The sequence below is a fragment of the Streptomyces sp. NPDC048671 genome (assembly GCF_055587045.1).
Window position 1 is genome coordinate 1 of the sequence record NZ_JBVJHB010000023.1, and the last position, 57,161, is coordinate 57,161.

Below are 57,161 nucleotides of genomic sequence, written 5' to 3' on the forward strand. Positions count from 1 at the left end.
CGCCGCCCTTCAGGCCCGGGTCCAGGCACAGACCAGCGAGGACAACAAGATCAAGACGACGTGTTAATGATCTGCAAGCCCTAAGGGCTGTCCCGTAATCCCTGGCGGGCGCGCGGCGTCAGCTACGGCACCTCGCCGCGTTGTCGGAACGCCCGCATACATCCAGTATGCGGACGTCCCTCCGCCTTGCGATGCACCGCATCTGACGCCGCGCGCTGATCCACCAGGGATTACGGGACAGCCCTTAGGGCGGAGTACCGGGGATGTTTTTCTGGGGGCTCTCTCCTTGCCGGGCACCTTCAAAACGTAGGCCGGGAAGTCCCATGTGGGAGCTGCCGCTCATGGTGGCGACCCTGCGGGGCGGCTACGGACGCCATACGGGCGAACCCGCCTGGGAGGCGTTCGTCGCGGACCTGTCGGCGGCCAGCCCGTACTTCGCCCGGCTGTGGCGCAGCGGGGACGTCGCCCCGCCCGGCCCCCGGGTGAAGGCCTTCCGGCGCTGGGCCGCGTCCGCCGAGTTACGGATGACGTCGGTGTCGCTCTCCGTCAACGGGCTGCCGGAGTGCCTCCATCGTCGCCTACACGCCGGCCGACCGGGAGAGCGAACAGCAGATGGCCGCGCTGCGCGCCCGCCGGGAAGTGTGGCCGCGAGATGTGGCCGCCGGCTCCGGCACCGCCGCGACCCAGCGGCCCGGTCCCACCCCGACGCGGCGCGGCAAAAAGATCCCGCCCCCTGACGGGGACGGGATCTTGATTGTGGAGCTAAGGAGAATTGAACTCCTGACCTCCTGCATGCCATGCAGGCGCTCTACCAACTGAGCTATAGCCCCGCTGTCCGCTGTGTTTCCCTGCGTTTCCGCGCTGCGAACAAGAAGAACTTTAGCCTGTGACCAGCCGGAAAGTGAAATCAGGGCGACGCCGCCCGAAGGCGCCGTCCGGGCGCTGTCCGGAGGGTCGGGTCAGTCGTCGTCGCCGAGCACCGGTTCGGGCAGCGTGCCCGCGTTGTGCTCCAGCAGACGCCAGCCCCGCGCGCCCTCGCCCAGCACCGACCAGCAGCAGTTGGTCAGCCCGCCGAGCCCTTCCCAGTGGTGTGACTCCAGGCCCAGCAGCCGGCCGATGGTGGTCCGGATGGTGCCCCCGTGGCTGACGACGACGAGCGTGCCCTCGTCGGGCAGCTTGTCGGCGTGTGCGAGCACGACAGGAGCGGCCCGGTCGGCGACCTCGGTCTCCAGCTCGCCACCGCCGCGCCGCACCGGCTCGCCGCGCTTCCAGGCCGCGTACTGATCGCCGAACCGACCCACGATCTCCTCGTGGGTGAGGCCCTGCCACGCGCCCGCGTAGGTCTCACGCAGACCGGGGTCGTGCGTGATGCCGAGACCGGTGATCGCGGCGAGCTCGGCGGCCGTGGCCGCGGCCCTGCGCAGATCGGAGGCGACGATCGCGTCCGGTTTCAGCGAGGCGAGCAGCCGGGCAGCCCTACGGGCCTGTCCGACTCCGGCGTCGGTCAGCTCGATGTCCGTGGAGCCCTGGAACCGGCGCTCCAGATTCCACGCCGTCTGGCCGTGTCGCCAGAGGACGATCCTGCGGCCCCTGCCGCTTGCGCTGCCGTTCAGCTCTGGTCACCTTCCGTGCCGCCGGTGAGCTGTGCGTGCTCCTCGGCCTTGCCGCGGGTCTTCACGGCGTCCTCGGGCAGAGCGATCTCGGGGCAGTCCTTCCACAGGCGCTCCAGCGCGTAGAAGACGCGCTCCTCGCTGTGCTGGACGTGGATGACGATGTCGACGTAGTCGAGGAGGATCCAGCGGGCGTCGCGGTCGCCCTCGCGGCGGACCGGCTTGACGCCGAGATCCTTCTGGAGCTGCTCCTCGATCTCGTCGACGATCGACTTGACCTGGCGGTCGTTGGGGGCCGAAGCCAGCAGGAAGGCGTCCGTGATCGACAGCACATCGCTGACGTCGTACGCAATGATGTCGTGCGCGAGCCGGTCGGCGGCCGCCTGAGCGGCAGCGTTGATGAGCTCGATGGAGCGGTCCGTGGCGGTCACAAGCAGGCTTTCGTCGGCGGGCAGATCGACCTCTAGGGTCTCACGGACCGCCGACAGCCCACACAGCCATTGTTCGAAGATCGTTCAGCGGCTCCGGAAAGGCCTGCGAGGCAGCTCCGGAAAGGCCGGCGGGGCGGCTCGGGAACGGCTGTGGGGCAGCTCCGGAACCATCCCGCAGCCACCCCACAGCCGATCCGGCCGATCCGGCCGGTCGCACCGACCTGACCTGCCTAGTCGAGCTTGTAGTCCTGTCCTATGACGACGGACACGTCCGCGTTCCCGGTCGGCTTGCCCTTCTTCACCGCGCTCGTCGGCAGGTCGAGGGTCTTGGCGACCTGGGTCGCCTTCTCCTTGCCGGCGTCGTCCTTGTAGATGATCTCGGAGGAGGCCACGGCACTGGTCTTCCCGCCGTTGACGAAGGCGTAGCCGCCATTGACCAGCTTGATCCGGGCGGACTCGGTGCCGCGCTCGCTGCCGGTGGCGTTCCTGATGGCGACCCGCACCGCCGCGTCCGCCGCCGGGGCCTTGACCGTGCCGCCGAGGATGTCCTTGACGACGCTGTCCGCCGACGAGTCGGTGAGGCTGCCGTCTTCCTGGACCGGCAGCAGCGCCGTCTTGTAGTCACCGATCTTGGCGTGCTCGGCAAGCTTGGCCAGGGAGACGCCGAGGTCCTTCTCGGGGAGCGAGGGGTCGAGGATCTGGGCCAGCGTCTGCACGGTGACGGTGGCGGCCTTCGGATCGTCCGAGATCTTCCGCAGCACTCCGCGCATGACCTGCCCGAACCGCGTCAGCTGCTTGGCCTCGGCCTCGTCGGGGCCGCGGTAGGTGGCGTACGCGACGGCCATCGGGCCGCTGAGCGTCTGCGCCGTGCCCTTCTTCACCAGGGGCGAGGCCCCCTTCTTGGCGTCGGGCACATCGGTGTCGGTGTCGACGTCGATGTTGCCGACCAGGTCGACGAGGTTCTCCAGATACGGGGTGTCGAGCCGCCAGGTGCCGCTGATCTCGGTGCCGAGCAGCGTATCGATGGACTCCCGGGTGCCGGTGGTGCCGTCGTCCTCGACCGACTTGCCGAGCGTGCTCGTGTTGCCGTCCTCGTCGGAGACGGCGAGGGAGTTGGGGAGCAGGACCGTGGCTCCCTGCTTGGTGGTGACGTTGTCGACGAGCAGCGCCGTGGACGTGCCGCCGCCCTTGGTGTTGTGGAGGTGGACCACGATGACGTCCCGCCGCTGCGGGCCGGTCGTCGCGGTGTCCTCCTTCTCCGAGGCGGAGAAACCGGGGAGCTTGCCCGCGGACCACAGGTATCCGACGCCGCCGACCACGACCAGGGCCACCACGACGATCAGCGCGACCATCCGGTTGTGGCCGCGACGCCGCGCTTCCTCCCGGCGCTCGCTGCGGCTCTCGGTGAACTTGAGCCAGTCGATGACGTCTTCGGAGTCCTCGTCGGGCTCCTCGATGAAGGCGAACTGCTCGGTGCCGTAGTCGCGGTCGCCGCGGCGCTGCCCGGGGACGGCTGCCTCCGGCTCCGCGTCCGGTGCCGGACCGGGGTCCCGCGGCGGTGGGACAGGCGCGGGGGCTGGAGCTGGAGCGGGCGGCGGGGCCTGCTGCGGGACGTTCCACTGCTGAGTGGTGTCGACCGCGGCGGGCTGCTGCCCGGTGTCGTAGCCGTAACCCTCGTAGCCGTCGTAGCCGTAGCCCTGCTGCGGGGCCTGGTGCTGCTGGGGCTGGTGCTGCTGGGCGGCGTACGGGTCGTACTGCTGCGGGGGCGCGCCCTGTTGCTGCTGTTGTTGCTGCTGTTGCTGCTGCTGCTGGGCGTACGGGTCGTAGCCGTAGCCCTGGTCCGTCTGGGGCGGCTGCTGCCCCGGGTGTTGCTGCGTCTGCTGTTGCTGCGTCTGCTGTTGCTGCGTCTGCTGTTGCTGCGTCTGCTGTTGCTGCGCCTGTTGTTGCTGCTGTCCGTACGGGTCGTACTGCTGCTGTCCGGGCTGCTGGTACACCGGCTGCCCGTACTCGTCGTAGCCGACGATCTGCGGCTGCTGGTAGTACGGGTCGTACGGATTCTGTCGGTCGTTCACCGGTGACCCTCTCCGTGGCTCATTCGCCGCGGTAAAGCTGGCGCTTGTCGATGTAGCGGACCACACCGTCCGGCACCAGGTACCAGACTGGATCGCCCTCGGCGACCCTCCCACGGCAGTCGGTGGATGAGATCGCCAGCGCGGGAACCTCCACGAGAGAGACACCGCCCTCCGGCAGACCGACGTCCGTGAGCACATGCCCCGGCCGCGTCACGCCGATGAAGTGGGACAGCGAGAACAGCTCGTCGGCGTCCCGCCAGGTGAGGATCTGGGAAAGCGCGTCGGCGCCGGTGATGAAGAAGAGGTCCGCGTCCCCGTGGGCCGCGCGCAGGTCCCGCAGGGTGTCGATCGTGTACGTGGGACCGTTGCGGTCGATATCGCTCCGGCTGACCGAGAACTGCGGGTTCGACGCCGTCGCGATGACCGTCATCAGATACCGGTCCTCGGCCGCGGACACCTGCTTGTGGCTCTTCTGCCACGGCTGCCCGGTCGGGACGAAGACCACCTCGTCGAGGCGGAACTGGGCGGCCACTTCACTGGCCGCTACCAGGTGTCCATGGTGAATCGGGTCAAACGTCCCGCCCATCACGCCGATTCGGCGCTTTCCGGGGCCGGTAGGCACTTCCTGCTCTCCCATGCGTGCAGAGCCTACTGGCACAGCTGTACGCCTCGGCCTCAGCGGTCGCGGTTGAAGCGCGTGGTGATCCACAGAAGGAGGAGAAGCGCGACAAGCGCACCGCCACCGGTGAGAAGCGGGTTGAGGCTTTCGTGGTTGCCGCCGTGCTCGGCGCCCTCGGCGGCGACGGTGACCAGCTGGTGTGCGGTGCTCGTGATGCTCATCTTCGACAAGACCTATCGATCGGGAGGCGGAGGGAAGACGTCGCGGACATCGTATGCGGGAGCCCTGGGCACGCTCACGCCGACTCAGTCGTTGTTGTCATCGTTGCGGTATCCGCGCAGCAGGAACCAGGCCATCAGTGCGGCTCCGACGAGCGAGACGAGCAGCACGATGCGGAGCGTGTTGCCAGGTCCCTGCTCTTCGGATGCGGCGGCAAACAGAGCAACGGTGTGCTGCATGTCGGGCGTCTCCTCAGTTATCCACAGCCCCCCGCACACCGTAGCGCCAGCGCCTAGGCTGGGATTTATCAGGGGGCGAGCGACGTCTCGTACGAACAGGGGGCCTATTCATGACCGAAAGCAGCCACGAGAGTCACGAGAACGTGCCGAGCAGGCAGCGCAGGCGTTTCCCGGGAATCTCGTCCCGGGCGTACGAACACCCGGCGGACCGCTCGGCCCTGGTCGCCCTGCGGAAACTGAGCGGTTTCGACACCGTCTTCAAGGCGCTGAGCGGCCTGCTGCCCGAGCGCAGTCTGCGACTGCTCTTCCTGTCGGACTCCGTCCGAGTGAGCGACGCCCAGTTCGCCCATCTCAACAGCATGCTGCGGGACGCCTGTTACATCCTGGACCTGGAGAAGGTCCCGCCGATGTACGTGAACCAGGACCCGCAGCCCAACGCCATGTGCATCGGTCTCGACGAGCCGATCATCGTGGTGACGACGGGCCTGGTGGAGCTGCTCGACGAGGAGGAGATGCGGGCGGTCGTCGGCCACGAGGTGGGGCACGCCCTCTCCGGTCACGCCGTGTACCGCACGATCCTGCTCTTCCTCACCAATCTCGCCCTGAAGGTGGCCTGGATCCCGCTCGGCAACGTCGCGATCATGGCGATCGTGACGGCGCTGCGCGAGTGGTTCCGCAAGTCGGAGCTGTCCGCCGACCGGGCCGGGCTGCTGGTCGGCCAGGATCTGCGGGCCTCGATGCGCGGGCTCATGAAGATCGCCGGAGGCAACCACCTCCACGAGATGAACGTGGACGCCTTCCTCGCCCAGGCCGACGAGTACGAGAAGGGCGGCGACCTGCGCGATTCCGTGCTCAAGATCCTCAATGTGCTGCCCCGTTCGCACCCGTTCACCACGGTCCGGGCGGCCGAGCTCAAGAAGTGGTCGGAGACCCGCGACTACCAACGGATCATGGACGGGCACTACCCGCGTCGTGACGACGACAAGGACACCTCGGTCACGGACTCCTTCAAGGAATCCGCCTCGCATTACGCCGATTCGGTGCGCGGCAGCAAGGACCCGCTGATGAAGCTGGTCGGCGACATCGCGGGCGGCGCCGGCGATCTGGGCGGCAAGCTCCGTGACAAGTTCACCGGCGGAGGCGGCAGCGGCGCGGGCACCGGCAAGGGCGACGCTACGGACGGCTCGCAGGAGTCCCGGAACCCTGAGGACCCTGAGGGGCCGCAGGAGCCCGGGTCGGCAGGGAGCTGACCTCCAGCGTCCCGCACAGCGCGGCGGTGGGCCGGTCCGTCTCGTACGGGTCGGTGCCCGCCGGGCCCCGGGAGACCGCTCGCCGCCCGGCGAGCAGCGGCCGCAGCGCACCGCTGGTATCGGCCGTGCAGGACTGCGGCCCGGCCTGCACGTAGCTCGTCCGCACCTCCAGCCGGCCCAGCCGCAGATCCTCCCGGTCGAGCCGGAAGCGCAGCTCCCGCCGCACGGTGAAGAGCGACGCGCCATCGGCCTGTTGGGGGCCCGAGACGGCCGGGCGGAGCGCGTAGGTGAAGGTGTGGTCCGACACCACCTCCAGCGCGTCGGACCCCACCTCCGCGTACCGCAGCGTGCCCCGGACCCGGACCTCCGGGGCGGGGGCGACCTGAGCCGGGTCGAATCGGACGAGCCAGCCGGTCGCGGCGTGCTGCCCGTCGTCGCGCGGCTCGCTCATGCTCCTCTCGAACTGGGCCGTCTGGTCCGGGTCGAGCAGTGACTCCACCGGCCGCACCGTGTTCCCGCCGAGGACGTCGGGGTCGAGCGAGGAGGCCACCAGATAGTTCTTGACCGTGGCCAGGGCGGCGACCACCTGGCTCACCGAGAAGTTGTCCGTCCGCCGGGCCACCGGAGGACTGATGCCTTCGCCGCCCTTCGGGTAGTGGGCGGCGGGGCTGCTCGCGAACAGGCCGGCCGGTGTGCCCGGAGGTACGACGCCTCGCGGCGCCAGGGGGACGAAGGTCATCCGCAGCGGTTCGGCCCGCCTGCCGACGGGGGCCTGGTAGGGGTGGCGGAAGCCCATGAAGACGGCCGTGCCGAAGGCTAGGGCTATCAGGACGACCAGGGCGAGCGCGGCCCGGGAGCCGTTGCGCAGGGTCCGGCCCGGCAGACTCCGTACCGCACGGGCGTGCTCCCCCATGCGCTCCTGGGCGGAGAACTCCTGAAGCCGGGCGGCCCGGACGAAGGACTCGTCGAAGACGAGCGACCGGTACTCGTCCTCGCCGCCGCTCCCACTGTTCTCCGCCGGGCCTTCGGGTGGATCTCCGTGGACTGCCATGAATTCTCCCGACTCCACGTCACCGACCGGAGGCCGGTGCGGTGCGCCCCCGCCGCGGCCGGACGGCCTGGGCAGGGCCTGCCCGTCATGCGGGGGCATGTCCGGGCAAGTGAGGAGCCCCCTCTTCGAGCAGGTGAGGGGTCATACCTTGAGAGTAGGTCGATTACGACGAACGTAAACGCGGAGGCGGGCGGAGAACTGCCCCGGAACTCCGCCGGGACGCACACGGCTGGCATAGGCACGCACACGGCAGACACAGGCAGGCGCAGGCAGACGCAGGCGGACAGGCGGACACGGGCAAACACAGACGGCCCCGGGCGGGCCCGGACGGCCCCGGCGAGGGAGAGCCGGGTGCGGTGCGTCCGGAGTACGGGGTACGGGGCTGCTGGAGCGGGTCCGCGTCAGGGCGTGCGCGGGGCCGCGGAGACCACCGGGCGGAGGTAGCTGCCCGAGACCGACGGGACCGCGGAGGAGGCCGTCGGGGCGCTGTCCACTCCGGTGGTGGCCGGCGGCGGGACCTGGTCCTGCCGGTCGCCCGAGGTGTTGCGGTAGACGGCGCTGAAGGCCAGCGCGACCATCCCGATGCCCATCACCAGGGCGAGCAGCCAGGCCACCGGCCGGTGCCAGCGGGCGGCTCCCCGGTAGGGGCGCAGGGCGCCGCCGTGGCGCCCGTAGGGGCCGCTGTCGTAGTAGTCGTCGCCGTCGTCCGCGCCGGGCGGGTCGTCGTAGGCGCTCCCGCGGCCGTACCCGCCGCGCGGACCGTAGGCGTCCTCGCAGGGATCGTCGTCCAGCGGCCCGCCGCCGGACCGGGCACGGAAGGCCTCTGCGTCGGCGCGCGCCTCGGCGGCCGCCGACATCCGCTCGACAGCTGTCGGCTCATGGAAGGCGGCGGCCTGTACGAAGTCCTCGTCGAACACCACGGAGGCGAAGTCCTCGTCCGCGCCCCCGCGGTCGTCGTCGGGCTCCCAGCCGTTCGGGAACGGCCTGCCCCCCACGTCGTCCGGCACGGCTTCAGCCTAGCCCCGGAGGGGCGGTTTGGGCAGGGAGACCGCACATTCGGCGCATCCCGAACTCACCTCACATGGCCGTCGCCGGTCACGATGTACTTCGTGGAGGTCAGTTCCGACAGCCCCATCGGGCCCCTGGCGTGCAGCTTCTGCGTGGAGATACCGATCTCGGCGCCGAAGCCGAACTGGCCGCCGTCGGTGAAACGCGTCGAGGCGTTCACGGTCACCGTCGTCGAATCCACCAACTGGGTGAAACGGCGGGCCGCTGCCTGCGAGGTGGTCACGATCGCCTCGGTGTGGCCGGACGACCAGAGCCGGATGTGCGCGACGGCCGCGTCCAGCGACTCCACGACGGCGGCCGCGATGTCGTACGACAGGTACTCGGTCTCCCAGTCCTCCGGCGTCGCCGCCACCACGGTGGCCTTGGACCCCTCGGCGTGCTCCATGACCCGTTCGTCGCCGTGCACGGTCACACCGGCCTCGGCCAGGGCGTCCAGGGCCCGCGGCAGGAAGGCGTCGGCGACGTCCTTGTGGACCAGGAGCGTCTCGGCCGCGTTGCAGACGCTGGGACGCTGCGCCTTGGAGTTGACCAGGATGGCGACGGCCATGTCGAGGTCGGTCCGCGCGTCCACGTACACATGGCAGTTGCCGGTGCCGGTCTCGATCACCGGGACGGTGGACTCCTCGACGACGGTGCGGATCAGGGAGGCGCCGCCGCGCGGGATGAGCACGTCGACCAGGCCGCGGGCCCGCATGAGCTCCCGTACGGAGTCGCGGTTCTCGCCCGGCACCAGCTGGACCGCGTCGGCCGGCAGGCCGGAGCCGCCGACCGCGTCGCGCAGGACCCGGACCAGCGCGGCGTTGGAGGCGTGGGCGGAGGAGGAACCGCGCAGCAGGACCGCGTTGCCCGACTTCAGGCAGAGGGCGGCGGCGTCCACCGTCACGTTGGGCCGGGCCTCGTAGATGATCCCGACGACGCCGAGCGGTACCCGGACCTGGCGCAGGTCGATGCCGTTGGGGAGCGTCGAGCCGCGCACCACCTCACCGACCGGGTCGGGCAGCGCCGCGACGTCCCGCACATCGGCGGCGATGGCGCGGATCCGCTCGGGGTTCAGGGTGAGCCGGTCGACGACCGACTCGCTGGTCCCGGCCTCGCGGGCGCGCGCCACGTCCTCGGCGTTGGCCGCGATGATGTCGCTCGTCCGGACTTCGAGCGCGTCCGCGATCGCCAGCAGGGCGTCGTCCTTCGCCGCGCGGGGAAGCGGCGCGATGTCGGCGGCCGCGGAGCGTGCCCGGTAGGCGGCCTGGGCGACCGGGGACATGTTGTCGTAGGGCGAAAGCGTGGTCATGCCCGCAGAGTAGTGCGCACACTGCGGGCATCCGTCACGTATCCCGTGATGCGAGACAGCCGCCGGCCGCCCCCGGCCGCCGGGTCAGTACGGGTGCACACCGACCGGGGCGGCCGGGGGCGGCCCGTATCCCTCGGCGATGCGCTGGTGGTACGTCTCGCGGTCGATGACCTCCAGGCCGACGATCTCCCACGGCGGCAGACCGGCGCTGGAGCGGTGCTCGCCCCATAGCCGCAGGGCGACCGCCGCCGCGTCGTGCAGGTCGCGGGCCTCTTCCCAGTAGCGGATCTCCGCGTGGTCGTTGGCGTACCGGCTGGTCAGCAGGAAGGGGTGGTCGTGCGCGAGTTGTTCGAGACCGCGTCTGACCTCCTTCAGCGGAATCTCGGCGCCCGAGACGCAGAGCGTGATGTGCCACAGCTTCGACTGGGTGAGCTCCTGGCTCACCGCCGTCTGTTCGGCCCCGGCCGGCCGCTCGTCCCTCCGGTCCGCGGACCTCCTCCCGTCGAAATCGGCACCTGCTCCGACGCTGGTCAGGGCGCGACCACCCGTTCCTCGGGGCGGCGCCCCCGGGCGCGCTCGTCTCACCGGCGGCCTCCTGAATGTGTTGCTGTGCTGTGTACCCCGCAGTGTCCCCGCTACAAAGTGGACCAGTCCGCGGCCCGGCGTGTGGCGGTTTTCGTGAAGGTGTCTGCCCCAAGGCTGGACTTTCAGCCGTTTCAGGGGTCGGTCAACTGTGGAGAACGACGAGATCGTCCCTGTGTACGACCTCGCGCTCGTAGGCGGGGCCCAGCTCGCGCGCCAGATCGCGGGTGGAGCGGCCGAGGAGCTGCGGGATCTCCTTGGCGTCGAAATTGACGAGCCCGCGGGCCACCGGCCGGCCGCGCAGATCGCGCAGTTCCACCGGGTCGCCCGCGGCGAACTCGCCCTCGACGGCGGCGATCCCGGCCGGCAGCAGCGAGCTGTGGCGCTCGACGACCGCCTGCACGGCACCGTCGTCCAGGGTCAGCGAGCCCTGCGGCGTCGAGGCGTGGGCGAGCCACAGCAGCCGGTCCGCGCTGCGGCGTCCGGTGCGGTGGAAGTACGTACCGGTGTCGCGGCCGGCCAGCGCGTCCGCCGCGTGGCTCGCCGAGGTCAGCACGACCGGGACGCCGGCGGCGGTGGCGATCCGGGCGGCCTCGACCTTGGTGACCATGCCGCCGGTCCCGACGCCCGCCTTGCCCGCGCTGCCGATGCTGACCCCGGCCAGATCGGCGGGGCCGGTGATCTCCGCGATGCGGGTGGTGCCGGGGATGCTCGGGTCGCCGTCGTAGAGGCCGTCCACGTCCGAGAGGAGGATCAGCAGATCGGCGCGGACCAGGTGGGCGACGAGCGCGGCGAGCCGGTCGTTGTCGCCGAACCGGATCTCGTCGGTGGCGACGGTGTCGTTCTCGTTGACGACCGGCAGCGCGCCCATGTCCAGGAGCTGGTCCAGGGTGCGGTAGGCGTTGCGGTAGTTGGCGCGGCGGCTGGTGTCGTTGCTGGTGAGCAGCACCTGGCCGACGCGGACGCCGTAGCGGGCGAAGGAGGCGGTGTAGCGGGCGACGAGCAGCCCCTGGCCGACGCTGGCGGCGGCCTGCTGCCTGGCCAGGTCCTTGGGCCTGCGGTGCAGTCCGAGCGGGGCGAGCCCGGCCGCGATGGCACCGCTGGAGACGAGGACGACCTCCCGCTCACCGCCGCCGCGCACCTTGGCGAGCACATCGACGAGCGCGTCGACGCGGTCCGCGTCGAGGCCGCCGGTGGCTGTGGTGAGGGAGGACGAACCGACCTTGACCACGATCCTGCGGGCGTCCGTGACGCCCTGCCTTGCCCCTGACACGCGTGTCCCCCGTGATCGGCCTCGATGATCGGAATCCGCAATCTACGCGAGCGCCGGAATCGGTGCGTGGGCGTTCCGCCCCGTGGACCCCGGTTCATCCGGATCCGTGCCGCTGCGTGTCCGGAGTGCGCCGCGTCTCGTTGCAGCGGATATCGGCATCACCGCCGACGGAATCCGGGAATCTCCAGGACGAAGGACGTGATCGCATGCGCCAGCTCTCCATTCCAGGGGCCTGGGTGCACGAGCCCGAGGTCATCACGGACAGCCGCGGCAGCTTCCACGAGTGGTTCAGGGCCTCGGATCTCGATGCGGCGCAGGGGCATCCGCTGGGGCTCGCGCAGGCCAACTTCTCCACTTCGGCCCTGGGCACGCTGCGCGGGATCCACTTCGCCGATGTGCCGCCGGGCCAGGCGAAGTACGTGAAGTGCGTGCGCGGCGCGGTGCTCGACGTGATCGTGGACATCCGGGCCGGCTCGCCCACGTACAGGCGGTGGGAGGGGGTCCGGCTCGACGACAGCGGTCACCGGGCGGTCTATCTCGCCGAGGGTCTCGGCCATGCCTTCATGGCGCTGACGGACGACGCGTGCGTCCTGTACCTCTGCTCGCAGGGGTACGCGCCCACGCGTGAGCACGGCATCGATCCCTTCGACGCGGAGCTGGGCATCGAGTGGCCGCGGGACATCGCCCCGCTGCTGTCCGGGAAGGACGCGGCGGCCCCTTCGCTGGCCGAGGCCGAGGAGCGGGGGCTGCTTCCCTCGTACGCGGAGTGCGAGGCGTACTACGCGCGGCTGCGGACGACCGGTCCGCCGCCCGCCGGGATGCGGGCGGGCGAACCGGCGCTGATCAGGGCCGGGCGCTGATCAGGGCGTTCCGCGGCGAGCAGGGCCGGGCGCTGATCAGGGGCGTTCCACGGCGAGCAGGGCCGGGAACGCCTCGCCCAGGGCGGTGCGCCAGTCCCGGATGGGTTCGATCCCGGCCGCCGCGAAGCGCCTCTGCCCGAGCACGCTGAACGCCGGGCGGGGGGCGGGCCGCACGAAGGCCGCGCTGGTGGCCGGGCGGACGCGTGCCGGGTCGGCGCCCAGCAGCCGGAAGATCTCCCTGGTGAAGCCGCACCAGGTCGTCTCGCCGCCGCTGGTGCCGTGGTAGACGCCGGCCGGGGCGGTGCCGTCGAGCGCGGCCAGGCCGAGCCGGACCAGGCGGCCCGCCAGGTCGACGGTCCAGGTGGGCTGGCCGCGCTGGTCGTCCACCACGTCGAGGGTGTCCTTGACGCCCTCCAGCCTGATCATCGTCCGGACGAAGTTGCCGCCGCCCGCCCCGTACAGCCAGGCGGTGCGCACCACGTAGCCGGTGTCGGGGAGGGTCTCCAGGACGGCGCGTTCGCCCGCCAGCTTGGTGCGTCCGTAGGCGGTGCGCGGGCCGGTGGGCGCGTCCTCGCCGTACGGCCGGCCGCCGTCCCCGGCGAAGACGTAGTCGGTGGAGACGTGGAGGAGGACGGCGCCGTGCTCGCGGCAGGCGGCGGCGAGGACGGCGGGCCCGGTGCCGTTGACCCGCAGGGCCGCGTCCTCCTGACTCTCCGCTTCGTCGACGGCGGTCCAGGCGGCGCAGTTGACGACGACCGCGGGGCGGTGGGCGGCGAAGGCCTCCCGGACGCGGGCCGGGTCGGCGATGTCCAGGGCCGTGCGGTTGGCCGCGACGGCGGTGACGTCCTGGTGGGCGAGGGCCGCCAGCAGGTCCTGGGCGAGCATTCCGGCCGCCCCGGTGACCAGCCAGACCGGGCTCACAGCGCGGCCCTCTCCTTGAGGGGCTCCCACCACGCGCTGTTCTCGCGGTACCACCGCACGGTCTCGGCGAGGCCTCTGCGGAAGTCCTTGCGCGGTGCGTAACCGAGCTCCTCGCGGATCTTGGCGCAGTCCACGGAGTAGCGCCGGTCGTGGCCCTTGCGGTCCTCGACGTAGGTGACGTCGGCGTCCCAGTCGGCGCCGCAGGCCTCCAGCAGCAGTCCGGTGAGTTCCTTGTTGGAGAGCTCGGTGCCGCCGCCGATGTTGTAGACCTCGCCCGCCCGTCCCCGGGTGCGGACGAGCTCGATGCCCTGGACGTGGTCGTCGATGTGCAGCCAGTCGCGGACGTGGGCGCCGTCGCCGTACAGCGGGACCGGCCGGCCCTGGAGGAGGTGGGTGACGAACAGCGGGATGACCTTCTCGGGGAAGTGGTGGTGCCCGTAGTTGTTGGAGCAGCGGGTCACCCGCACGTCGAGTCCGTGGGTGCGGTGGTACGAGAGCGCGATCAGGTCGCTCGACGCCTTGGAGGCGGAGTACGGGGAGTTGGGCGCGAGGGGTTCGCGCTCGGTCCAGGAGCCCTCGTCGATCGATCCGTAGACCTCGTCGGTGGAGATGTGCACGAAGGTCCGGACGCCCGCCAGGTGCGCGGCGTGGACGAGGGTGTGGGTTCCCACGACGTTGGTGCGGACGAAGGCGGCGCCGCCGTCGATGGAGCGGTCCACATGCGATTCGGCGGCGAAGTGCACCACCTGGTCGTGTCCGGCCATCAGGCCGCCGACCAGCTCCGCGTCACAGATGTCGCCCCGCACGAACGAGAAGCCCGGGTGGTCGCGGACCTCGTCGAGGTTGGCCGGGTTGCCCGCGTAGGTGAGCTTGTCGAGCACGGTGACGGCCACGTCACCGGGACCGTCCGGGCCCAGCAGCGTACGGACGTAGTGCGAGCCGATGAATCCGGCACCGCCGGTCACCAGGATGCGGTTCGTCATGAGGAGATCTGCACCTTGCTGTGGTCGCCGAGGACGAGACGGTGGGCGGAGGGGCTCCGGGGCGCTGGGGTCACCTCGACCTCGTGGCCGATGAGGGAGGCCTCCACGCGGCGGACGCCGTCGATCGAGGCGCCCCGCAGGACGATGGAGTACTCGATCTCGCTGTCCTCGATCCGGCACTCCTGGGCGACCGAGGTGAACGGTCCGACATAGGCGTCGCTGATCACCGAGCGGGCGCCGATGATGGCGGGGCCGACGATCCTGCTGCGGGTGACCCGGGCGCCCTGCTCGATCCGCACCCGGCCGATGATCTCGCTCTCGTCGTCGACGTGGGCGCCCTCGGTGGACGGTTCGATGCTCTCCAGAACGGTCCGGTTGACCTCCAGCATGTCGGTGACGTTACCGGTGTCCTTCCAGTACCCGCGGATCATCGTGGAGCGGACGTCGCGCTCCTGGTCGATCAGCCACTGGATGGCGTGGGTGATCTCCAGCTCGCCGCGCCAGGACGGGCGGATGGAGCGGACCGCCTCGTGGATGACCCGGGTGAAGAGGTAGACACCGACGAGCGCCAGATCGCTCTTGGGCTCCCTGGGCTTCTCCTCCAGGGCCACCACCCTGCCCTCCCCGTCGAGCTCCGCGACGCCGAACGAGGTCGGGTCGGGCACCTGGGTCAGCAGGATCTGGGCATCGGGCCGGTCCGCCCTGAACGCCTCGACCAGTCCGGCGATCCCGCCGATGATGAAGTTGTCCCCGAGGTACATGACGAAGTCCTCGTCGCCCAGGAAGCGCTGGGCGATCAGGACCGCGTGCGCGAGGCCGAGCGGCTCGGACTGCGGGATGTAGGTGACGTCGATGCCGAACCGGGAGCCGTCCCCGACCGCCGCGCGGATCTCCTCCTCGGTGTCGCCCACGATGATGCCGACCTCGGTGATACCCGCTTCCGCGATGGCCTCCAGGCCGTAGAAGAGCACCGGTTTGTTCGCCACCGGGACCAGCTGTTTGGCCGAGGTGTGGGTGATGGGACGGAGCCGGGTGCCTGCCCCACCGGAAAGTACGAGAGCCTTCACTTTTTGTGCCCCCACGATGAGATGGCGGTCCTGTCGCAGCTGCGACCTGTTGGGCGACCTTACTGAGATTCGCTGTCCCATCTGCGGTGAAACAGCCCTCTCGACCCGTTACCGACACATCCGGACGAAAAGCGGCGGCAGCCCGTAACCGCATGCCGCCTTTTCGCGCACTCCCGGTTCGGGGACGCGGAGACACCCGCCGGCCACCTCGAACTGATAGGGGGGACGCCGGTTTGCCCTGATCCGATGCGATGAACCGGCCGCCGGTGCGGCACAATCCGCACTTTCGGGAACTAATCCTGCCAATTCACGAACTCGGAGTTTGGTTGCGCCCACGCCCGTAATTCTCACTGAATCTTCACATTCATCTCATGAACGGACGAGGCGCCTTCCATATGGTGGGGCCCCAGAACCCCATGCCCACCGGGCGGCCGGTCCGGGACCGGGTCCCGGCCGCGCCGACGCGCCGGCGCGGCCCGACCGCGCACGCGAGCCTCGCGCTCTTTGGAGTCCCCCAGTGCAACCACTCCCCCCGCTCCTGCGGTCCGCCGCGAAGGCTCTCCCCGTTGCCGTACTGGCCGCGTCCTTCGCCGCCCAGGCAGCCGCGGCAGCCGTTCCCCACCTCGCACTGCTCGTCACGGCGACGGCGGCCAACCTGCTGGCCGAGGCCGCCCTGCACCGATGGCAGCCGGGCCAGGTCTCCCTGCTCGCCAAGGTCCGGGCCGATGTCATGGTCCGCCGGCTGACGTGCGACTTCCTGCTGGTCGTCGGGCTGCTCCGGCTGGGCGGGAACTACCGGGAAACGATCTACCTCCCCCTCGTCCTCGGCCTGCTCCTCTTCTACGCGCTCCACCTCGCCGGCCACGCGGCGGCGATCCGGGTGCGCGGGATACGGACCCTGCCGCTGCTCACCCGCAATATCGACGCCTCCGCCCTGGGCATCACCCCGGCGCCCCCGGCCCTGCTGATGCGCCGGCACGGGCCGCGCCTGCTGCTGTTCGGGCTGCCCGCGACCGCGGGCCTGCTGGTGACGGCGGCGAACGACGAGCCGGAGTTCGCCGCGGCGGGCATCGGGCTGTCGGTCGCCCTCGCCGCCGTCTCGCTGGCCGGGCTGGTGCGGTGTCTGGTGCGCCGCCGCCCCGCGTCCCCCGAGAAGGTGCTGGACTGGTTCGACGGCTGGCTGGCCGACTACCGGCCGACCGTCGGCATGTACTTCTCCGGCGGCGCCTCGTCCGCGTACCAGGCCAACATGTGGCTCGACGCGCTGGCCGAACTCGACGGCCGCCCGGTGATCGTGCTGCGCGAGCGCTTCATGATGCAGCGGATCGGCGCCACGGACATCCCCATCGTGTGCATCCCGAAGGTCTCCCACCTGCTCCGCCTGGAGCAGTCGTCGCTGAAGCTGCTGATCCACCCCGCGAACTCCGGCAAGACCTCGCAGATCCTGCGGATACCGTCGATCAAGCACGCCTTCGTCAATCACGGCGAGAGCGACAAGCTCTCCAGCTGCAATCCGTACGCGAAGGCGTACGACGAGGTGTGGGTCGCCGGACCGGCGGCGCGCGAACGCTACGCGCTGGCCGACGTCGGCATCGAGGACCGCGACGTGGTGGAGATCGGCCGCCCCCAGCTCGCCGGGATCACCCCGTACGCGGGCCCGCCCACCGGTGCGCGCACGACCGTGCTCTACGCCCCCACCTGGGAGGGCTGGGACGGCAACCCGGGGAACACCTCGGTCCTCCTGGCCGGCGAGAACATCGTCCGGGCGCTGCTCGCCGACCCGGGCGTCCGGCTGCTCTACAAGCCGCACCCGATGACCGGCTCGGTCGATCCCCTGGCCGGCGCCGCCGACGAACGCATCCAGGCCCTGATCCACGAGGCCAACCGCGGCCGCACCGCCCCGCGCCCCGGTCCGCGGGCCGCCGCCGAGCTGGCCCGCCGGACCTCGGAGCTGGACGCGCTGACCGCCGCCTCGTTCCGGGACGACGCGGACGACGTGGAACGCATGCTGGTGCAGGGCACACCGGAGCCCGGCCGGGCCGAGGCCGTCGCCGCGGCGACCGCGGCCTGGGAGGCGGCCCACTGGGCGTCGCTCCCCGCGGCGGAGCACCAGGTCATCACGGCCCCGCAGCCCGCGCTGTACTCCTGCTTCAACGAGGCGGACCTGCTGATCAGCGATGTGTCGAGCGTGGTCACGGACTACCTGGCGGGCGAGAAGCCGTACGCCGTCGCGAACACCAGCGACCTGCCCGAGGAGCTGTTCCGCGACGCGTTCCCGACGGTCCGCGCGGCGACGATCCTGACGCCGGACGGGGCCGGGGTCGCCGCGCTCCTCGACGCGGTGCGCCACCCCGTGGACGACGGACTGGCCGCGGCCCGCGCCGGTCTGAAGCTCCATCTCCTGGGCCCCTCGGACCCGCCGTCCCAGGCACGCTTCAGCGAGGCGGTGCTCGAGCTGTGCGAGGTCGCGGACGAGCACCGCGTACGGATGTCGAACCGGCTGCTCCCGGCGATCCCGGCACAGCGGGGAGCCCTGGAGGAGGCCGTGGCGGCGGGCGAGGAACAGCTGGAACCGGCGCCCGAGGGATAACCCCCGGCCCCGCCAGTCACGGCCGAGGCCCGGCACCACTCCCTCGCGGAGTGGTGCCGGGCCTCTGCCGTACAGGCTCTACGGGTGGCGGTGGCGCCAGCCCTGCCAGGCGGAGTCGATCATCTCGTCCACGCCGTACCGGGCCGACCAGCCCAGCTCCGCGCGGATCCGGTCGGCGCCCGCGACCACACGCGCCGGGTCACCGGCGCGGCGGGCGGTCACCTCGGGGACGATGTCCCCGTTGTCCGTCACCTTGAGGATCCGGTCGACCATCTCCCGTACGGAACTGCCCTCACCGCGTCCGATGTTGAGCGTGAGATCCGTGCCGCGCTCCGCGTCGTCGAGCCGGCGCGCGGCCGCGAGGTGGGCGGAGGCGATGTCCTCGACGTGGATGTAGTCGCGGACGCAGGTGCCGTCCGGCGTCGCGTAGTCGTCGCCGAAGATCCGCGGGCCCTCACCGGCCTCAAGGCGCTCGAAGACCATCGGGATGAGGTTGAACACCCCGGCGTCGGCCAGTTCGGGCGACGCCGCACCGGCGACGTTGAAGTAGCGGAGCGAGGCGCAGCGCAGGCCGTGGGCGCGGGCGGCGGCGTGGATCAGCCACTCGCCGACGAGCTTGGTCTCGCCGTACGGGCTCATCGGCACGCAGGGGGTGTCCTCGGTGACGAGGACGACATCGGGCATGCCGTAGACGGCGGCGGAGGAGGAGAACACCAGCCGGTCGACACCCGCGTCGACCATGCTCTCCAGCAGCACCCGCAGTCCCGTCACGTTCTCCCGGTAGTAGTGCAGGGGGCGCTCGACGGACTCGCCCACCTGCTTCTTGCCCGCGATGTGCACCACACCGGTCACACCGTGCTCGCGGATCGCCGCGTCGAGTGCCTGACGGTCGAGCACACTGCCGGTCACCAGGGTCACCCCGTCGGGCACCGTGTCGGCGCTCCCGGTCGACAGGTCGTCGTACACGACGACCCGCTGACCGCCCGCGAGCATCGCGCGCACGACGTGTGCACCGATGTATCCCGCCCCACCCGTAACCATCCAGGTCATGTCGTGCGTCTCCCTGTCCGAGGTCTTACCCGTCCGCTTCACTCTACGTGCACATAAAGTCGGATCAGCGGATCGCGCCTTGCCACGCAAAGGGGGCTGACAGCAATCAATTACGCTGTCCGGGTGCTGGACGTCGCCCCACTGTTCAGCGGTGCGCACCGCGCCCCTCGCACAGACCCTCGGACAGCTCTGGACTGGTGGACGATGCCTCGACTGACACTCATCGTGCCTGCGTACAACGTGCAGGGGTACATCGGGGAGTGTCTCGACTCCGTGCTCCAGCAGGACTTCACCGACTACGAGATCATCGGCGTCGACGACTGCTCGCCGGACGGCTCCGGCGCGATCCTCGACACGTACGCGGAACGCGACGCCCGCATCCGTGTGCTCCACCTCACGGAGAACGTGGGGCTGGGACGCGCGCGCAACGCGGGTATCGACGAGGCGACCGGCGACTATCTGCTCTTCCTCGACAGCGACGACACCCTGGCCCCGGGATCGCTGGCGGCCATCGCGGCCCGCCTCGACGCGACGGACGACCCCGACGTCCTGATCTACGACTACACCCGCACCTACTGGGACGGGCGGCTGCTGCGCAACAAGCGCGCGGAACTGCTGGACGAGAGCGGTCCCGCCGTCTTCGCGCTGACCGACCGGCCGCAGTTGCTGGATCTGCTCCAGATCGTGTGGAACAAGGCCTACCGCCGCGATTTCGTCACCCGGCACGGCTTCCGGTTCCCGCCCGGTTATTACGAGGACGCGCCGTGGACGTACTCCTCGCTGATCTCCGCGGAGCGCATCGCCGTCCTGGACCGCTCCTGTGTGCTGTACCGGCAGCGGCGTGAGGGCGGGAACATTCTCCGCACGGTCAGCCGCAAGCATTTCGATGTCTTCGATCAGTACGACCGTGTCTTCGCCTATCTGGACTCGCGGCCGGATCTCGATTCCTGGCGTCCGGCGCTCTTCAGGAAAATGGTCGACCACTTTCTGACCGTCCTGGAAAAGCCCGGCCGGCTTCCGCAGAACGCACGGGCCGAGTTCTTCCACCGCGCGGCCAAGGACTACCGGAGCCGCCTGCCGGAGGACTTCCAGCGGCCGCTGGGCGGCCGGGGCTACAAGTACGCGCTGCTGAGCCTTGATTCCTACTCCGCGCTGGTCGGCGTGACCCGGGTCAACAACGTGCGCAACCGGGCCAAGCTGGGTGGCCGGGCCCGCGTAGGCCGGGCCAAGCGCGCCGCCCTGGGAATGTTCTACCGGTCCCAGCTGCGGATGCCGCTGGACGACAACCTCGCGGTGTTCTCCGCGTACTGGGGCCGCGGCTACTCCTGCAGCCCCGCGGCCATCGAGGCGGAGCTGGGCCGGCTGGCCCCGGGCATGCGCCGGGTCTGGGCGGTCAGGTCCGAGCACCGCGACCGGGTGCCCAAGGGCGTCGAGACCGTGCTCGTCGGGTCCCGCGAGTACTGGTCGGTGATGGCCCGCGCGAAGTACCTGACGAACAACGTGAACTTCGGCGACACCGTCATCAAGCGCGAGGGCCAGATCCATCTGCAGACCCATCACGGCACCCCGCTGAAGACGATGGGTCTCGACCAGGCCGACTACCCCGCGTCCACCAGCATGGACATGGAGAAGCTGCTCAGCCGGTGCGACCGCTGGGACTACAGCCTGTCCGCCAACCGCTTCTCCACCACCGTGTGGGAGCGGGTGTACCCCTGCCGGTACACCTCGCTGGAGACCGGGTACCCGCGCAACGACGTACTGCTCAACGCCACCGCGGCGGACGTCTCGCGGGCCCGGCACGAACTCGGCCTGGCGGACGGCTCGACGGCCTTCCTCTACGCGCCGACCCACCGCGAGTACCAGAAGTCCTTCACCCCGCGGCTCGACCTGCCGAGGCTGGCCGATGAACTGGGTCCCGACGTCACCCTGCTGGTGCGCGGCCACTACTTCTACAAGCCGACGGGCCGGCTCGCCGATCTCCAGGCCAGCGGCCGGATCATCGACGTCTCCGCGCACGGGAACGTCGAGCAGCTCTACCTCGCGGCGGACGCCCTCGTCACGGACTACTCCTCGGCGATGTTCGACTACGCCAACCTGGACCGGCCGATCGTGATCTACGCCGACGACTGGAACACCTACCGGGTCGTGCGGGGCACCTACTTCGACCTGATGGCCGAGCCCCCGGGCGCCGTGGCGACCAGCCAGGACCAGCTCGTCTCGGTCCTGGGTTCCCAGGAGTGGCGGAGCGAGGCGTCGGCGGGGCTGCGCAGGGCGTTCCGGGAGCGCTTCTGCGACTTCGACGACGGCCGCGCCGCGGAGCGCGTCGTGCGCCGGGTGTTCCTGGGCGAGGAGACGCTGCTCCCGGTCGTCCCGCTCGCCGAGCGCACCCCCGCGCCGACCCCCGCCGAGGCGCTCGCACGGGCCGGCCGCCCCTGACGGAACCGGGCGCCCGTTGACCGGGCGCCCCGGAAAACACGCGGTCCCGGCTCCCCCGAAGGGGAACCGGGACCGGTGATCAGTCTCCCGTTGTCACGCGAACGGGTCGAACTCCTGGTACTCCTTGCTGACGTCGTCGCGCTCGTCCTCGCGGTCGCGACGGCGCTGCGCGGCCGGACGCGGCTCCTCCAGCCGGTGGTCCTCGCCACGGCGGCCGAGCATCTCCGCACCGGCGGTCACGGTCGGCTCCCAGTCGAAGACGACGGCGTTGTCCTCGGCCCCGATGGCCACCCCGTCGCCCGCGCGGGCACCGGCCTTGCGCAGCGCGTCCTCGACACCGAGCCGGTTCAGCCGGTCCGCGAGGTAGCCGACGGCCTCGTCGTTGCTGAAGTCGGTCTGGCGCACCCAGCGCTCCGGCTTCTCGCCGCGCACCCGGTAGATGCCGTCTTCCTCCAGCACCACGGTGAAACCGGCGTCGTCCACGGCCTTGGGCCGGATGACGACACGGGTCGCCTCCTCCACCGGCTTGGCGGCACGCGCCTCGGCGATGACACCCGCCAGCGCGAAGGAGAGCTCCTTGAGCCCGGTGCGGGCCACGGCGGAGACCTCGAAGACGCGGTAGCCGCGGGCCTCCAGGTCCGGACGGATCATCTCCGCCAGGTCCAGGCCGTCCGGGATGTCGATCTTGTTGAGGACGACGATGCGGGGCCGGTCGTCCAGACCGCCGTACAGCTTCAGCTCCTCCTCGATCATGTCGAGGTCGGAGACCGGGTCGCGGTCGGACTCCAGCGTCGCCGTGTCCAGCACGTGCACGAGCACCGAGCAGCGCTCCACGTGCCGCAGGAACTCCAGGCCGAGGCCCTTGCCCTGGCTGGCGCCCGGGATCAGGCCCGGGACGTCGGCGATGGTGTAGACGGTGCTGCCCGCGGTGACGACACCCAGGTTCGGGACCAGGGTCGTGAACGGGTAGTCGGCGATCTTCGGCTTGGCGGCCGACAGGACCGAGATCAGCGAGGACTTGCCGGCGCTCGGGTAGCCCACAAGGGCGACGTCGGCGACGGTCTTCAGCTCCAGGACGATGTCCCGGCTCTCACCGGGCTCGCCCAGCAGCGCGAAGCCGGGGGCCTTGCGCCGGGCGGAGGCCAGCGCGCCGTTGCCGAGGCCGCCGCGGCCGCCCTGGCCGGCGACGAACATGGTGCCCTGGCCGACCAGGTCGGCGAGCACGTTGCCGTCCTTGTCCAGCACGACGGTGCCGTCCGGCACGGGCAGGAGCAGGTCCTGGCCCTCCTTGCCGGTGCGGTTGTCGCCCGCGCCGGGCTGGCCGTTGGTGGCCTTGCGGTGGGGGTGGTGGTGATAGTCGAGGAGCGTGGTGACGGCCTGGTCGACAATCAGGGTCACATCGCCGCCACGGCCGCCGTTGCCGCCGTCCGGGCCGCCGAGCGGCTTGAACTTCTCACGGTGAACGGAGGCGCAGCCGTGGCCTCCGTTACCCGCGGCGGCATGCAGCTCGACGCGGTCCACGAAGGTGGTCATGGTTGGAACCTCCAGTTACATACGTGCAGAAATGTCTCGCTCGTGCCCCCGTAGGAGCAACACGCGAAAGGCGGACCCACTTCCCCTTACAGGAAGTGAGGTCCGCCTCCACGTCAAACCGCTCGACGAGCGCCGAAAATCAGCCGGCGATCGGAACGATGTTCACGACCTTGCGGCCACGGTGCGTGCCGAACTCGACCGCACCTGCGGCGAGGGCGAACAGCGTGTCGTCGCCGCCACGGCCGACGCCCGTGCCCGGGTGGAAGTGGGTGCCGCGCTGGCGGACCAGGATCTCACCGGCGTTGACGGCCTGACCGCCGAAGCGCTTCACGCCGAGCCGCTGAGAATTGGAATCGCGCCCGTTCCGGGTGGACGATGCGCCCTTCTTGTGTGCCATGTCTCCTCAGTCCCTTACTTCGCAGCCGCGGGGATACCGGTGACCTTGATCGCCGTGTACTGCTGGCGGTGACCCTGGCGACGGCGGTAGCCGGTCTTGTTCTTGTAGCGAAGGATGTCGATCTTCGCGCCCTTGTGGTGGTCCACAATCTCGGCCTGGACCTTGATGCCGTCAAGCACCCACGGGTCACTGGTCACGGCGTCGCCGTCGACAACGAGCAGGGTAGAGAGCTCTACCGTGTCGCCAACACTGGCGGTGGGAATCTTGTCAACCTCAACGATGTCGCCGACAGCAACCTTGTGCTGCCGACCACCGCTGCGCACGATGGCGTACACGCGGATCTCACTCTCACTCGAAGCGGAAACCCCTGAGGCCAGCCGCTCACACGGGTCCGGGGACCCGTGATGATCCGGATTGGACGAGCGGCCTCTCCCGTACGAGCGGGAGGTCAGTTGCTCAGAGGTGTGGCGAAACAAACGCCGACGGTCAAGATTACGGGGCCTCGGACACCCCGGTCAAACCGGGCCCCGGTTTCAGGCCCCGACCGCCCTGACGTAGTCGGCGTAGGCGTCCCTGATCCCGTCCGGGGACAGGTTCAGATGTTCCAGGATCGTGTACCGGCCCGGCCTGGTCCGGGGTGCGAACTCGACCACCGAGACGAACTCGTCCACGCTGAACCCGATCTCCCGCGCGGTCACCGGCAGACCGTGGCGCCGCAGCGTCCCGGCCATCCGTACGGACTCCTGGTGGGCGCCGCGCAGATGCATCGCGAACGCCGCGCCCAGACCGCACTGCTCCCCGTGGCTGGCCGCGCGCTGGGGGAAGAGCAGGTCGAAGGCGTGGTTGATCTCGTGGCAGGCGCCGGAGGCGGGCCGGCTGTCGCCCGCGACCGACATCGAGATACCGGTGAGCACCAGCCCCTCCGCCAGCACCTGGAGGAAACGGTCCTCGTCCAGGGACCCGGGGTGGCGCAGCACGGCCTCGCCGGCCTGCCGGGCCATGGCCGCGGCCAGTCCGTCGATGTCCTCGCCGTTGACCCGGTGGGCCAGCTCCCAGTCCGCCACCGCGGAGATGTTCGAGAGCGCGTCCCCGATCCCGGACCGCACGTAGCGGACCGGGGCCTCACGGATGATGTCGAGGTCGATGACGACGGCGATCGGGTTCGGGACACCGTACGAGCCGCGCCCCGCGTCGTTGTCCAGAGTGGCCACCGGTGAGCACAGACCGTCGTGGGACAGGTTCGTCGCCACGGCGACCAGCGGCAGCCCGACGCGCGCCGCGGCGAACTTGGCACAGTCGATGATCTTGCCGCCACCGAGGCCGACCACGGCGTCGTACCGCCCGGACTTCATGTCCTCGGCCAGCTTGACGGCGTCGCTCAGCGTGCCGCCGCCGACCTCGAACCAGGAGGCGCCGGGCAGGCTCGCCGACAGCCGCTCCCGCAGCGCCCGGCCGGAGCCCCCGCTGATCGCGACAGCCAGCTTCCCCGAACCGGAGATGCGCTGGTCGGCCAGGACACTCGCCAGGTCGGCCAGGGCGCCCGCCCGGATGTCGACGACGACCGGCGCCGGTATCAGCCGGGTCAGTACTGGCACGCGATGGTCCTGCCCTTGGCCAGGTCCTCGTGGTTGTCGATCTCCACCCACTTGATGTCGCCGATCGGCTCCACGTCGACCTTGAAGCCGCGGTTGACGAGCTCCTGGTAGCCGTCCTCGTAGTACAGGTCGGGGTCGCGCTCGAACGTGGTCCTCAGCGCGTCGGCCAGCTCAGCGGCCGCGTCACCCTCGATGAGGGTGACCCCGATGTACTCGCCGGTGGCCTCGGCCGGGTCCATCAGCTTGGTGATGCGCTGAACACCCTTCGCGGGGTCGGCGACGACCTTCATCTCCTCGTCGGCGAGCTTCTTCACCGTGTCGAGGGCGAGGATGATCTTCTTGCCGTCGCCGCGGGCGGCCAGCAGCGTCTTCTCGACGGAGACGGGGTGCACGGTGTCGCCGTTGGCGAGGATCACACCGTCCTTGAGGGCGTCACGGCCGCACCAGAGGGAGTAGGCGTTGTTCCACTCCTCGGCCTTGTCGTTGTCGATCAGCGTGAGGGTGACGCCGTACTTCGCCTCAAGGGCCGCCTTGCGCTCGTACAGGGCCTCCTTGCGGTAGCCCACGATGATCGCGACCTCGGTCAGGCCGACCTCGGCGAAGTTGCCCAGCGTCAGGTCGACGACGGTCAGGCTCTCCTCGTCGCCCTCCGGGCCGACCGGCACCAGTGCCTTGGGAAGCGTGTCGGTGTAGGGGCGCAGACGACGGCCGGCGCCGGCCGCCAGAATCATGCCGATCATGAGGGTTCTCCTTGGTCCTTGGTACGTGTGTCTCGGGTGGGTCCGGGTGCCGTACGGCTTGCGACAGCCTCTCAGAGCTCGGTCGCTACGTAATCGCGCAGCCAGGTACGGAAGTCGGGGCCCAGGTCCTCGCGCTCGCAGGCGAGTCTGACGATGGCCCGCAGGTAGTCGCCGCGGTCACCGGTGTCGTAGCGGCGGCCGCGGAAGACGACACCGTGCACCGGGCCGCCGAGCTTCTCGTCGACGGCCAGCTGCTGAAGCGCGTCGGTCAGCTGGATCTCGCCGCCCCGGCCGGGCTCCGTCTCGCGCAGCACGCCGAAGACCGCGGGGTCCAGGACGTAGCGTCCGATGACGGCGAGGCTGCTGGGCGCCTCGCCGGGCTCCGGCTTCTCGACCAGCCCGGTGACCCGGACGACGTCGCTCTCCGGGGTGGCTTCCACCGCGGCGCAGCCGTACTGGTGGATCAGCTCGCGCGGGACCTCCATGAGCGCGACGACGCTGCCGCCCTCGCGCTCCTGGACCTCCACCATGCGGGACAGCAGCGGGTCGCGCGGGTCGATCAGGTCGTCGCCCAGGAGCACCGCGAACGGCTCGTCGCCCACATGGGGCGCCGCGCACAGGACCGCGTGGCCGAGGCCCCGCGGGTCGCCCTGGCGGACGTAGTGCATGGTCGCCAGGGCGCTGGACTCCTGGACCCGCACCAGCCGCTCGTCGTCGCCCTTGCGGGTCAGCGCCGACTCCAGCTCGTAGTTCCGGTCGAAGTGGTCCTCCAGGGCGCGCTTGTTGCGCCCGGTGATCATCAGCACGTCGCTCAGCCCCGCGGCGGCGGCCTCCTCCACGACGTACTGGATCGCGGGCTTGTCGACCACCGGCAGCATCTCCTTGGGAGTCGCCTTCGTCGCCGGCAGGAACCGGGTACCGAGCCCGGCGGCCGGTATGACGGCCTTCTGGATCTTGCGCATGTGCTCAGACTTCCGTGTCCACGGGGAAGGGTGCGGTTCGACGGACGCCCATACGCAGCCGACCCGGTTCCTGTGACGGAACCGGTCCGGCTGCGTACGGGCGCACGGTGCGAGTCGGGTCAGACCTCGTCGGCCGATGCCGTGACGGTGGACGGCGCCTGCTGCTCCGCCGCCACCGTCTTCTTCGCTGCCGCCTTCTTGGCCGTCGTCTTCTTCGCGGCGGTCTTCTTGGCGGCGGTCTTCGTGGCAGCCGTCTTCGTGGTGGCCGCCTTCTTGGCGGTGGCCTTCTTGGCGGTCTTGCGGACCGCCTTCTTGGCCGGTGCGGCCTCGGGCTCGGCGTCGGAAGCGGACTCGGGCGCGGTCTCGGCGGGGGCCGTCACCACGACGGTCTCCGCCTCGTCGGTACCGGCCGGGGAACCCGCGGGCGCGGTGGCCTTGCGGGTCGCCCGGCGCCGGGCCCGCGGCGGTGCGGCCGGCTCCTCGGCCGGGGCCTCCACGTGCGGGGCCTCCACGTGCGGGGCCTCGACCACCGGGTCCTCAGCGGCGACCGGGTCGGCATCGGAGACCGGCTCCTCGGCGGCCGCTGCGGGCTCGGCCGGGGTCGGCTCGGCCGCGGCGGGCGAGCCTGCCGGGGCGGTCGCCTTGCGGGTCGCACGACGGCGCGTACGGCCCTGGGGCGCCTCGGCGGCAGGAGCCTCGACGGCCGGGGTCTCGACGACCGGGGCCTCGACGACCGGCTCCGGCTCGGGCTCCGCGACGGGCTCCGGCCGCGCGGCCGGCTCGGCCACCGGAGCCGGCGCGGACGCCGACTTCGGGGCACCGGCCGGCGCCGACGCCTTGCGCGTCGCCCGGCGGCGGCCACGGCCGCGCCCGGCGGCCGCCTCGGCCTCGGCCGGGCTGCTGTACAGCTCCTCGTCCGCGACGAACTCCGGCTCGGGCAGCGCCAGCGGGGCGGCGACCTCCGCCGCGACCTCGGCCTCGGTCTCGGCCTCGTGGTCGTGGCCCTGCTCGTGCTCGTGCTCGTGGCTGTGGTCGTGGTCCTGCTCGTGGTCCTGGCCCGAGCCGCCGCGGCCGCGCTTCTTGGCGCGCTTGCCGCCACCGCCGCCACCGACCGAGGTCGGCTGCTCCATGTGCACGATCACGCCGCGCCCGTTGCAGTGGACACAGGTCTCGGAGAAGGACTCCAGCAGACCCTGACCGACCCGCTTACGGGTCATCTGGACCAGGCCCAGCGAGGTGACCTCGGCGACCTGGTGCTTCGTACGGTCACGCCCCAGGCACTCCAGGAGCCGGCGCAGCACCAGGTCCCGGTTGGACTCCAGCACCATGTCGATGAAGTCGACGACGACGATGCCGCCGAGGTCGCGCAGCCGCAGCTGGCGCACGATCTCCTCGGCCGCCTCCAGGTTGTTCTTGGTGACGGTCTCTTCCAGGTTGCCGCCCTGGCCGGTGAACTTGCCGGTGTTGACGTCGACGACGACCATCGCCTCGGTCTTGTCGATCACCAGCGAGCCGCCGCTCGGCAGGTAGACCTTGCGGTCCAGCGCCTTCATGAGCTGCTCGTCGATCCGGTAGGTCGCGAAGATGTCGACCTCGGAGGTCCACCGCGACAGCCGGTCCGTCAGGTCGGGCGCCACGTGCGAGACGTAACCGTGGATGGTGTCCCACGCCTCGTTGCCGCTGACGATGACCTTGGAGAAGTCCTCGTTGAAGATGTCGCGGACGACCCGGACGGTCATGTCCGGCTCGCCGTAGAGCAGCGTCGGCGCGTTGGAGCTGCCGCTGCTCTTCGACTTCTTCTGGATGTCATCCCACTGTCCCTGGAGCCGCTCGACGTCGCGGCGCAGCTCGTCCTCGCTCGCGCCCTCCGCGGCGGTGCGGACGATGACGCCCGCGTCCTCGGGAACGATCTTCTTGAGGATGGTCTTGAGCCGGGCGCGCTCGGTGTCGGGCAGCTTGCGGCTGATCCCGGTCATCGAGCCCTCGGGCACGTAGACCAGGTAGCGGCCGGGCAGCGAGACCTGGCTGGTGAGGCGGGCGCCCTTGTGGCCGATCGGGTCCTTCGTCACCTGGACGAGGACGGACTGGCCGGACTTGAGCGCGGTCTCGATACGGCGCGGCCCGTGGGCCATGCCGAGCGCCTCGAAGTTGACCTCACCGGCGTACAGGACGGCGTTGCGGCCCTTGCCGATGTCGACGAAGGCGGCCTCCATGGACGGCAGGACGTTCTGGACCTTGCCCAGGTAGACGTTGCCGACGTAGCTGGTGGCCTGCTCCTTGTTGACGTAGTGCTCGACGAGCACGTTGTCCTCAAGGACGCCGATCTGGGTGCGCTCGCCGCTCTGGCGGACGACCATGACGCGCTCGACGGCCTCGCGGCGGGCCAGGAACTCCGCCTCGGTGATGATCGGGACCCGGCGGCGGCCCTGCTCGCGGCCCTCGCGGCGGCGCTGCTTCTTGGCCTCCATACGGGTCGAGCCCTTGATGGACTGGACCTCGTCGAAGCCGGTGCCGGGCTCGCGCTCGGCTTCCTTCTTACGGGGCTCGCGGACCTTGACGACCGTGCGCTCCGGGTCGTCCGTGCCGTTCTCGGCGTCGGACGAGGAGTCACCGCTGCGACGGCGGCGCCGGCGACGGCGGCGGCTGCTGCTCGATCCGGAGGCACCCGAGTCGTCGTCGTTGTCGTTGTCGTCGTCGCCCTCGTCCTCGGACTCGTGGGCGCGCTCGTGCTCGTGCTCGTCGCCGGAGCGGTCGGAGGCGTCGTCGGTGTGCTGCTCGCCGCCCTCGTCCTCGGCGGACTCACCGCGACGGCGGCGACGGCCACCGCGACGGCGGCGGCGGGAGGGCCGGTCGCCGTACTCGTCGGTGTCCTCGCCGTCGTGCTCGGCGTCGTGCTCGCCCGAAGGCTCGTGCTCCTCCTCGGCCTGCTCCTCCACCGGGGCGGCGGCCGGAGCGGGTGCGGCGGCGGGCTCGGCCTCGGCTGCCTCACCGCGACGGCGGCGACGGCGGCGCGAACCGCCCTGCGGGGCGGCCTCGGCGGGAGCGGGCGTCTCGGCGGCCGGGGTCTGCTCCTCGGCCGTCGCGATCTCGTCCTCGGGCTCCTCGTCCGGCGAGGCGGGGACCTCGGCTGCGGCCGCGGCCGCGGCGGTCTCCGGGGTCTGGAACATCGGCTCGGCGAAGACCGGGGCCTGGAACACGGCGACGGAGGGGCGCGCCGCGCCACGGCTCCTGCGTACGGGCTCCTCGACCTTGCCGGTGAACTCGGGCCTGCCCGCCGCGGCGGTGGCCCGGCGGCGCTGACGGCCGCGCGGGGCGGCCTCCTCGACCTCGGCGGTCTCGGCGGCCAGCTCCTCGACGGCGGTCTCGGGCAGGCTCTCGCCCGTCTGGACCTCGGTGCGCTCCTCGGTGGCCTGCGGGGCACCGGCCGGAGCGGTGGCCTTGCGGACCGCACGGCGGCGGCCGCGCGGGGCCTCTGCGGGCTCGGCGGGCTCGGCCGCTTCGGTGACCTCTGCGGGCTCGGCGGCCGCTACGGGCTCGGCGGACTCGGTCCGGGTGGCCTGCGGGGCACCGGCCGGGGCGGAAGCCCTGCGCCGGGCACGGCCGCGCGGCGCCTCGGCGGCGGGCTCGGCCTCTACGGGCTCGGGGCTCTCCACGGCCGCGGTTTCCTCGACGATCTCCACGGCCTCGGCAGCCTGCGGCGCACCCGCCGGGGCAGTCGCCTTGCGGGACGCACGACGACGCGCACGCGGCGCCTCGGCAGCGGGCTCGGCCGCGACAGCCTCGGGGCTCTCCACGGCCGCGGTTTCCTCGACGATCTCCACGGCCTCGGCGGCCTGCGGGGCACCCGCCGGGGCAGTCGCCTTGCGGGAGGCACGACGACGCGCACGCGGCGCCTCGGCAGCGGGCTCGGCGGGCTCGTCCTCGGCCGGCTCGGGGGTCACAGCGGCCGCGACGGGCTCCACGACCTCGGCGGCCTGCGGGGCACCCGCCGGAGCGGTCGCCTTGCGGACCGCGCGACGGCGGGCACGGACGGGCGGGGCCGCCTCGGCCTCGGTGGTGTTCTCCGTGCTGGGGTCCGACTCTCCGGCGTCAACGGCCGGTATGGCCGGCGCGCCGCCCGAGGGCGGCCCGGCCGGGCGGGAAGCCGCGCGGCGCCTGCGGCGCGGCGGCAGCTTGTCCCCGGGGGTGTTGTTGTCTTCTGCGTTCCCGGTCGTACCGGGTTCGGTGGGCTCGAGCATGCGGGCGGTTCTCCCGTCGCGCTCCCGGGCGCCGCGCCTGATTCCGGTCCGGCACGGTCCGCATGTTGTACGCGGTACCGCCGTCCGGGGCGCGGGCGCCGCACGGGGGCTGAATGTCTGGCTCGCCGGTTCCGTACGCGGTGTGCGCACGGCCTGGCGAAAGTCTTATGGGTCAGCGCGCGGCCCGGCCCAGGTGGCTCCCGAGTCCGAGGGCTGCGCTACAACGACCGCCTTACGCGGTGCCTGCACCTTCCGGCGCCGTCGCGACGGCGGTCCCGATGGCCGTGGGTAGAGCGGCCGGGGCTGCCTCGCGGTCAGGCGCGAGCGGGTCGGTCACCGTGCCGGACTCCTCGTCGAAGAGCCCCTGCGCCAGCCTGGTCACCGCTGCGGGGACCGGCGGCGCCAGGTCGGCCACAACGCGAAGACCGGACAGGACGTCGTCAGGTCGTACGGCAGGTGTCACGTGCCGAACAACCAGCCGCAGTATCGCACAGGCCTTGACCCCGGGCCTATCAGGCTGTTGATCAAGGGCCCGCAGTTCCACCACGGCGGACCGGGCGTCGAAGCTGCGCATGCCGTTCTTCGTACGGCGCTGGACCTCGACGGTCTCGGCCCCGTTGAAGGCGGCCACGGCCTTCTCCGCCTCCTCGACGGAGACCCCGTCCAGCCGCATCTCCCAGATGGAGGCGGTCAGCCGGTCGGCAAGACCCGAGGTGCGGGCCTCCACGGCGTCCGTGATGTCGAGACCGTCCGGCAGCGAGTCGTTGAGCAGCTCACGCAGGACGTCGGGGTCACGCGCCTCGCTGAGGGCGATCTCCAGGAACTCGGCCTCACTGCCCGTGCCGGTGGGGGCGGCATTGGCGTAGGACACCTTGGGGTGCGGGGTGAAGCCCGCCGAGTAGGCCATGGGCACCTCGGAGCGGCGCAGCGCCCGCTCGAAGGCACGCTGGAAGTCACGGTGACTGGTGAACCGGAGGCGGCCGCGCTTGGTGTAGCGCAGACGAATGCGCTGCACTGCCGGTGCGGGCGGCGGGCCTTCGGGCTGTCGCTTGCCCAGTGGTTCTTCTCCTCGGTGCGGGACGGACGCGGGTGGCACGCCGCCCTCGAAATACGGGTGGCCCCGGGGTGTCCGTCCCGGCTCACCCCTGCTGGACGGAATTCTCGCCGTGCAGGGAGATCTCTGGTTCGGGCGCCGCGCTGGGCACAGCCGTCGCATGTTGCGCAGTACCCAGGGTACGCGCAACCCGCCTGTCCGGTTCCCGGCGCCCCGGCCGGGTGCCGCGCGGGCGCCCGGTGCTTCGCGCGGTTCACGCGGTCCATGCCGCGATGGCCCGGCCGGGGGTTTCCCGGGCCGGGCCATCGTCGTCGAGCTGTCACCCGGCCGGAGCCGGGGGTGGTGTCACTTCAGGCCGTCACTTCACGACCGTCAGCGGGAGGAGCTTCTTGCCCGTCGGGCCGATCTGGATGTCGAGGTCCAGCTGCGGGCACACCCCGCAGTCGAAGCACGGGGTCCAGCGGCAGTCCTCGACCTCGGTCTCGTCGAGCGAGTCCTGCCAGTCCTCCCAGAGCCAGTCCTTGTCGAGGCCGGAGTCCAGGTGGTCCCAGGGCAGAACCTCCTCGTACGTCCGCTCCCGGGTGGTGTACCAGTCGATGTCCACGCCGAAGCCGGGCAGCGTCTTCTCGGCGCTCTTCATCCACAGGTCGTAGCTGAAGTGCTCGCGCCAGCCGTCGAAGCGGCCGCCGGCCTCGTAGACGGCGCGGATGACGGAGCCGACCCGGCGGTCGCCGCGGGAGAGCAGGCCCTCGACGATGCCGGGCTTGCCGTCGTGGTACCGGAAGCCGATCGAGCGGCCGTACTTCTTGTCGCCGCGGATCTTGTCCCGGAGCTTGGCCAGCCGGGCGTCGGTCTCCTCGACGCCGAGCTGCGGGGCCCACTGGAACGGGGTGTGCGGCTTGGGCACGAAGCCGCCGATGGAGACGGTGCAGCGGATGTCGTTCTGCCCGGAGACCTCGCGGCCCTTGGCGATGACGTTGACCGCCATGTCGCCGATCTGCAGGACGTCCTCGTCGGTCTCGGTGGGCAGACCGCACATGAAGTACAGCTTCACCTGGCGCCAGCCGTTGCCGTACGCGGTGGAGACGGTCCGGATCAGGTCCTCCTCCGAGACCATCTTGTTGATGACCTTGCGCATCCGCTCGGAGCCGCCCTCGGGGGCGAAGGTGAGACCGGAGCGACGGCCGTTGCGGGTCAGCTCGTTGGCCAGGTCCACGTTGAACGCGTCGACGCGGGTGGAGGGCAGCGAGAGCCCGATCTTGTCGTCCGTGTAGCGGTCCGCGAGGCCCTTGGCGATGTCGCCGATCTCGGAGTGGTCCGCGGAGGAGAGCGAGAGCAGACCGACCTCCTCGAAGCCGGTCGCCTTGAGGCCCTTCTCCACCATTTCGCCGATGCCGGTGATGCTTCGCTCCCGCACGGGGCGCGTGATCATGCCGGCCTGGCAGAAGCGGCAGCCGCGGGTGCAGCCGCGGAAGATCTCCACGGACATCCGCTCGTGCACGGTCTCCGCGAGCGGGACCAGAGGCTGCTTCGGGTAGGGCCACTCGTCGAGGTCCATCACGGTGTGCTTGGACACCCGCCACGGCACACCGGACTTGTTGGGCACGACCCGGCCGATGCGGCCGTCCGGGAGGTACTCGACGTCGTAGAAACCGGGGACGTAGACGCCACCGGTCTTCGCGAGCCGGAAGAGCACCTCCTCGCGACCGCCGGGGCGGCCCTCGGCCTTCCAGGCGCGGACGATCTCGGTGATCTCCAGCACGGCCTGCTCGCCGTCGCCGATGACCGCGCAGTCGATGAACTCCGCGATCGGCTCGGGGTTGAACGCGGCGTGGCCGCCCGCGAGCACGATCGGGTCGTCGAGGCCGCGGTCCTTGGCGGCCAGCGGGATGCCGGCCAGGTCCAGGGCGGTGAGCATGTTGGTGTAGCCGAGCTCGGTGGAGAAGCTCAGCCCGAAGACGTCGAACGCCTTCACCGGGCGGTGTCCGTCCACGGTGAACTGGGGCACCTTGTGCTCGCGCATCAGCTCCTCCAGGTCCGGCCAGACACTGTAGGTGCGCTCGGCGAGGACGCCCTGGCGCTCGTTGAGCACCTCGTAGAGGATCATGACGCCCTGGTTGGGGAGCCCCACCTCGTACGCGTCCGGGTACATGAGGGCCCAGCGGACGTCGCACTCGTCCCACGGCTTGACGGTGGAGTTCAGCTCACCGCCGACGTACTGGATGGGCTTCTGCACATGCGGGAGCAGAGCTTCGAGCTGTGGGAAGACCGAATCGACAGACATCGCGAACTTTCGAGAGCCGGCAAGGATGACCATCCAGCGTACCGCGACGCTCAGCCTCCCCGTGCCGTCCGGATCTCCGCCCGGGACGCCCTCTTCCACACGCCGGGCAGCTCCCGTTCGCGTGCCGCCGCCGTCTCCTCCTCCTTCCCGTACAGAAGTCCCCAGGTGAACGACGGTTCGCCCGCCAGATGTGCCTGTACGGCGAGGGCGCGCAGGGCCTCGCGGGCCACCACGCTGTCCTGGTGGTCACCGAGGACGCCCTGTACGGCTTTCAGCCGCCCGGCGGACTTCCGGGCCGGTTTCCCGAGCGCGGGGCGGGCGGCCTCCGCCGCGTACCGGGCGCGTTTCGCCGCCTTGCGCGCCGCGTGCAGGGCGAGGTCGCGGTCCTGGCCCGGTGGCAGCTCCCGGGCGTGGGCGATGCGGTGCGCGAGGCGCCGGTGGTCCTTGTGCAGGGCGCGCGGCAGCGCCTTGCCGGGTGACGCCGCGGCGGCGGCCAGCAGGGGCGGGTCCGCGAGGAGCGTGTCCAGGGTCCCCAGCAGCGTCAGGTAGCGGCTGCCGTCGAGTACGGCGACGGTGTGGCGGCGCGATCCGCTGCGGCGCGCCACCGACCAGGTCCGCAGCCGGCCGCGGACCGGGCCGAGGACCAGGGTGCGGGGCAGCCCGTCGAGCCGGGTGCGCAGCCGCTCGTCGAGTACCTCCTGGTCACGGTCGATGCCGAGCTCCGCCGCGAGCCACTTCAGCTCCTCGGCTACGGGGCCGGTGACGGCCTTGTCGAGGAGCCGGCGGTACGTCCTGAAGGCGCTGCGCAGCCGACGGGTGGCGACGCGCATCCGGTGCACGGAGTCGGGGAGACCGCGGCGCACCGCCGGGTCGAGGGCGACGATCTCGGTGACCTGGTGGCGTACGTAGGCCAGGACGTGGTCGCCCGCGGTGTGCGGCCGGGGCCGGTTGGCGCCCGGTTTCCCCTTCGGGCCGGTCTCGGCCAGTGCCCGCGCCAGTTTGGACGGTGCGGCGGAGGGCCGTACCCCGGCCTTGCGGAGCCGCCGTTCGACGGCGTCGAGGAACGCGGGGTCGCCGTCGTCGGCGAGTTCGGCCTCGATCTCGGTCCAGGCGGTGTCGCCGCCGCCGCCGTGCAGCCGCTCGGCCCGGACCTGGTCCACGCTGATCTCGGCGAGCAGTGCGCCGTCGGGGCCGTTCAGGTGGTGGACGTCCCTGGCGGAGCGGAGCCGGACCACAGGGACGACCGGGGTGTCCCGGACCCGGGAGCGGATCAGTGCGGCGAGCTCGGGCGGCAGCGTGTCGGAGAGCGGGGCCCTGATCTCGTCGCGGATGCCGGTGGCGACCGGGAACTTGAGGTGCCAGCCGGCGTCGTCGCCGCCGGTGCGCCGGCGCAGGGTGAGGGAGCCGGCCGCGAGCCGGAGGTCCTCGGTGTCGTAGTAGACGGCGTCGAGTTCGCTGACGCCCCGGTGGTCGACGGCAAAGACGCCGGCCACCCGGCTCAGGTCGGGCAGCCGGGTGGCGTCGGTGGCTTCGTACTTCCGCTCGATCTCACGCTTCGAGTCCGCCATGAGTCGAATCTAGACGGGATGTACCCAGATGGGCAGGGTCCTCGCACGGCTCAGGCCGTTATCGGCCGTTGCACCCTGATCGACTGGAGCAGTCCGATGGCCACCCAGATGGCGAACATCGAGGACCCTCCGTAGGAGACGAACGGCAGTGGCAGCCCGGCGACCGGCATGATGCCGAGCGTCATTCCGATGTTCTCGAAGGCCTGGAAGGCGAACCAGGCGATGATCCCGGCGGCGACGATCGTGCCGTACAGCTCAGTGGTCTCCCGGGCGATGCGGCAGGCGCGCCACAGGATGATGCCGAGCAGGACGAGGATCAGTCCGGCGCCGAGGAAGCCGAGTTCCTCTCCGGCGACGGTGAAGACGAAGTCGGTCTGCTGCTCGGGGACGAACTGGCCGGTGGTCTGGGTGCCCTGGAAGAGGCCGGTGCCGGAGAGGCCGCCGGAGCCGATCGCGATACGCGCCTGGTTGGTGTTGTAGCCGACGCCGGCCGGGTCGAGCGCCGGGTTGGCGAAGGCCGCGAACCGGGCGATCTGGTAGTCGTCGAGCAGTCCGAGCTGCCAGATGGCGACGGCGCCCGCGGTGCCCGCGCCGAGGATTCCGAAGATCCAGCGGTTCGACGCCCCGGAGGCGAGCAGTGCGCCGAGCACGATGACGGCCATGACCATCACGGAACCGAGGTCCGGCATTCCCATGACGACCGCCATCGGGATCGCCGCCACGCCGAGGGCCTTGGCGACGGTCCGGTGGTCGGGGTGCGGCTGGTCGCCCGCGTCGACGCGGGCGGCGAGCAGCATCGCCATGCCGAGAATGATCGTGATCTTGGTGAACTCGGAGGGCTGGAGGGAGAAGCCGCCGCCGATGATGATCCAGGCGTGGGCGCCGTTGACCGTGGCGCCGAGCGGGGTGAGGACCGCCAGGACGAGGAGTACGGACAGGCCGTACAGGATCGGCACCGCGCCGCGCAGGGTGCGGTGGCCGAGCCAGATCGTACCGACCATCAAGGCGAAGCCGATACCGGTGTTGAGGGCGTGCCGGAAGAGGAAGTAGTACGGGTCGCCGTGGGTGAGCGAGTCCCGTCCCCTGGTCGCCGAGTAGACGAGCATCGCGCCGATGAGGGAGAGCGCGACCGCCGAGCCGAGCAGCGGCCAGTCGAGCCGGCGGACCATGGAGTCGCGGGCGGTGAACCGGCCCCAGGCCGAGCGCTCGGGGGCGTACCGCTGGACGGAGAAACCGGCCATCAGTCGCGCCTCCCCAGGATCGCGGCGAGCGTCTGCTCGGCCGGCGGCTTACCCGCGTCCGGGTCGTACGGCTTGATCTTCGGGGTCTCGATGGAGCCGTCCTGCTGGATCTTCGGCAGGGACTTCTGCGGCGTCGGCAGCAGGGCCTTCTTGAGGTCCTGCTTGCCCGCGGCGTCGAGCCCGTAGATCGCGTTGTAGATGTTGCGCACGGCGGGCCCGGAGGCGCCGGAGCCCGTACCGCCCTGGGAGATCGTCATGACGACCGTGTAGTCCTTGGTGTACGTGGCGAACCATGAGGTCGTCTGCTTGCCGTAGACCTCGGCGGTACCCGTCTTGGCGTGCATCGGGATCTTGTCCTGCGGCCAGCCGCCGAAACGCCAGGCGGCCGAGCCGCGGGTCGCGACGCCCGCGAGGGCTCCGTCGATCTCGTCGCGCGTCTTCTGGGTGAAGGGCAGCTTGCCGTGCGACTTGGGCTTGATCTCCTCGACGGTCTTGCCGTCGCCGCTGACGATCGCCTTGCCGACGGTGGGGTCGTAGAGCGTGCCGCCGTTGGAGATGGCCGCGTAGATGGTCGCCATCTGGATCGGGGTGACGAGGGTGTCGCCCTGGCCGATCGAGTAGTTGACGGAGTCACCGGCACGCATCTTGTCGCCTTCGAGGCAGTTCTCGTAGGCGATCTTCTCGACGTACGTGCCGTCCTTCTTGCCCTGCTTGCACCAGGAGTCGTGGTTGGCCTTGGCGAAGTTCTTCTTCCACTCGCGGTCGGGGACGCGGCCGCTGACCTCGTTGGGGAGGTCGATGCCGGTCTCCTTGCCCAGGCCGAACTGGTGGGCGGTCTTGTAGAACCAGTCGTTGGGCTTCTTCTTGGGGTTGTTGCCGCCGTCCTTCTGCCACTCCTTGTGCGCGATGCCGTAGTACACGGTGTCGCAGGAGACTTCGAGGGCGCGGCCGATGGAGATGTCGCCGTAGCCCTGGGACTCGAAGTTCTTGAAGGTCTGGCCGCCGATGGAGTACGAGCTCGGGCAGGGGTAGTTGCCGTCGAAGGGGTATCCGGCGTTGACCGCGGCGGTCGAGGAGATGACCTTGAAGATGGAGCCGGGGGCGGCCTGGCCCTGGATGGCCCGGTTCAGCAGCGGGAAGTTGGAGTTCTTGCCGGTGAGCTTGGCGTAGTCCTTGCCGGAGATGCCGCCGACCCAGGCGTTGGGGTCGTAATTGGGCAGCGAGGCCATCGAGACGACCCGCCCGGTCTTGGCCTCCATGACGACGACGGCGCCGGAGTCGGCCTTGTAGTTCTCGCCGGTGTTGGCGTCGAACTCGGTGCGGGCCGTCTTCATGGCCTGGTTGAGCTCGTACTCGGCGACGGCCTGGACCCGGGCGTCGATGGAGGTGACGACGCTGGCGCCGGGCTCCGCCTTGTCGTTCTTCGCCTGGCCGATGACCCGGCCTAGGTTGTCGACCTCGTAGCGGGTGACGCCCGCCTTGCCGCGCAGCGCCTTGTCGTACGTGCGCTCCAGGCCGGACCGGCCGACCTGGTCGGAGCGCAGGTACGGCGAGTCGCTGTCCTGGGCCTTGGTGATCTCGTCGTCGGTGACGGGCGAGAGGTAGCCGAGGACCTGGGCGCTGTTGGCCTTGCCGGGTGCGGCGTAGCGGCGTACGGCGGTGGGTTCGGCGGTGATGCCGGGGAAGTCCTCGGCTCGTTCGCGGATCTGGAGGGCCTGCTGGGTGGTGGCCTCGTCGGTGACCGGGATCGGCTGGTAGGGCGAACCGTTCCAGCAGGGCTGCGGGGTCTTCGCGTCGCAGAGCCGGACCTTGTCGATGACGTCCTTGGGCTTCATGCCGAGCACGTCGGCGAGCCGGGTCAGCACGCCCTTGCCGTCGTCGGCCATCTTCAGCAGCTCGGTGCGGCTGGCGGAGACGACGAGCCGGGTCTCGTTGTCGGCGAGGGGTACGCCGCGGGCGTCCAGGATGGAGCCGCGGGCGGCCGGCTGGACGACCTGCTGGACGTGGTTGTTCTTCGCCTCGTCGGAGTACTCCTGGCCGTTGCGGATCTGGAGGTACCAGAGGCGGCCGCCGAGGGTGAGCAGCAGGGAGCAGACAAGGACCTGGATGACGACGAGGCGGATCTGAACGCGCTGGGTCCGGCCCGTCTCGGGGATGTTGGTCACGGGGCGCCCCCGGTGGTGGTCGGGCAGGGGGCCCGGTGGGCGGCCCCCGGGAAATGCGGGCTCACAGTCGCTTGACTCCCTTGATCCGTCCGGCGCGTGCTGCCCGGTTCCGGGCGGCCTTGACGCGCAGTCCGCCGCGCTGGTTGCCGATCCGCAGGCCGGTGCCCGCCGCGAGCCAGCCCGACGTGGCGTCCTTGCCGCCGGAGGAGGACTCGGTGAGCGGGTCGTTCACCGTGCGTCTGGCCATCGCCATGATCAGGGGCACGGTGAAGGGTGCGAGAAGCAGGTCGTAGACGGCCGCGGTGAACAGCAGGCTGCCCAGGCCCACGTGGCGGGCGGCCGTGTCGCCGACGAGCGCGCCGATACCCGCGTACAGCAGGGTCGATCCGATCGCCGCCGCGACGACCACGGCCATCGGCATGAAGGCCGACTTGAGCTGGCCGTTCTCCGGCTTGGCCAGTCCGGCGAGGTATCCGATGACGCAGAGGACCAGCGCGTACCGTCCGGCCGCGTGGTCCGCCGGTGGTGCCAGGTCCGCGAGCAGCCCCGCGCCGAAGCCGATGAGGGCGCCGCTGACGTGGCCGTAGACGAGGGCCAGTCCGACGACGACCATGAGGAGCAGATCGGGCACCGCGCCGGGCAGCTGGAGCCGGGCGAGTACGGAGACCTGGACGACGAGTGCGATCACGACCAGGGCGATGGAGAGCAGAGTCCGGTTGACGCGCATGGGGATCAGCTCTACCTCTGTTCGTTTACCGCGTTGTCGGCGTTCGGTGTGGCGTTCCCGCTGGGGTTCGGGCTCGGGCCGCCGGTGGGGTCCGCGCTCTCGTGGATGTTCCCGACGACCTTGCCGCCGGTGTCCACGATGTCGCCGTTGGGCGAGATGGTGACGGTGACGGTCGGGGTGGGCTTCGGCTTGGCGGGCTTGGCCGGCTTCTTCGGCAGGACCATGTCGCGGGGGTCCTCGCGCGGGGCCTGGACGACGATGCCGACGATGTCGAGCTTGGTGAAGCCGACGAACGGACGGACGTAGACCGTGCGGGTCAGGTCGCCGCCGGACGGGTCGACACGGACGACCTCGCCGACCGGGACTCCGGGCACGAACGGCTTGTCCTTGCTGGACCCGAACGTGACGAGCCGGTCGCCCTTCTTGACCTTGGCCTTGCCGTTCAGGAACTGGACGGCAAGCGGGCGGGAGCCCTGGCCGGTGGCGAAGCCGAGTTCGTCGGTGGACTCCATCCGGGTGCCGACGGTGAAGTCGGGGTCGTTGGCGAGGAGCACCGTCGCGGTGTCCGGGCCGACGGTGGTGACCCTGCCCACGAGTCCGTCGCCGTTGAGGACGGTCATGTCGCGCTTGAGACCGTCCTTGGAACCCGCGTCGATGGTGACCGTCCAGGAGAAGCCCTGGGCCGCTCCTATGGCGATGACCTCGGCGGCCTTGATGCCGTACTGTCCGGCGGCCGACTTCTTCAGCATCTTGTCGAGCTCGCGGACCCGGCTGCGGTTCTGGTCGTCGCTGCCGAGCTTGGCTTTCAGCGCGGCGTTCTGCTGCTCCAGTGCGGCGATCTTGTCGTGCCGGTCGCCGGAGGCGCGTACCGCCCCTATGGCGTTGCCCACCGGGTCGACGGCTGCCGCGACCCCGTTCTCAACCGGTCCGAAGACCGTGGAGGCGGCCTGCCGGGCACCGTCCACCGGCGACTCCTCCCCACCGCGGATATCCACCGTGATCAGTGCGAATGCGATGGCGATCAGCAGCACCAGGAGCAGCCGGCTCTCTCGTGTGTCCCTCACGTGCGGCGGCCGTGCCTTCCTCGTAGGAATGTTCGTGCCTGTATATCAACGATCCTCCGCGCGGAGCGGCAGCGTCCGCGCGGAGGCTCGCGTGAGTTCCTACCGTCGGGGTCGGGGCTGGGCGTCCAGCACCTGCTGGAGCGCCTCGAACTCCTCGACGCACTTGCCGGATCCGAGCGCGACGGAGTCCAGCGGGTTCTCGGCGATGTGGATCGGCATGCCCGTCTCGTGACGGAGCCGCTCGTCCAGTCCGCGCAGCAGCGCGCCGCCGCCGGTGAGGACGATGCCGCGGTCCATGACATCGCCGGAGAGCTCCGGCGGGCACTTGTCGAGCGTCGTCTTGACCGCGTCGACGATCGCGTTGACCGGCTCCTCGATCGCCTTGCGGACCTCGGTCGCGGAGATGACCACGGTCTTGGGCAGGCCCGAGACGAGGTCGCGGCCGCGGACCTCGGTGTGCTCGTCCTTCTCCAGATCGAACGCCGAACCGATGGTGATCTTGATCTGTTCGGCGGAGCGCTCACCGAGGAGGAGCGAGTACTCCTTCTTGATGTGCTGGATGATCGCGTTGTCCAGCTCGTCACCGGCGACCCGGATCGACTGGGCGGTGACGATTCCGCCGAGCGAGATGACCGCGACCTCGGTGGTGCCGCCACCGATGTCGACGACCATGTTGCCGGTGGCCTCGTGGACCGGCAGACCGGAGCCGATGGCCGCCGCCATGGGCTCCTCGATGATGTGCACCTGGCGGGCGCCGGCCTGCGTCGACGCCTCGATGACGGCGCGTCGCTCGACCCCGGTGATACCGGAGGGCACACAGACGACGACCCGCGGGCGGGCCAGGTAGCGGCGCTTGTGGATCTTCAGGATGAAGTAGCGGAGCATCCGCTCCGTGATCTCGAAGTCGGCGATCACGCCGTCCTTCAGTGGCCGTACGGCAACGATGTTGCCCGGTGTACGGCCGATCATCTTCTTGGCCTCGGCGCCGACCGCCAGGATGCCGCCGGTGTTGGTGTTGATGGCCACGACGGACGGCTCGTTCAGAACGATGCCGCGCCCCCTGACGTACACCAGCGTGTTGGCAGTCCCGAGGTCGATAGCCATGTCACGGCCGATGAACGACATTGAGTTCCCCTTGTTCCCCATGAGGATGCGTCGGGCCTTCCCAAGTGAAAGCGGTGATGGCTTGATTTGGTAGGCGAGATGAGCGCTGCGGGCGTGGAAGCTTCCATCGTAGTGCCGGATACACCGACACAGCGCGAGGGTCCTTCGCCTTGTTGAGCAGAACGGGTGGCCGTCCCACTCATGGTGACGTTACGTCGGGGAGATGCGTTCCCGCGATCGGTGACCCTATGCCGAAGGGCGACCGAATTACTTCGGTCGCCCCAGGTCATGAGCGCTGTTTGGCGGAGCGGAGGTCAGGAAAGTCCCGGAAAGAACAGCTTCATTTCTCGCTCTGCGGACTCCTCGGAGTCCGAGGCGTGGATGAGGTTCTCCCGGGTGACCGTACCGAGGTCGCCACGGATCGATCCGGGCGCGGCGGCGATCGGGTCGGTGGGGCCGGCCAGGGCACGGACGCCCTCGATCACCCGCTCGCCCTCGGCCACCAGGGCGACAATCGGACCGGACTGCATGAACTCGACGAGCGGCTCGTAGAACGGGCGGCCGACGTGCTCGGCGTAGTGCTGCTCCAGCGTCGCCCGGTCGAGGGTACGCAGCTCCAGCGCGGTGATCTTCCAGCCGGCCTTGCGCTCGATGCGGCCGACGATCTCGCCGACCAGACCGCGACGGACGGCGTCGGGCTTGAGAAGAACGAGAGTGCGCTGAGTCATGTACGGCTCCTTGCAGGCATACGGGTGCGGTGAAGCGAGATTACAGGGGCGCGGTAACGGCCCGGCGGCCGGGTTTGCCCGCCGGGCAAGGGGCGTGCACCGGCCGCGCGCCGGGTCAGCCCGCGGCGGGGGCCCGCGCCGCCTCCTGCTCGGCCCAGCGGGCCTTCGCCTCGTCGATCTTGCGGCCGTAGTGCACCGAGGCCCACCACAGGCCACCGAAGACCAGACCGAGGATGAACATCATCGGCACCACGAAGCCACTGGCGACCAGCGCGATCTGGAGCGCCCAGCCGAGCTGCACGCCGCCGGGGCGGGTGATCACCCCGCAGAGCAGCACGGAGAGCAGCATGCCGATGCCGCAGACCGTCCACACCGTCGCTGACGACAGGTCGTCGGACTTCATCGCGACGAGTCCGGCGAAGCCGATCACGAAGAACTCGCCGATCAGGGTCGACGCACAGAGCGTACGCACGTGGGTCAGCTCCTTCCCAGAAGCAGCCGGGCCTCGCCGACCGTGATCACGGATCCGGTCACCAGCACCCCGGCGCCCGCGTACTCGTCCTCTTCCTCGGCGAGGGTGATCGCCGCCTCCAGCGCGTCGTCGAGACGGGGTTCGACCTGGACCCGCTCGTTGCCGAAGACCTCGACGGCGACGGTCGCCAGGGCGTCCGCGTCCATCGCGCGGCCGCTGGAGTTCTGGGTGATGACGACCTCGGCGAAGATCGGCTCGAAGGCCTCCAGGAGCCCCCGGACGTCCTTGTCGCCGCTGGCACCGACCACACCGATCAGCCGGGAGAAACCGAACGCCTCGGAGAGCCCCTCGGCGGCGGCGCGGGCGCCGGCCGGGTTGTGGGCGGCGTCCAGGACGACGGTGGGGCTGGAGCGGACGACTTCGAGACGGCCGGGCGAGAGCACCGCGGCGAAGGCCTTGCGGATGATGTCGGCGTCGAGCGATCCGGGCTGCTCGGCACCGATCCCGAAGAACGCCTCGACGGCACAGAGCGCCACCACGGCGTTGTGCGCCTGGTGGGCGCCGTACAGCGGAAGGAAGATGTTGTCGTACTCGCCGCCGAGACCGCGCAGCGTCAGCAGCTGCCCGCCGACCGCGATCTCCCGGGAGACGACGCCGAACTCCATGCCCTCGCGGGCCACCGTGGCGTCGGCCGCGACGGCCTTCTTCAACATCACCTGAGCGGCGTCGACCGGCTGCTGGGCCAGGATGACCGTCGCACCCTGCTTGATGATCCCGGCCTTCTCCGCCGCGATCTCGCCGGGCGTGGAGCCCAGCCGGTCGGTGTGGTCCAGGGAGATCGGGGTGACGACCGCGACCGTGGAGTCGATGACGTTGGTCGCGTCCCAGCTGCCGCCCATGCCGACCTCGACGACGGCGACATCGACCGGCGTGTCGGCGAACGCCGCGTACGCCATGCCGGTGAGCACCTCGAAGAAGGAGAGCCGGTAGGGCTGCTGCGCGTCGACCATCTCGATGTACGGCTTGATGTCCTGGTACGCCTCGACGAACCGCTCGGCGTCCATCGGGGCGCCGTCCAGGCTGATCCGCTCGGTGATCGACTGGACGTGCGGCGAGGTGTAGCGGCCGGTACGCAGGTCGAACGCGCCGAGCAGGCCCTCGATCATGCGGGCCGTGCTCGTCTTGCCGTTGGTACCGGTGATGTGGATGGAGGGGTACGCGCGCTGCGGGTCACCGAGCACGTCCATCAGGGCGGCGATGCGCGCCACGGACGGCTCCAGCTTGGTCTCCCCCCAGCGCCCGGCGAGCTCCCGCTCCACCGCGCGCAGCGCCCTGTCCACCTCCGGATCGGAAGGGCGGGCGGGGACCTCGTCGGCCTGGGGCGGCCCGGAGGCGGCGCGCAGCGTCCGGCTCCCGGCCTCGATCACCGCCAGGTCGGGGTCGCGCTGGGTCGCTTCGTCGACGATCTCCGCGAAGGTCTCGTCGGAGTCGGACGCGTCGTGCCGGTCGGAAGGGCGGGGCTCACTCACAGGGCCAGTCTACGGATGAGCACCGACATCGCGCGCAGCGCCCGGCTGCGGGGGTACGGCGGAGCCCCCGTACCCCTCGGCCGAGGGGTACGGGGGCTCCGTGCGGCCGGGCCGGGTCAGGCCTGCGGCAGGGCCGCCAGCTGGCTGGTGATGCGCTCGATGTCGCTCTCGGCCTTGGTGAGCCGGCCACGGATCTTGTCGACCACGTTGTCCGGGGCCTTGCCGAGGAACGCCTCGTTGTTCAGCTTGCCGTTGGCCTGCGCCTTCTCCTTCTCGGCGGCGCCCAGGTCCTTCGTCAGGCGCTTGCGCTCGGCCTCGATGTCGATCGTGCCGGACAGGTCGAGCGCGACCGTGGCGCCCGCGACCGGCAGCGACGCGGTGGCGTGGAAGCCGTCACCGGCGGGCTGGAGGCGCAGCAGCTGGCGGATGGCCGCCTCGTGCGCGGCGAGCGGCGTACCGGTGAGGTCCAGCTCGGCCGGGACCTTCTGGCCGGGCTGGAGGCCCTGGTCGGAGCGGAAGCGGCGGACCTCGGTGACGACCTGCTGGACGAGCTCGATCTCCTTCTCGGCCGCGTCGTCCCGGAAGCCGCTGTCCTTGGGCCAGTCCGCGATGACGACGGACTCGCGGCCGGTGAGCGCGGTCCACAGGGTCTCGGTGACGAACGGGACGATCGGGTGCAGGAGGCGCAGCATCACGTCGAGGACCTCGCCCAGGACCCGGCCCGAGACCTCGGCCGGCCGGCCGCCGCCGAAGAACGTGGTCTTGGACAGCTCGACGTACCAGTCGAAGACCTCGTCCCAGGCGAAGTGCCGGAGCGCCTCGCTGAGCTTGGAGAACTGGAAGTCGTCGTAGTACGCGTCGACTTCGGCGACGGTCCTGCCCAGCCGGGACAGGATCCAGCGGTCGGTCACCGACATCTCGCCGACGGCCGGCAGCTCGCCCTCGATGGTGGCACCGTTCATCAGGGCGAAGCGGGTGGCGTTCCAGATCTTGTTGGAGAACTTGGCGGAACCCTGGACCCACTCCTCGCCGATCGGGACGTCGACACCGGGGTTGGCACCGCGCGCCAGGGTGAAACGGAGCGCGTCGGAGCCGTACTTGTCCATCCAGTCCAGCGGGTTGACCACGTTCCCGAAGGACTTCGACATCTTCTTGCCGTGCTCGTCGCGGACCATGCCGTGCAGCACGATCGTGTCGAACGGCGGGACGCCGTCGTTGACGTACAGGCCGAACATCATCATCCGGGCGACCCAGAAGAAGAGGATGTCGTAGCCGGTGACCAGGACGGAGTTCGGGTAGAACTTCGCGAGGCTGTCGGTCTGTTCGGGCCAGCCGAGGGTGGAGAAGGGCCACAGGCCGGAGGAGAACCAGGTGTCCAGGACATCGCTGTCCTGCGTCCAGCCCTCGCCGGTGGGCGCCTCGTCGTCCGGTCCGACGCAGACGACCTCGCCGTTCGGGCCGTACCAGACGGGGATGCGGTGGCCCCACCAGAGCTGGCGCGAGATCGTCCAGTCGTGGAGGTTGTCGACCCAGTCGAAGTACCGCTTCTCCATCTCCTGCGGATGGATCTTGACCTTGCCGTCGCGGACGGCGTCACCGGCCGCCTTGGCGAGCGGCTCGACCTTGACCCACCACTGGAGGGAGAGGCGCGGCTCGATGGTGGTCTTGCAGCGCGAGCAGTGCCCGACGGAGTGGACGTAGGGACGCTTCTCGGCGACGATCCGGCCCTCGGCGCGCAGGGCGGCGACGATGGCGGAGCGGGCTTCCAGCCGGTCCAGGCCCTGGAAGGGGCCGGGGACGGTGATGACGGCCCGCTCGTCCAGGACGGTGAGGAAGGGCAGGTCGTGGCGCTTGCCGATCTCGAAGTCGTTCGGGTCGTGCGCCGGGGTCACCTTGACGGCGCCGGTGCCGAACTCGGGGTCGACGTGGTGGTCGGCGACGACCGGGATCGTACGGTCGGTCAGCGGCAGCTTGATCTGCCTGCCGACCAGGTGCCGGTAGCGCTCGTCGTCGGGGTGGACGGCGACCGCGGTGTCACCGAGCATCGTCTCGGCGCGGGTGGTGGCGACGACGATGGTCTCGTCGCCCTCGCCGTACTTCATGGAGACGAGCTCGCCGTCGTCCTCCTGGTACTCGACCTCGATGTCCGAGATCGCGGTGAGACAGCGCGGGCACCAGTTGATGATGCGCTCGGCGCGGTAGATCAGCCCGTCGTCGTACATCCGCTTGAAGACGGTCTGGACGGCCTTGGACAGGCCCTCGTCCATGGTGAACCGCTCACGGGACCAGTCGACGCCCTCGCCGAGGCGGCGCATCTGGCCGGAGATCTGGCCACCGGACTCGTTCTTCCACTGCCAGACCCGCTCGACGAAGGCCTCGCGGCCCAGGTCGTGGCGGGACTTGCCCTCCTTGCCGAGCTCGCGCTCGACGACGTTCTGGGTGGCGATGCCGGCGTGGTCCATACCGGGCTGGTACAGCGCCTCGAAGCCCTGCATCCGCTTGCGGCGGACCAGCGCGTCGATCAGCGTGTGCTCGAAGGCGTGCCCCAGGTGCAGGGAGCCTGTGACGTTGGGCGGCGGGATGACGATGGAGTACGGCGGCTTGTCGCTGTGCTCGTCGGCCTCGAAGTAGCCGCGCTCCACCCAGCGCTCATACAGCTTCCCCTCTACCTCGGCCGGCGTGTACTGGGTCGGCAGTTCGGGGTTGCTGGCTGGCTGCTGCGCTGCATTCTCGGTCACGCGACACAGTTTAGGGCCGTCACAGTCATGCACTGAAACCGGTTTGTTGAGTAACGGTGTGCCTCCCGGTGCCCCACCCCCGCGGGCCTTCCGTCAGGATGTTCGGAACGCGTAAGTATGACGAACAGGGGAAACCGCAGATGAGCTTCAACCAGCCGGGCCCGTACGACGGACAGCCGCCCCAGGGCCAGCCCGGACCGTACGGCCAGCAGCCGGGCCCCTACGGCGGCCCGCCGCCCCAGGGCCCGCCGCAGGGCCAGCCCGGTTACGGGTACCCGCAGCAGGCCCCCCAGGGCGTCCCGCCGCAGCAGCAGCCCCCGCAGCCGGGCTACGGCTACCCGCAGGCCCAGCAGCCCGGCCCGTACGGCCAGCAGCCCCCCACTCCCCCGTACGGCGGCCAGCCGGTCTACGGCCAGCAGCCCCCGTTCCCCCCGGCCCCGCAGCCGAAGAAGAAGACCGGCCTGATCATCGGCGGTGTGATCGTGGCGCTGGCGGTCATCGCGGGCGGGGCGTACTTCCTGGTGTCGGGCGACGGCGCCGGCAACAGCGACGTCGCGGACTCCACCAAGGGGTACAAGCTGACACTGGCCGCCTCGGTGGACGACTACAAGAAGGGCGTCAAGGACACCTCCGCGGATGAGATGACGAGCACGGAGAAGTCCGAAGCCGAGGCCCTGGGCGTCAAGAACGCCCACAAGGCAGAGGGCCAGTACACGAGCGGCGACCTTGAGAAGACCCCGCTCACGGCAAAGATGCTCATGGTGTACGGCAACTGGGGCGAGATATCCGACCCGTCGAAGGCCCTCGACGGCACGTTCGCGCAGGCCCAGAAAGGCATGGCCGAGGACGAAGAGAACAAGTCCTCTCTCGTCGGCAGCCCCGAGGACGTCACACCGGCAGGCTTCAAGGGCGCCCTGATGAGGTGCCAGAACATGAAGGTGGTCAATGACAAGGCCGACGGCACCGCGGCGAACGGCCCCAAGGACATGCTCATGCCCGTCTGCGTCTGGGCCGACTACAGCACTGTCGGTGCGGTTGTCGGTTTCGACGTCGGCGGCGCCATGACCAACAAGCCCATGACGCAGGACGAGGTGGCAACCCTCGCCGCCAAGCTCTACAACACCTCCCGCACCAAGGTCTGATCCCGGCACCTCGCAACGCGAAGGGGCGCCCAGCCAGTTCACCTGGCCGGGCGCCCCTTCGCGTACGTCTCTACGCCACCGCTACGCGGACTTCTCGTGGCGGCCGTCGTCGTTCTTCCCGATCGTGCGCGGCTCACGCGGGACCAGGGTCGGGTTGACGTTGTTGCGGACCACGTCCGAGGTGATGACGACCCGGGCGACGTCCTTGCGGGACGGCACCTCGTACATCACCGACTGGAGGACCTCCTCCATGATCGCGCGCAGACCGCGCGCACCGGTCTGGCGCAGGATCGCCTGGTCGGCGATGGCCTCCAGCGCCTCGCGCTCGAAGTCCAGCTCCACGCCGTCGAGTTCGAACAGCCGCTGGTACTGCTTCACCAGGGCGTTGCGCGGCTCGATGAGGATCTGGAGCAGGGCCTCGCGGTCCAGGTTGTGGACCGAGGTCAGGACCGGGAGGCGGCCGATGAACTCGGGGATCATCCCGAACTTCACCAGGTCCTCCGGCATGACCTCCTGGAACTGGTCGCTCGCCTGGATCTCCAGCTTGGAGCGGATCGTGGCGCCGAAGCCGATACCCTTCGCGCCGGCCCTGGACTCGATGATCTTCTCCAGGCCGGAGAACGCCCCGCCCACGATGAACAGCACGTTCGTCGTGTCGATCTGGATGAACTCCTGGTGCGGGTGCTTCCGGCCGCCCTGCGGCGGTACGGAGGCGGTGGTGCCCTCCAGGATCTTCAGCAGGGCCTGCTGGACGCCCTCGCCGGAGACATCGCGGGTGATCGACGGGTTCTCGCTCTTGCGGGCGACCTTGTCGATCTCGTCGATGTAGATGATCCCGGTCTCGGCCTTCTTGACGTCGTAGTCAGCGGCCTGGATCAGCTTCAGCAGAATGTTCTCGACGTCCTCGCCGACATAGCCGGCCTCCGTCAGCGCCGTCGCGTCCGCGATGGCGAACGGGACGTTGAGCATCCGGGCCAGTGTCTGCGCGAGGAGGGTCTTGCCCGAGCCCGTGGGGCCCAGCAGCAGGATGTTGGACTTGGCGAGCTCGATCGCGTCGTCACGGCTCGTACCGCCGCCGTTCTCCCCGGCCTGGACCCGCTTGTAGTGGTTGTACACAGCGACCGAGAGAGCCTTCTTCGCGGGCTCCTGCCCTACGACGTACCCCTCGAGGAACTCGTAGATCTCGCGCGGCTTGGGAAGTTCCTCCCACCGCACCTCGGAGGTCTCCGCGAGCTCCTCCTCGATGATCTCGTTGCAGAGATCGATGCACTCGTCGCAGATGTACACACCGGGTCCCGCAATGAGCTTCTTCACCTGCTTCTGGCTCTTTCCGCAGAACGAGCACTTGAGCAGGTCGCCGCCATCACCGATGCGTGCCACGAGGTGCTTCCCCTTCGCCTGGGAGACGCCTGGTTCAGCGGCTCCTGGTGCCTCTATCCGACGGTACCTTGCCTGGCCCCCCGTTCGGGCCCCCCTTGGCACGGTTCACACGGCCGGAGCCGGTGACCCTGCCGCACCAAGGGGTAAAGGCCGACGTCAGGCGGCCGCTCCGGCCGCCGTCTTGCGGGTCGCGACGATCTGGTCGACCAGGCCGTAGGCCAGGGCGTCATCGGCGGTCAGGATCTTGTCCCGCTCGATGTCGTCGCGGATCTTCTCGATCGGCGTGGTGGAGTGCTTGGCCAGCAGCTCCTCCAGCTGGGTCCGCATCCGCAGGATCTCGTTGGCCGCGATCTCCAGGTCGGAGAGCTGCTCACGGCCGGTCTGCGAGGACGGCTGGTGGATCAGGATACGCGCGTTCGGCAGCGCCAGACGCTTGCCCGCCGTGCCCGCGGCGAGCAGCACGGCCGCGGCGGAGGCCGCCTGGCCCATGCAGACCGTCTGGATGTCCGGCTTCACGAACTGCATCGTGTCGTAGATCGCGGTGAGCGCGGTGAACGAGCCGCCGGGGCTGTTGATGTAGATCGAGATGTCCCGGTCCGGGTCCATCGACTCCAGGCACAGCAGCTGCGCCATGACGTCGTTGGCGGAGGCGTCGTCGATCTGCACCCCGAGGAAGATCACGCGCTCCTCGAAGAGCTTCGCGTACGGGTCGTACTCACGCACGCCCTGCGAGGTGCGCTCCACGAAGCGCGGCACGATGTAGCGGTTGTCCACCTGCGGGCCGGTGTAGAGGCCGCTCGCGGAGGCGCCGGGGAAGTTGTTCATGTGGGTGTTCACCATCCTGGTGGCGTTCTGTGGGCTGGGTGTCTCGGCGTACGAGAGATGCGGTGCGGTGCGACGCGGTCCGGTGGGAACCGGATCAGGCGCCGGTGCCGCCGCCGCCCGGAACGCCCGACGCGATCGTGATGATCTCGTCGATGAGGCCGTAGTCCTTGGCCTCCTCCGCGGTGTACCAGCGGTCGCGGTCGCCGTCGCGGATGATCGTCTCCACGGTCTGGCCGGAGTGGCGGGCGGTGATCTCCGCCATCCGCTGCTTGGTGCGCAGCAGGTACTGGGCCTGGATCTTGATGTCCGAGGCCGTACCGCCGATGCCGGCCGAACCCTGGTGCATGAGGATGTCGGTGTTCGGGAGCGCGAAGCGCTTGCCGGCGCTGCCGCCGGTGAGCAGGAACTGGCCCATCGAGGCCGCCATGCCCATACCGATGGTGACCACGTCGTTCGGGATGTACTGCATGGTGTCGTAGACCGCCATGCCGGCCGTCACCGAACCGCCGGGGCTGTTGATGTAGAGGTAGATGTCCTTGTCCGGGTCGGCGGCAAGGAGAAGCAGCTGCGCGGTGATCTTGTTGGCGATGTCATCGTCGACCTGCTGACCGAGGAAGATGATGCGCTCGCCGAGCAGTCGGCTGTAGACCTGGTCACCGAGGCCTCCACCGAGGGACGGCTCTCCGGCGGCGTAGGGCATCAGATTCGTCACGTATCCACCTGCTCGTCTCTGACGGCTCCGGCCGTCTCAGCGTCTTCGTACCGGGTGGGCCGGGACTCCCCGACCCTTCCTATTCATGGACCCTAACGCGCAGGTGGGACAACGCCATCCCGCTTCCGCAACTGTTCGCTGGGAGCGCAAGGTCCGCAGTCCGCACACGGGTTGTGGGGGCCGCCGGCGGATACGACGACGGGCTCCGGACGCGATTGCGTCCGGAGCCCGTCGTACGGGTTCAGAGCGGGGCTCAGGCCTCGGTCTTCTCCTCGGCCGCGTCGGCCACGGCGTCGGTGGTGCCCTCGGCGGCCTCGACCGCCTCGGTGGCCTCCTCCGCCACGTCTTCGTCGTCTTCCAGATCGACGACCTCACCGTTGGTGTCGACGACCTTGGCGGCCTCGACGACCACGGCCAGCGCCTTGCCGCGGGCGACCTCGCCGACGAGCATCGGCACCTGGCCACCCTCGACGACGGCCTGGGCGAACTGGTCGGGGCTCATGCCGGAGGACTGCGCGCGCCGCATGAGGTGCTCGGTGAGCTCCTCCTGGTTGACGTTCAGCTTCTCCTTGTTCACGAGCTCGTCAAGGATGAACTGGGTCTTGATGCCCTTGACGGCCTGCTCGGAGGTCTCAGCCTCGAACTCCTCAAGGGTCTTGCCCTGGATCTCCAGGTACTTCTCCAGGTCGAGACCCATCTGGCCGAGCTGGTGGTGCTCCAGGTTGTGCTTGCGGGTCTGGACCTCGTCCGCGAGCAGCTTCTCGGGGATCGGGACCTCGGCGAGCTTCAGCAGCTCCTCGAGGACCCGCTCCTGGGCCTGGGTGGCCTGGTCGTACTGCTTGGTGCTCTCCAGCCGCTTGCGGCTGTCGGCCTTGAGCTCGTCGAGCGTGTCGAACTCGCTCGCCATCTGGGCGAACTCGTCGTCCAGCTCGGGGAGCTCACGGGCGGCGACCGCGGTGACCTTGACGGTGACCTCGGCCTCCTTGCCCTCGGCGGAGCCGCCCTTCAGCTCGGAGGTGAAGGTGGTCTCGCCACCCGCCTCCAGGCCGGTGACGGCGTCGTCGATGCCTTCGAGGAGTTCGCCGGAACCGATGGTGTACGAGACACCCTCGGCCACGCCGTCCTCCAGGACCTCGCCCTCGACCTTGGCGGTCAGGTCGATCGTCACGACGTCGCCGTCGGCGGCGGCGCGCTCGACCGGGTTGGTCGAGGCGAAGCGGTCGCGGAGCTGCTCCACGGCCTTCTCGACGTCCTCGTCGCTGACCTCAAGGGCGTCGACGGTGACCTCGATGCCGGAGTAGTCCGGAATCTCGATCTCGGGGCGTACGTCAACCTCAGCGGTGAAGGCCAGCAGTTCGCCGTCCTTCAGCTCCGTGATGTCGACCTCCGGCTGTCCGAGGACGTTGAGCTCTCCCTCGTTGACGGCCTCGGTGTAGAACTTCGGGAGCGCGTCGTTGACGGCCTCCTCCAGCACAGCACCGCGGCCGAACCGCTGGTCGATGACCCGGTTGGGGATCTTGCCCTTGCGGAACCCCTTCACCGTGACCTGCTGGTTGATCTTCTTGTACGCCGCGTCGAGGCTGTCCTTGAGCTCCTCGAAGGGCACCTCAATGCTGAGCCGAACCCGAGTCGGGTTCAGGGTCTCCACGGCGCTCTTCACGGTTCGGTCTCCTTGTGGCTGACTTCTTGGGGTTCTGCTCCACCGCACACGAGGCGGCTTCGCGGACCGAGCCCGGTACATCAGACACACGGGCACGCATTTTGCATAGTAACGGCAAGGGGTAGAACTCCCACAATGCGAGCTTGCCGGTGGTCGGGGTGGCCGGATTCGAACCGACGACCTTCCGCTCCCAAAGCGGACGCGCTACCAAGCTGCGCCACACCCCGTCGGTGCGACACGTAGGGTACATGCAGAGCGGCGGTGCATCGGCCGCTTTCCGTCGGACGTCGCGCAACGCGACACCGGGTGCGGCGATCGGGTGTGCGGGCGACGCCCGCGACCCGCTACGATGTTTCTCGTGCCGCGGCCCTCGTGACCTGCGGTGCGTTGTATGCGGGCGTAGCTCAATGGTAGAGCACTAGTCTTCCAAACTAGCTACGCGGGTTCGATTCCCGTCGCCCGCTCTCAGTGGGTCCGTACCTGGTCAGACCGGGTGCGGACCTTCTTGTAGCCGAACCTCTCCCGCAGGACCCTGGCCGGGCGCCACGACGCCGGAGACCGGCGCTTTCCGCGTTGCCGGGTGCGGAGCGGCCGTGGATCAGAAGCTGATCTGGTTGAGGCTCTGCGCTATCGAGTCCATGAACTTCTGGATCGACGGCGCCATGCCGGTCGAGGCCAGGAAGAAGCCGAAGAGCACCGCGACGATCGCGGGTCCGGCCTTGATGGAGCCGCCTCGGATCAGCACCACGAGGACGATCGCCAAAAGAAGCACCACAGACAGTGAAATGGCCATGACTGATCACACCCTCGGTCGGTCCGCCTTGCCGGCCCGGAAGTGTGCGTCCGCGCACACCTCCGTTGGCGTCCATCGTGCCACCAACTCCCCTGTGGTCGCTGCCAGGTGACGCAAGGACCGGTCGGTATCGCGCCATCTTGCGCCGGTCGCGCGCCGGTGCTCGATATCCGGGCGCGGCCGCCGGCCCAGCAGCCGCACGGCGAGTGCGGGGAGACGCGCACGGCAATGAGCGAGGGCCGGAAATGATCTGCAACGGTGATCGTTTCCTTACCCACACACTTTATTCACATGGAATTCCCCGGGCCGAATGCGACGTAATTCACCCCCCTCAACTACCGCCCGGTATGCACCATTTAAGGAGGATTAACGCTCCGATACCGGGCAAAAATCAAAGGTTTGACTTTTGGTCGACCGGGAACACGCGATATCCGATGGCAGTTTTACGAAATGCAATCGAGACGTCTAGGGTGCTTGAGATGTTCCACGCTCCGAACGTATTTCACAGGGCCCCGCTCCCCCCGGCGACCCGGGAGTCGGAGCCCAGACGCCAAGCGCCTGCGAGGACCCCGAACTCCCCCTCTGCGGTGGCGGTGGCGGAACAGCCTGCGCAGAACGCACCCGCGAAGAAGCGTGACGCCTACTTCGACAACGCCAAGTACCTGGCCATCGTGCTGGTTGCGGTGGCACACGCATGGGTGCCGGTCATGGAGGGAAGCAGGACGGCCCGCGCGCTGTACATGGTGACGTACACCTTCCACATGCCGGCCTTCATCATCATTTCCGGTTATTTCTCACGTTCGTTCAGCCTGACCCCCGCCAAGGTGAAGCGCCTGGTCACGGGGGTCGCCGTGCCGTATGTGGTGTTCGAGACGGCGTACTCGCTGTTCCGGCGGTACGCGAACGACTCGCCCGACACGGCGATCAGCCTGCTGGAGCCCTGGTACCTCACCTGGTTCCTGGCCGCCCTGTTCATCTGGCGGCTCACCACACCGATCTGGCAGAACCTGCGCCACCCGCTGGCGGTCTCGCTCCTGATCGCCGTCCTCGCCTCGTTCGCCCCCAGCATCGGTGACGATCTCGACCTGCCGCGCGTTCTGCAGTTCCTGCCGTTCTTCGTGCTCGGACTCCAGCTCAAGCCCGAACACTTCCGGCTGGTCAAGCGCCGCGAGGTGCGGCTGCTGGCCCTGCCGCTGTTCGCCGGCGCGGCGGTCTTCGCCTACTGGGCGGCGCCCCGGATGCAGCTGGGCTGGTTCCTGCGCGACTCCAGCGCCCAGGACATGAACGCCCCGTGGTGGTCCGGCGCGGTGATGACCCTCGCGCTGTTCGGCTGCGCGACGCTGCTCACCATCGGGTTCCTGGCGCTGGTCCCGCGCCGCCACATGTGGTTCACGGTGCTGGGCGCCGGGACGATCTGCGGCTACCTGCTGCACGGGTTCCTGGTGAAGGGCGCCGGCTACGCGGGCCTCTTCGACCGCAACGACTGGCTGGTCTCGCCGACCGGTCTGGTGCTCGTCACCGTGGCCGCCTCGGCCGGCGTGACCCTGCTGTGCACGCCTCCGGTGCGGCGGGTCATGCGCTGTGTGACCGAGCCGGACATGAACTGGGCGTTCCGGCGGGACGCCGCCAAGATCTGAGATCCGGCGGAGCCCGGCCCGGATCCGGGCCGGGCTCCGCCGTGTTGGCTCAATCCCGCTGTTCGGTGGGCGAATTCGGTGCGGTGAGCCCGAGCAGGCTCCGTACCTGCGCATACTTCTCGGCCAGCCGGGTACGGATGGCCGGTTCCAGCACCGCGAGGCGGGCCGGGTCCGCGTTGTGCGCGAGATCGGCCTCCTTGATCAGCAGCGCGCCCGGGGTGGCCAGGATGCGGCGGGTGTACGCCGGCAGGTCCTCGCCGTCCCGCTTGCTGACGGCGAGGACCATGTCCTTCACCCGCTGCGGCAGCGCGGCCCCGGCCAGCCACCGCGCCGACAGCGCGTCGTCCTCGACCGCGTCGTGCAGCCAGGCCGCGGCGATCTGGTCCTCGCTGCCACCCCTGGCCCGTACGCCCTCGGCGACGGCCGCCAGGTGTTCGGCGTACGGCCGGCCCGCCTTGTCCCGTTGACCCGCGTGGGCCTCGCGGGCGATGCGCTCGACTTCGGCCAGGGTCAGCTGTGCGCGGGGTGCTGTCATGGCCCGACTCTACGGACGGACGGGCGGCGGCCGGGCTCAGGGCGCCGGCAGGCGGATCGGGACGCCGGACGGGGGATCGCGACGTCGGTCTGGGACGCCGGTCGGGACATCGGTCGGGGCGTCGGTCGGGGCGTCGGTCGGGGCGGGGATACTTGCAACGTCAATCATTCGGTAAACTAATTACTGACGATTCCTTGACGTTCTCTTGACCAAGCGAAGGACCGGGCTCATCGGACACGCAGACACGCTCATAGCCATGGGCGGCGCCTTCCTCGCCGCCGCCGTACTCGCCCGTGTAGGCAGCCGCATCGGACTGCCGACCATCCCCCTGTTCATCCTGGCCGGAATCCTGCTCGGCCCGCACACCCCCGGCATCGTCCTCGTCGCCGACCCGCACGACCTGGAGATGCTCTCCGCGCTCGGCCTGGTGCTGCTGCTCTTCTACCTCGGCCTGGAGTTCCACCTCGACGGCCTCAAGGAGGGCGGGCGCAGGATGGCGCTCGCCGGGGGCGCCTATATCGTCCTGAACGTCGGCGCCGGGCTCGGATTCGGCTTCGTGCTGGGCTGGGGCACGTCGGAGGCGCTGGTGCTGGCCGGGGTGCTCGGCATCTCGTCGTCGGCCATCATCACCAAGATCCTGGTCGACCTGGGCCGGATCGGTAATCCGGAGACCCAGCCGATCCTGGGCATCATCGTCGTCGACGACGTGTTCCTCGCGCTGTACCTGGC

At 70.1% G+C, this 57,161-nt stretch carries 47 protein-coding genes, 3 tRNA genes and 1 pseudogene (1 of these 51 running past the window's edge); 9 read left to right on the forward strand and 42 right to left on the reverse strand.

The features are described from left to right. Positions 1-329: 329 nt before the first annotated feature. Positions 330-636: pseudogene (locus ACZ6S6_RS34130) on the forward strand (MmyB family transcriptional regulator); the annotation flags it as partial. Between the two features lie 121 nt (positions 637-757). Here ACZ6S6_RS34130 and ACZ6S6_RS34135 read toward each other — a convergent pair. The 7 genes from ACZ6S6_RS34135 to ACZ6S6_RS34165 form a co-directional block, all read right to left on the reverse strand. Next, positions 758-830, reverse strand: a tRNA-Ala gene (locus ACZ6S6_RS34135). 129 nt (positions 831-959) lie between these two features. Further along, positions 960-1,613: a histidine phosphatase family protein gene (locus ACZ6S6_RS34140; protein WP_362962687.1), complete on the reverse strand. Its 654-nt coding sequence runs from the start codon at positions 1,611-1,613 to the stop codon at positions 960-962. Next, on the reverse strand, positions 1,610-2,041 hold the full coding sequence (gene rsfS, locus ACZ6S6_RS34145; RefSeq protein WP_362962578.1) for a ribosome silencing factor: 432 nt from the start codon (positions 2,039-2,041) through the stop codon (positions 1,610-1,612). The genes ACZ6S6_RS34140 and rsfS overlap by 4 nt, the downstream gene beginning before the upstream one ends. A 230-nt stretch (positions 2,042-2,271) precedes the next feature. After that, a complete protein-coding gene (locus ACZ6S6_RS34150; protein WP_469708862.1) occupies positions 2,272-4,113 on the reverse strand; it encodes an LCP family protein in 1,842 nt (613 codons plus the stop codon). A gap of 19 nt (positions 4,114-4,132) precedes the next feature. Further along, positions 4,133-4,750 carry a nicotinate-nucleotide adenylyltransferase gene (gene nadD, locus ACZ6S6_RS34155; RefSeq protein WP_362962574.1) on the reverse strand — a complete coding sequence of 206 codons (618 nt, stop codon included), beginning with the start codon at positions 4,748-4,750 and terminating at the stop codon, positions 4,133-4,135. Positions 4,751-4,788: 38 nt separating this feature from the next. Then, complete coding sequence (locus tag ACZ6S6_RS34160) at positions 4,789-4,953, reverse strand: hypothetical protein (protein ID WP_362962572.1); 165 nt, start codon at positions 4,951-4,953, stop codon at positions 4,789-4,791. Positions 4,954-5,037: 84 nt separating this feature from the next. Beyond that, positions 5,038-5,190 (reverse strand): hypothetical protein, encoded by a 153-nt coding sequence (locus ACZ6S6_RS34165; protein WP_362962570.1) that lies wholly within the window; start codon positions 5,188-5,190, stop codon positions 5,038-5,040. 110 nt (positions 5,191-5,300) lie between these two features. On the opposite strand from ACZ6S6_RS34165, the gene ACZ6S6_RS34170 reads away from it, so the two are divergent. After that, a complete protein-coding gene (locus ACZ6S6_RS34170; protein ID WP_362962568.1) occupies positions 5,301-6,440 on the forward strand; it encodes a M48 family metallopeptidase in 1,140 nt (379 codons plus the stop codon). Here the strand turns inward: ACZ6S6_RS34170 and ACZ6S6_RS34175 are convergent. The 5 genes from ACZ6S6_RS34175 to proB all read right to left on the reverse strand — a co-directional run bounded on the left by ACZ6S6_RS34175 (position 6,364) and on the right by proB (position 11,660). Next, positions 6,364-7,491, reverse strand: coding sequence for an SCO2583 family membrane protein (locus tag ACZ6S6_RS34175; protein WP_362962566.1), 1,128 nt, complete (start codon positions 7,489-7,491; stop codon positions 6,364-6,366). The genes ACZ6S6_RS34170 and ACZ6S6_RS34175 overlap by 77 nt on opposite strands. 401 nt (positions 7,492-7,892) lie before the next feature. Continuing rightward, positions 7,893-8,498, reverse strand: a complete 606-nt coding sequence (locus ACZ6S6_RS34180; RefSeq protein ID WP_469708866.1) for an SCO2584 family spore wall biosynthesis protein — start codon at positions 8,496-8,498, stop codon at positions 7,893-7,895. A 65-nt stretch (positions 8,499-8,563) separates the two neighbouring features. Beyond that, positions 8,564-9,847, reverse strand: a complete 1,284-nt coding sequence (locus ACZ6S6_RS34185) for a glutamate-5-semialdehyde dehydrogenase (protein WP_469708868.1) — start codon at positions 9,845-9,847, stop codon at positions 8,564-8,566. Between the two features lie 84 nt (positions 9,848-9,931). Continuing rightward, positions 9,932-10,432 (reverse strand): hypothetical protein, encoded by a 501-nt coding sequence (locus ACZ6S6_RS34190; RefSeq protein WP_362962561.1) that lies wholly within the window; start codon positions 10,430-10,432, stop codon positions 9,932-9,934. 142 nt (positions 10,433-10,574) lie between these two features. Then, positions 10,575-11,660 carry a glutamate 5-kinase gene (gene proB / locus ACZ6S6_RS34195; protein ID WP_469708928.1) on the reverse strand — a complete coding sequence of 362 codons (1,086 nt, stop codon included), beginning with the start codon at positions 11,658-11,660 and terminating at the stop codon, positions 10,575-10,577. 248 nt (positions 11,661-11,908) lie between these two features. Here proB and ACZ6S6_RS34200 point away from each other — a divergent pair, with 248 nt between their 5' ends. Then, positions 11,909-12,562, forward strand: a complete 654-nt coding sequence (locus ACZ6S6_RS34200) for a dTDP-4-dehydrorhamnose 3,5-epimerase family protein (protein WP_469708870.1) — start codon at positions 11,909-11,911, stop codon at positions 12,560-12,562. Positions 12,563-12,598: 36 nt separating this feature from the next. Here ACZ6S6_RS34200 and rfbD read toward each other — a convergent pair whose 3' ends face one another. Genes rfbD through ACZ6S6_RS34215 form a run of 3 tightly spaced genes read right to left on the reverse strand, consistent with a single transcriptional unit; the run spans position 12,599 to position 15,533 of the window. After that, positions 12,599-13,447: a dTDP-4-dehydrorhamnose reductase gene (gene rfbD / locus ACZ6S6_RS34205; protein WP_469708930.1), complete on the reverse strand. Its 849-nt coding sequence runs from the start codon at positions 13,445-13,447 to the stop codon at positions 12,599-12,601. A gap of 32 nt (positions 13,448-13,479) precedes the next feature. Next, positions 13,480-14,466, reverse strand: a complete 987-nt coding sequence (rfbB, locus tag ACZ6S6_RS34210) for a dTDP-glucose 4,6-dehydratase (protein ID WP_362962557.1) — start codon at positions 14,464-14,466, stop codon at positions 13,480-13,482. Continuing rightward, positions 14,463-15,533, reverse strand: a complete 1,071-nt coding sequence (locus ACZ6S6_RS34215; RefSeq protein WP_362962555.1) for a glucose-1-phosphate thymidylyltransferase — start codon at positions 15,531-15,533, stop codon at positions 14,463-14,465. Before ACZ6S6_RS34215 ends, rfbB begins: the two co-directional genes overlap by 4 nt. 517 nt (positions 15,534-16,050) lie before the next feature. Here ACZ6S6_RS34215 and ACZ6S6_RS34220 point away from each other — a divergent pair. Then, positions 16,051-18,123 (forward strand): hypothetical protein, encoded by a 2,073-nt coding sequence (locus tag ACZ6S6_RS34220; protein WP_469708873.1) that lies wholly within the window; start codon positions 16,051-16,053, stop codon positions 18,121-18,123. Between the two features lie 78 nt (positions 18,124-18,201). Here the strand turns inward: ACZ6S6_RS34220 and galE are convergent, their stop codons facing one another. Then, positions 18,202-19,173, reverse strand: coding sequence for a UDP-glucose 4-epimerase GalE (gene galE, locus ACZ6S6_RS34225; protein WP_469708875.1), 972 nt, complete (start codon positions 19,171-19,173; stop codon positions 18,202-18,204). Positions 19,174-19,377: 204 nt separating this feature from the next. Between galE and ACZ6S6_RS34230 the strand changes: the two genes are divergently transcribed. After that, entirely contained in the window at positions 19,378-21,609 is a 2,232-nt protein-coding gene (locus ACZ6S6_RS34230; protein ID WP_469708877.1) for a bifunctional glycosyltransferase/CDP-glycerol:glycerophosphate glycerophosphotransferase, read from the forward strand. A 93-nt stretch (positions 21,610-21,702) separates the two neighbouring features. Here the strand turns inward: ACZ6S6_RS34230 and obgE are convergent, their stop codons facing one another. From obgE to ACZ6S6_RS34325, 19 genes are all read right to left on the reverse strand, one after another. After that, positions 21,703-23,142, reverse strand: a complete 1,440-nt coding sequence (gene obgE, locus ACZ6S6_RS34235; protein WP_362963943.1) for a GTPase ObgE — start codon at positions 23,140-23,142, stop codon at positions 21,703-21,705. A gap of 139 nt (positions 23,143-23,281) precedes the next feature. Beyond that, complete coding sequence (gene rpmA, locus ACZ6S6_RS34240) at positions 23,282-23,539, reverse strand: 50S ribosomal protein L27 (RefSeq protein ID WP_362963945.1); 258 nt, start codon at positions 23,537-23,539, stop codon at positions 23,282-23,284. A gap of 14 nt (positions 23,540-23,553) precedes the next feature. Further along, complete coding sequence (gene rplU, locus ACZ6S6_RS34245; protein WP_024494442.1) at positions 23,554-23,874, reverse strand: 50S ribosomal protein L21; 321 nt, start codon at positions 23,872-23,874, stop codon at positions 23,554-23,556. Positions 23,875-24,072: 198 nt separating this feature from the next. After that, entirely contained in the window at positions 24,073-25,134 is a 1,062-nt protein-coding gene (locus ACZ6S6_RS34250; RefSeq protein ID WP_469708879.1) for an iron-containing alcohol dehydrogenase family protein, read from the reverse strand. Further along, a complete protein-coding gene (locus ACZ6S6_RS34255; RefSeq protein ID WP_362963950.1) occupies positions 25,122-25,874 on the reverse strand; it encodes a phosphocholine cytidylyltransferase family protein in 753 nt (250 codons plus the stop codon). The genes ACZ6S6_RS34250 and ACZ6S6_RS34255 overlap by 13 nt, the downstream gene beginning before the upstream one ends. Before the next feature lie 71 nt (positions 25,875-25,945). Next, a complete protein-coding gene (gene galU / locus ACZ6S6_RS34260) occupies positions 25,946-26,836 on the reverse strand; it encodes a UTP--glucose-1-phosphate uridylyltransferase GalU (RefSeq protein WP_362963952.1) in 891 nt (296 codons plus the stop codon). A gap of 119 nt (positions 26,837-26,955) precedes the next feature. Next, the gene (locus ACZ6S6_RS34265; protein ID WP_469708882.1) at positions 26,956-31,074 is read right to left on the reverse strand and encodes an Rne/Rng family ribonuclease; all 4,119 of its coding nucleotides are present in this window, start codon (positions 31,072-31,074) and stop codon (positions 26,956-26,958) included. Positions 31,075-31,306: 232 nt separating this feature from the next. Further along, positions 31,307-32,089, reverse strand: coding sequence for a TIGR03936 family radical SAM-associated protein (locus ACZ6S6_RS34270; protein ID WP_362963956.1), 783 nt, complete (start codon positions 32,087-32,089; stop codon positions 31,307-31,309). 397 nt (positions 32,090-32,486) lie between these two features. Beyond that, a complete protein-coding gene (locus ACZ6S6_RS34275; protein WP_362963958.1) occupies positions 32,487-34,412 on the reverse strand; it encodes a TIGR03960 family B12-binding radical SAM protein in 1,926 nt (641 codons plus the stop codon). Positions 34,413-34,462: 50 nt separating this feature from the next. Then, entirely contained in the window at positions 34,463-35,980 is a 1,518-nt protein-coding gene (locus ACZ6S6_RS34280) for a CYTH and CHAD domain-containing protein (RefSeq protein ID WP_469708884.1), read from the reverse strand. Between the two features lie 50 nt (positions 35,981-36,030). Next, positions 36,031-37,221, reverse strand: coding sequence for a rod shape-determining protein RodA (gene rodA / locus ACZ6S6_RS34285; protein ID WP_362963962.1), 1,191 nt, complete (start codon positions 37,219-37,221; stop codon positions 36,031-36,033). Then, complete coding sequence (gene mrdA / locus ACZ6S6_RS34290) at positions 37,221-39,386, reverse strand: penicillin-binding protein 2 (RefSeq protein ID WP_362963964.1); 2,166 nt, start codon at positions 39,384-39,386, stop codon at positions 37,221-37,223. Before mrdA ends, rodA begins: the two co-directional genes overlap by 1 nt. 61 nt (positions 39,387-39,447) lie before the next feature. Further along, complete coding sequence (gene mreD / locus ACZ6S6_RS34295) at positions 39,448-40,113, reverse strand: rod shape-determining protein MreD (RefSeq protein WP_362963966.1); 666 nt, start codon at positions 40,111-40,113, stop codon at positions 39,448-39,450. An 11-nt stretch (positions 40,114-40,124) separates the two neighbouring features. Continuing rightward, positions 40,125-41,177 carry a rod shape-determining protein MreC gene (gene mreC / locus ACZ6S6_RS34300; RefSeq protein WP_362963968.1) on the reverse strand — a complete coding sequence of 351 codons (1,053 nt, stop codon included), beginning with the start codon at positions 41,175-41,177 and terminating at the stop codon, positions 40,125-40,127. A 99-nt stretch (positions 41,178-41,276) separates the two neighbouring features. Continuing rightward, a complete protein-coding gene (locus ACZ6S6_RS34305; RefSeq protein WP_362963970.1) occupies positions 41,277-42,302 on the reverse strand; it encodes a rod shape-determining protein in 1,026 nt (341 codons plus the stop codon). Between the two features lie 293 nt (positions 42,303-42,595). After that, positions 42,596-43,009, reverse strand: a complete 414-nt coding sequence (gene ndk / locus ACZ6S6_RS34310) for a nucleoside-diphosphate kinase (RefSeq protein WP_362963972.1) — start codon at positions 43,007-43,009, stop codon at positions 42,596-42,598. Positions 43,010-43,124: 115 nt separating this feature from the next. Continuing rightward, positions 43,125-43,481, reverse strand: a complete 357-nt coding sequence (locus tag ACZ6S6_RS34315) for a DUF4233 domain-containing protein (protein WP_362963974.1) — start codon at positions 43,479-43,481, stop codon at positions 43,125-43,127. 5 nt (positions 43,482-43,486) lie between these two features. Continuing rightward, positions 43,487-45,010, reverse strand: a complete 1,524-nt coding sequence (gene folC / locus ACZ6S6_RS34320) for a bifunctional tetrahydrofolate synthase/dihydrofolate synthase (RefSeq protein WP_469708888.1) — start codon at positions 45,008-45,010, stop codon at positions 43,487-43,489. A 116-nt stretch (positions 45,011-45,126) separates the two neighbouring features. Continuing rightward, positions 45,127-47,748 carry a valine--tRNA ligase gene (locus ACZ6S6_RS34325; protein WP_469708890.1) on the reverse strand — a complete coding sequence of 874 codons (2,622 nt, stop codon included), beginning with the start codon at positions 47,746-47,748 and terminating at the stop codon, positions 45,127-45,129. Between the two features lie 140 nt (positions 47,749-47,888). On the opposite strand from ACZ6S6_RS34325, the gene ACZ6S6_RS34330 reads away from it, so the two are divergent. After that, entirely contained in the window at positions 47,889-48,890 is a 1,002-nt protein-coding gene (locus ACZ6S6_RS34330) for a hypothetical protein (protein WP_362963980.1), read from the forward strand. Between the two features lie 81 nt (positions 48,891-48,971). Here ACZ6S6_RS34330 and clpX read toward each other — a convergent pair whose 3' ends face one another. The 5 genes from clpX to ACZ6S6_RS34355 all read right to left on the reverse strand — a co-directional run bounded on the left by clpX (position 48,972) and on the right by ACZ6S6_RS34355 (position 53,694). Beyond that, positions 48,972-50,270 (reverse strand): ATP-dependent Clp protease ATP-binding subunit ClpX, encoded by a 1,299-nt coding sequence (clpX, locus tag ACZ6S6_RS34335; RefSeq protein ID WP_362963982.1) that lies wholly within the window; start codon positions 50,268-50,270, stop codon positions 48,972-48,974. Positions 50,271-50,426: 156 nt separating this feature from the next. Next, positions 50,427-51,110: an ATP-dependent Clp protease proteolytic subunit gene (locus ACZ6S6_RS34340; protein WP_362963984.1), complete on the reverse strand. Its 684-nt coding sequence runs from the start codon at positions 51,108-51,110 to the stop codon at positions 50,427-50,429. Between the two features lie 79 nt (positions 51,111-51,189). Continuing rightward, positions 51,190-51,795: an ATP-dependent Clp protease proteolytic subunit gene (locus ACZ6S6_RS34345; RefSeq protein ID WP_362964028.1), complete on the reverse strand. Its 606-nt coding sequence runs from the start codon at positions 51,793-51,795 to the stop codon at positions 51,190-51,192. A gap of 265 nt (positions 51,796-52,060) precedes the next feature. Continuing rightward, positions 52,061-53,467: a trigger factor gene (gene tig / locus ACZ6S6_RS34350; protein WP_362963986.1), complete on the reverse strand. Its 1,407-nt coding sequence runs from the start codon at positions 53,465-53,467 to the stop codon at positions 52,061-52,063. 150 nt (positions 53,468-53,617) lie between these two features. Beyond that, a tRNA-Pro gene (locus ACZ6S6_RS34355) sits at positions 53,618-53,694 on the reverse strand. 166 nt (positions 53,695-53,860) lie between these two features. Here ACZ6S6_RS34355 and ACZ6S6_RS34360 point away from each other — a divergent pair. Further along, positions 53,861-53,931: transfer RNA gene (locus ACZ6S6_RS34360), tRNA-Gly, on the forward strand. 134 nt (positions 53,932-54,065) lie between these two features. Here ACZ6S6_RS34360 and ACZ6S6_RS34365 read toward each other — a convergent pair. Beyond that, positions 54,066-54,260, reverse strand: a complete 195-nt coding sequence (locus ACZ6S6_RS34365; protein ID WP_362963988.1) for a hypothetical protein — start codon at positions 54,258-54,260, stop codon at positions 54,066-54,068. A gap of 479 nt (positions 54,261-54,739) precedes the next feature. Here ACZ6S6_RS34365 and ACZ6S6_RS34370 point away from each other — a divergent pair, with 479 nt between their 5' ends. Next, entirely contained in the window at positions 54,740-55,897 is a 1,158-nt protein-coding gene (locus ACZ6S6_RS34370) for an acyltransferase family protein (RefSeq protein WP_469708894.1), read from the forward strand. Positions 55,898-55,946: 49 nt separating this feature from the next. On the opposite strand, the gene ACZ6S6_RS34375 is transcribed toward ACZ6S6_RS34370, so the two are convergent. Further along, a complete protein-coding gene (locus ACZ6S6_RS34375; protein WP_469708895.1) occupies positions 55,947-56,432 on the reverse strand; it encodes an HD domain-containing protein in 486 nt (161 codons plus the stop codon). 256 nt (positions 56,433-56,688) lie between these two features. Here ACZ6S6_RS34375 and ACZ6S6_RS34380 point away from each other — a divergent pair, with 256 nt between their 5' ends. Continuing rightward, positions 56,689-57,161, forward strand: partial view of a cation:proton antiporter gene (locus ACZ6S6_RS34380; protein WP_362963994.1) — the 5' portion only. The gene runs 691 nt beyond the window's last position; 473 of the gene's 1,164 nt are visible here — the first part of the coding sequence; it begins with the start codon at positions 56,689-56,691; the stop codon falls past the right edge of the window.

What these genes read in the sequence shown, in the direction of transcription:
- ACZ6S6_RS34275 (WP_362963958.1), bottom strand. Translation starts at nt 34,412, where the DNA reads ATGTCTGTCGATTCGGTCTTCCCACAGCTCGAAGCTCTGCTCCCGCAT.
- galU (WP_362963952.1), bottom strand. Translation starts at nt 26,836, where the DNA reads ATGCGCAAGATCCAGAAGGCCGTCATACCGGCCGCCGGGCTCGGTACC.
- galE (WP_469708875.1), bottom strand. Translation starts at nt 19,173, where the DNA reads ATGACCTGGATGGTTACGGGTGGGGCGGGATACATCGGTGCACACGTC.
- ACZ6S6_RS34330 (WP_362963980.1), top strand. Translation starts at nt 47,889, where the DNA reads ATGAGCTTCAACCAGCCGGGCCCGTACGACGGACAGCCGCCCCAGGGC.
- ACZ6S6_RS34365 (WP_362963988.1), bottom strand. Translation starts at nt 54,260, where the DNA reads ATGGCCATTTCACTGTCTGTGGTGCTTCTTTTGGCGATCGTCCTCGTG.
- ACZ6S6_RS34370 (WP_469708894.1), top strand. Translation starts at nt 54,740, where the DNA reads ATGTTCCACGCTCCGAACGTATTTCACAGGGCCCCGCTCCCCCCGGCG.
- rfbB (WP_362962557.1), bottom strand. Translation starts at nt 14,466, where the DNA reads ATGACGAACCGCATCCTGGTGACCGGCGGTGCCGGATTCATCGGCTCG.
- rpmA (WP_362963945.1), bottom strand. Translation starts at nt 23,539, where the DNA reads ATGGCACACAAGAAGGGCGCATCGTCCACCCGGAACGGGCGCGATTCC.
- ACZ6S6_RS34375 (WP_469708895.1), bottom strand. Translation starts at nt 56,432, where the DNA reads ATGACAGCACCCCGCGCACAGCTGACCCTGGCCGAAGTCGAGCGCATC.
- ndk (WP_362963972.1), bottom strand. Translation starts at nt 43,009, where the DNA reads ATGACTCAGCGCACTCTCGTTCTTCTCAAGCCCGACGCCGTCCGTCGC.
- ACZ6S6_RS34340 (WP_362963984.1), bottom strand. Translation starts at nt 51,110, where the DNA reads ATGGTGAACACCCACATGAACAACTTCCCCGGCGCCTCCGCGAGCGGC.
- ACZ6S6_RS34160 (WP_362962572.1), bottom strand. Translation starts at nt 4,953, where the DNA reads ATGAGCATCACGAGCACCGCACACCAGCTGGTCACCGTCGCCGCCGAG.
- ACZ6S6_RS34255 (WP_362963950.1), bottom strand. Translation starts at nt 25,874, where the DNA reads ATGATCGGCATGATTCTGGCGGCCGGCGCCGGCCGTCGTCTGCGCCCC.
- ACZ6S6_RS34265 (WP_469708882.1), bottom strand. Translation starts at nt 31,074, where the DNA reads ATGCTCGAGCCCACCGAACCCGGTACGACCGGGAACGCAGAAGACAAC.
- ACZ6S6_RS34175 (WP_362962566.1), bottom strand. Translation starts at nt 7,491, where the DNA reads ATGGCAGTCCACGGAGATCCACCCGAAGGCCCGGCGGAGAACAGTGGG.
- ACZ6S6_RS34170 (WP_362962568.1), top strand. Translation starts at nt 5,301, where the DNA reads ATGACCGAAAGCAGCCACGAGAGTCACGAGAACGTGCCGAGCAGGCAG.
- nadD (WP_362962574.1), bottom strand. Translation starts at nt 4,750, where the DNA reads ATGGGAGAGCAGGAAGTGCCTACCGGCCCCGGAAAGCGCCGAATCGGC.
- rodA (WP_362963962.1), bottom strand. Translation starts at nt 37,221, where the DNA reads ATGGCCGGTTTCTCCGTCCAGCGGTACGCCCCCGAGCGCTCGGCCTGG.
- obgE (WP_362963943.1), bottom strand. Translation starts at nt 23,142, where the DNA reads ATGACCACCTTCGTGGACCGCGTCGAGCTGCATGCCGCCGCGGGTAAC.
- ACZ6S6_RS34185 (WP_469708868.1), bottom strand. Translation starts at nt 9,847, where the DNA reads ATGACCACGCTTTCGCCCTACGACAACATGTCCCCGGTCGCCCAGGCC.
- ACZ6S6_RS34280 (WP_469708884.1), bottom strand. Translation starts at nt 35,980, where the DNA reads ATGGCGGACTCGAAGCGTGAGATCGAGCGGAAGTACGAAGCCACCGAC.
- ACZ6S6_RS34230 (WP_469708877.1), top strand. Translation starts at nt 19,378, where the DNA reads ATGCCTCGACTGACACTCATCGTGCCTGCGTACAACGTGCAGGGGTAC.
- ACZ6S6_RS34305 (WP_362963970.1), bottom strand. Translation starts at nt 42,302, where the DNA reads ATGTCGTTCATCGGCCGTGACATGGCTATCGACCTCGGGACTGCCAAC.
- mreD (WP_362963966.1), bottom strand. Translation starts at nt 40,113, where the DNA reads ATGCGCGTCAACCGGACTCTGCTCTCCATCGCCCTGGTCGTGATCGCA.
- rfbD (WP_469708930.1), bottom strand. Translation starts at nt 13,447, where the DNA reads ATGCTCGCCCAGGACCTGCTGGCGGCCCTCGCCCACCAGGACGTCACC.
- ACZ6S6_RS34200 (WP_469708870.1), top strand. Translation starts at nt 11,909, where the DNA reads ATGCGCCAGCTCTCCATTCCAGGGGCCTGGGTGCACGAGCCCGAGGTC.
- ACZ6S6_RS34165 (WP_362962570.1), bottom strand. Translation starts at nt 5,190, where the DNA reads ATGCAGCACACCGTTGCTCTGTTTGCCGCCGCATCCGAAGAGCAGGGA.
- ACZ6S6_RS34345 (WP_362964028.1), bottom strand. Translation starts at nt 51,795, where the DNA reads ATGCCCTACGCCGCCGGAGAGCCGTCCCTCGGTGGAGGCCTCGGTGAC.